This window comes from Yonghaparkia sp. Root332 (genome assembly GCF_001425665.1).
In the GTDB taxonomy this organism is placed as follows: domain Bacteria; phylum Actinomycetota; class Actinomycetes; order Actinomycetales; family Microbacteriaceae; genus Microcella.
Map to the genome: position 1 here is coordinate 705461 of NZ_LMCX01000001.1, position 56365 is coordinate 761825.

53 protein-coding genes and 3 tRNA genes (2 of these 56 cut by a window edge) are annotated in these 56365 nt (G+C 70.5%); 37 read left to right on the forward strand and 19 right to left on the reverse strand.

Annotated elements, in window-relative coordinates; genetic code table 11:
• The 3 genes from ASC54_RS03360 to ASC54_RS03370 all read left to right on the forward strand — a co-directional run.
• Positions 1-781, forward strand: the 3' portion of a protein-coding gene (locus tag ASC54_RS03360; protein WP_055896671.1) for a bifunctional PIG-L family deacetylase/class I SAM-dependent methyltransferase. 605 nt of this gene lie to the left of the window's left edge; only the last 781 of its 1386 coding nucleotides appear in the window; its start codon lies off the left edge, out of view; the stop codon is at positions 779-781.
• Positions 778-1443: a glycosyltransferase family 2 protein gene (locus tag ASC54_RS03365; RefSeq protein WP_055857532.1), complete on the forward strand. Its 666-nt coding sequence runs from the start codon at positions 778-780 to the stop codon at positions 1441-1443. The genes ASC54_RS03360 and ASC54_RS03365 overlap by 4 nt, the downstream gene beginning before the upstream one ends.
• A gap of 156 nt (positions 1444-1599) precedes the next feature.
• Positions 1600-2445 (forward strand): aldo/keto reductase, encoded by an 846-nt coding sequence (locus ASC54_RS03370; RefSeq protein WP_055896674.1) that lies wholly within the window; start codon positions 1600-1602, stop codon positions 2443-2445.
• Here the strand turns inward: ASC54_RS03370 and ASC54_RS03375 are convergent.
• From ASC54_RS03375 to ASC54_RS03385, 3 genes are all read right to left on the reverse strand, one after another.
• Positions 2442-3674: an alpha-hydroxy acid oxidase gene (locus ASC54_RS03375; protein WP_055896676.1), complete on the reverse strand. Its 1233-nt coding sequence runs from the start codon at positions 3672-3674 to the stop codon at positions 2442-2444. The genes ASC54_RS03370 and ASC54_RS03375 overlap by 4 nt on opposite strands.
• Before the next feature lie 2 nt (positions 3675-3676).
• The gene (locus ASC54_RS03380; protein WP_055896679.1) at positions 3677-4405 is read right to left on the reverse strand and encodes a GntR family transcriptional regulator; all 729 of its coding nucleotides are present in this window, start codon (positions 4403-4405) and stop codon (positions 3677-3679) included.
• Positions 4406-4495: 90 nt separating this feature from the next.
• On the reverse strand, positions 4496-5506 hold the full coding sequence (locus tag ASC54_RS03385) for a LacI family DNA-binding transcriptional regulator (protein WP_255357374.1): 1011 nt from the start codon (positions 5504-5506) through the stop codon (positions 4496-4498).
• 374 nt (positions 5507-5880) lie between these two features.
• Between ASC54_RS03385 and ASC54_RS03390 the strand changes: the two genes are divergently transcribed.
• From ASC54_RS03390 to ASC54_RS03415, 6 genes are all read left to right on the forward strand, one after another.
• Positions 5881-7290, forward strand: a complete 1410-nt coding sequence (locus ASC54_RS03390) for an ABC transporter substrate-binding protein (RefSeq protein WP_055896684.1) — start codon at positions 5881-5883, stop codon at positions 7288-7290.
• 71 nt (positions 7291-7361) lie between these two features.
• A complete protein-coding gene (locus ASC54_RS03395) occupies positions 7362-8312 on the forward strand; it encodes an ABC transporter permease (protein WP_055857521.1) in 951 nt (316 codons plus the stop codon).
• Positions 8309-9166, forward strand: coding sequence for an ABC transporter permease (locus tag ASC54_RS03400; protein WP_055857518.1), 858 nt, complete (start codon positions 8309-8311; stop codon positions 9164-9166). Before ASC54_RS03395 ends, ASC54_RS03400 begins: the two co-directional genes overlap by 4 nt.
• 25 nt (positions 9167-9191) lie before the next feature.
• On the forward strand, positions 9192-11309 hold the full coding sequence (locus ASC54_RS03405) for an ABC transporter ATP-binding protein (RefSeq protein WP_055896687.1): 2118 nt from the start codon (positions 9192-9194) through the stop codon (positions 11307-11309).
• Positions 11306-12757, forward strand: coding sequence for a sulfatase (locus ASC54_RS03410; RefSeq protein WP_055857516.1), 1452 nt, complete (start codon positions 11306-11308; stop codon positions 12755-12757). The genes ASC54_RS03405 and ASC54_RS03410 overlap by 4 nt, the downstream gene beginning before the upstream one ends.
• Complete coding sequence (locus ASC54_RS03415; protein ID WP_055857513.1) at positions 12757-14064, forward strand: family 43 glycosylhydrolase; 1308 nt, start codon at positions 12757-12759, stop codon at positions 14062-14064. Before ASC54_RS03410 ends, ASC54_RS03415 begins: the two co-directional genes overlap by 1 nt.
• Here ASC54_RS03415 and ASC54_RS03420 read toward each other — a convergent pair.
• Both ASC54_RS03420 and ASC54_RS03425 read right to left on the reverse strand, forming a co-directional pair.
• Positions 14032-15045: a formylglycine-generating enzyme family protein gene (locus ASC54_RS03420; protein WP_082514944.1), complete on the reverse strand. Its 1014-nt coding sequence runs from the start codon at positions 15043-15045 to the stop codon at positions 14032-14034. The two genes, ASC54_RS03415 and ASC54_RS03420, sit on opposite strands and share 33 nt — an antisense overlap.
• Before the next feature lie 50 nt (positions 15046-15095).
• Positions 15096-16148 carry a LacI family DNA-binding transcriptional regulator gene (locus ASC54_RS03425; protein ID WP_055896690.1) on the reverse strand — a complete coding sequence of 351 codons (1053 nt, stop codon included), beginning with the start codon at positions 16146-16148 and terminating at the stop codon, positions 15096-15098.
• Between the two features lie 102 nt (positions 16149-16250).
• Between ASC54_RS03425 and rhaI the strand changes: the two genes are divergently transcribed.
• From rhaI to ASC54_RS03470, 9 genes are all read left to right on the forward strand, one after another.
• Entirely contained in the window at positions 16251-17417 is a 1167-nt protein-coding gene (rhaI, locus tag ASC54_RS03430) for an L-rhamnose isomerase (RefSeq protein WP_055857510.1), read from the forward strand.
• Complete coding sequence (locus ASC54_RS03435) at positions 17414-17755, forward strand: L-rhamnose mutarotase (RefSeq protein ID WP_055859249.1); 342 nt, start codon at positions 17414-17416, stop codon at positions 17753-17755. Before rhaI ends, ASC54_RS03435 begins: the two co-directional genes overlap by 4 nt.
• On the forward strand, positions 17752-19785 hold the full coding sequence (locus ASC54_RS03440; RefSeq protein ID WP_055896693.1) for a bifunctional rhamnulose-1-phosphate aldolase/short-chain dehydrogenase: 2034 nt from the start codon (positions 17752-17754) through the stop codon (positions 19783-19785). Before ASC54_RS03435 ends, ASC54_RS03440 begins: the two co-directional genes overlap by 4 nt.
• Before the next feature lie 5 nt (positions 19786-19790).
• The gene (locus tag ASC54_RS03445) at positions 19791-21218 is read left to right on the forward strand and encodes a rhamnulokinase family protein (protein ID WP_055896694.1); all 1428 of its coding nucleotides are present in this window, start codon (positions 19791-19793) and stop codon (positions 21216-21218) included.
• Positions 21219-21264: 46 nt separating this feature from the next.
• The gene (locus ASC54_RS03450) at positions 21265-22311 is read left to right on the forward strand and encodes an NAD(P)-dependent alcohol dehydrogenase (RefSeq protein ID WP_055857504.1); all 1047 of its coding nucleotides are present in this window, start codon (positions 21265-21267) and stop codon (positions 22309-22311) included.
• A gap of 117 nt (positions 22312-22428) precedes the next feature.
• Positions 22429-22944, forward strand: coding sequence for a DedA family protein (locus ASC54_RS03455; RefSeq protein WP_055896696.1), 516 nt, complete (start codon positions 22429-22431; stop codon positions 22942-22944).
• 10 nt (positions 22945-22954) lie between these two features.
• A complete protein-coding gene (locus tag ASC54_RS03460; protein WP_055896698.1) occupies positions 22955-23947 on the forward strand; it encodes a 1-phosphofructokinase family hexose kinase in 993 nt (330 codons plus the stop codon).
• Positions 23948-24029: 82 nt separating this feature from the next.
• Complete coding sequence (locus ASC54_RS03465; protein WP_055896701.1) at positions 24030-25034, forward strand: magnesium and cobalt transport protein CorA; 1005 nt, start codon at positions 24030-24032, stop codon at positions 25032-25034.
• Positions 25035-25088: 54 nt separating this feature from the next.
• On the forward strand, positions 25089-26051 hold the full coding sequence (locus ASC54_RS03470; protein WP_055857498.1) for an alpha-E domain-containing protein: 963 nt from the start codon (positions 25089-25091) through the stop codon (positions 26049-26051).
• A gap of 6 nt (positions 26052-26057) precedes the next feature.
• On the opposite strand, the gene ASC54_RS03475 is transcribed toward ASC54_RS03470, so the two are convergent.
• The 3 genes from ASC54_RS03475 to ASC54_RS03485 form a co-directional block, all read right to left on the reverse strand.
• Complete coding sequence (locus ASC54_RS03475; protein ID WP_055857496.1) at positions 26058-26300, reverse strand: hypothetical protein; 243 nt, start codon at positions 26298-26300, stop codon at positions 26058-26060.
• Positions 26301-26376: 76 nt separating this feature from the next.
• Positions 26377-27702, reverse strand: coding sequence for an MFS transporter (locus ASC54_RS03480; RefSeq protein ID WP_156376713.1), 1326 nt, complete (start codon positions 27700-27702; stop codon positions 26377-26379).
• Positions 27699-28121, reverse strand: coding sequence for a MarR family winged helix-turn-helix transcriptional regulator (locus ASC54_RS03485; RefSeq protein WP_055857492.1), 423 nt, complete (start codon positions 28119-28121; stop codon positions 27699-27701). The genes ASC54_RS03480 and ASC54_RS03485 overlap by 4 nt, the downstream gene beginning before the upstream one ends.
• A gap of 125 nt (positions 28122-28246) precedes the next feature.
• Here ASC54_RS03485 and ASC54_RS03490 point away from each other — a divergent pair, with 125 nt between their 5' ends.
• Positions 28247-29119 carry an alpha/beta fold hydrolase gene (locus ASC54_RS03490; RefSeq protein ID WP_055857490.1) on the forward strand — a complete coding sequence of 291 codons (873 nt, stop codon included), beginning with the start codon at positions 28247-28249 and terminating at the stop codon, positions 29117-29119.
• On the opposite strand, the gene ASC54_RS03495 is transcribed toward ASC54_RS03490, so the two are convergent.
• Positions 29116-29478 carry a cupin domain-containing protein gene (locus tag ASC54_RS03495; RefSeq protein ID WP_055896708.1) on the reverse strand — a complete coding sequence of 121 codons (363 nt, stop codon included), beginning with the start codon at positions 29476-29478 and terminating at the stop codon, positions 29116-29118. The genes ASC54_RS03490 and ASC54_RS03495 overlap by 4 nt on opposite strands.
• A gap of 59 nt (positions 29479-29537) precedes the next feature.
• Between ASC54_RS03495 and ASC54_RS03500 the strand changes: the two genes are divergently transcribed.
• The 3 genes from ASC54_RS03500 to ASC54_RS03510 all read left to right on the forward strand — a co-directional run bounded on the left by ASC54_RS03500 (position 29538) and on the right by ASC54_RS03510 (position 31914).
• Positions 29538-30428, forward strand: coding sequence for a sulfurtransferase (locus ASC54_RS03500; protein WP_082514817.1), 891 nt, complete (start codon positions 29538-29540; stop codon positions 30426-30428).
• A 9-nt stretch (positions 30429-30437) separates the two neighbouring features.
• Positions 30438-31487 carry a lipoate--protein ligase family protein gene (locus ASC54_RS03505; protein WP_055896711.1) on the forward strand — a complete coding sequence of 350 codons (1050 nt, stop codon included), beginning with the start codon at positions 30438-30440 and terminating at the stop codon, positions 31485-31487.
• A gap of 118 nt (positions 31488-31605) precedes the next feature.
• Positions 31606-31914: a hypothetical protein gene (locus ASC54_RS03510; protein WP_156376714.1), complete on the forward strand. Its 309-nt coding sequence runs from the start codon at positions 31606-31608 to the stop codon at positions 31912-31914.
• Between the two features lie 35 nt (positions 31915-31949).
• Here ASC54_RS03510 and ASC54_RS03515 read toward each other — a convergent pair whose 3' ends face one another.
• On the reverse strand, positions 31950-32237 hold the full coding sequence (locus ASC54_RS03515) for a GNAT family N-acetyltransferase (protein ID WP_055857483.1): 288 nt from the start codon (positions 32235-32237) through the stop codon (positions 31950-31952).
• A 275-nt stretch (positions 32238-32512) separates the two neighbouring features.
• Here ASC54_RS03515 and ASC54_RS03520 point away from each other — a divergent pair, with 275 nt between their 5' ends.
• A complete protein-coding gene (locus ASC54_RS03520) occupies positions 32513-33055 on the forward strand; it encodes a hypothetical protein (RefSeq protein ID WP_055896714.1) in 543 nt (180 codons plus the stop codon).
• 112 nt (positions 33056-33167) lie between these two features.
• On the opposite strand, the gene ASC54_RS03525 is transcribed toward ASC54_RS03520, so the two are convergent.
• The 5 genes from ASC54_RS03525 to ASC54_RS03545 all read right to left on the reverse strand — a co-directional run bounded on the left by ASC54_RS03525 (position 33168) and on the right by ASC54_RS03545 (position 39039).
• Positions 33168-34190, reverse strand: coding sequence for a LacI family DNA-binding transcriptional regulator (locus tag ASC54_RS03525; RefSeq protein WP_055857479.1), 1023 nt, complete (start codon positions 34188-34190; stop codon positions 33168-33170).
• A 10-nt stretch (positions 34191-34200) separates the two neighbouring features.
• Positions 34201-35670, reverse strand: a complete 1470-nt coding sequence (locus tag ASC54_RS03530) for a GH1 family beta-glucosidase (RefSeq protein ID WP_055896717.1) — start codon at positions 35668-35670, stop codon at positions 34201-34203.
• Positions 35667-36617, reverse strand: coding sequence for a carbohydrate ABC transporter permease (locus ASC54_RS03535; protein ID WP_055857475.1), 951 nt, complete (start codon positions 36615-36617; stop codon positions 35667-35669). Before ASC54_RS03535 ends, ASC54_RS03530 begins: the two co-directional genes overlap by 4 nt.
• The gene (locus tag ASC54_RS03540; protein WP_055896719.1) at positions 36614-37657 is read right to left on the reverse strand and encodes a carbohydrate ABC transporter permease; all 1044 of its coding nucleotides are present in this window, start codon (positions 37655-37657) and stop codon (positions 36614-36616) included. The genes ASC54_RS03535 and ASC54_RS03540 overlap by 4 nt, the downstream gene beginning before the upstream one ends.
• 89 nt (positions 37658-37746) lie before the next feature.
• On the reverse strand, positions 37747-39039 hold the full coding sequence (locus ASC54_RS03545) for an ABC transporter substrate-binding protein (RefSeq protein WP_235451374.1): 1293 nt from the start codon (positions 39037-39039) through the stop codon (positions 37747-37749).
• A 211-nt stretch (positions 39040-39250) separates the two neighbouring features.
• Here ASC54_RS03545 and ASC54_RS03550 point away from each other — a divergent pair, with 211 nt between their 5' ends.
• The gene (locus tag ASC54_RS03550; protein WP_055896722.1) at positions 39251-40054 is read left to right on the forward strand and encodes a D-alanyl-D-alanine carboxypeptidase family protein; all 804 of its coding nucleotides are present in this window, start codon (positions 39251-39253) and stop codon (positions 40052-40054) included.
• 63 nt (positions 40055-40117) lie between these two features.
• On the forward strand, positions 40118-40585 hold the full coding sequence (locus ASC54_RS03555; RefSeq protein ID WP_156376715.1) for a hypothetical protein: 468 nt from the start codon (positions 40118-40120) through the stop codon (positions 40583-40585).
• A 33-nt stretch (positions 40586-40618) separates the two neighbouring features.
• On the opposite strand, the gene ASC54_RS03560 is transcribed toward ASC54_RS03555, so the two are convergent.
• A complete protein-coding gene (locus ASC54_RS03560; protein ID WP_082514819.1) occupies positions 40619-41869 on the reverse strand; it encodes a MalY/PatB family protein in 1251 nt (416 codons plus the stop codon).
• Entirely contained in the window at positions 41853-43463 is a 1611-nt protein-coding gene (pgm, locus tag ASC54_RS03565; protein ID WP_055896727.1) for a phosphoglucomutase (alpha-D-glucose-1,6-bisphosphate-dependent), read from the reverse strand. The genes ASC54_RS03560 and pgm overlap by 17 nt, the downstream gene beginning before the upstream one ends.
• A 222-nt stretch (positions 43464-43685) precedes the next feature.
• On the opposite strand from pgm, the gene pheA reads away from it, so the two are divergent.
• Positions 43686-44636, forward strand: coding sequence for a prephenate dehydratase (gene pheA / locus ASC54_RS03570; RefSeq protein ID WP_055896730.1), 951 nt, complete (start codon positions 43686-43688; stop codon positions 44634-44636).
• Here the strand turns inward: pheA and ASC54_RS03575 are convergent.
• Positions 44633-45769 (reverse strand): diacylglycerol kinase family protein, encoded by a 1137-nt coding sequence (locus ASC54_RS03575; RefSeq protein ID WP_082514820.1) that lies wholly within the window; start codon positions 45767-45769, stop codon positions 44633-44635. The genes pheA and ASC54_RS03575 overlap by 4 nt on opposite strands.
• 72 nt (positions 45770-45841) lie before the next feature.
• Here ASC54_RS03575 and serS point away from each other — a divergent pair, with 72 nt between their 5' ends.
• The 6 genes from serS to ASC54_RS03605 all read left to right on the forward strand — a co-directional run bounded on the left by serS (position 45842) and on the right by ASC54_RS03605 (position 50868).
• On the forward strand, positions 45842-47107 hold the full coding sequence (gene serS / locus ASC54_RS03580) for a serine--tRNA ligase (RefSeq protein WP_055896733.1): 1266 nt from the start codon (positions 45842-45844) through the stop codon (positions 47105-47107).
• Entirely contained in the window at positions 47104-47994 is an 891-nt protein-coding gene (locus tag ASC54_RS03585; RefSeq protein ID WP_235451375.1) for an HAD family hydrolase, read from the forward strand. Before serS ends, ASC54_RS03585 begins: the two co-directional genes overlap by 4 nt.
• Before the next feature lie 35 nt (positions 47995-48029).
• A tRNA-Ser gene (locus ASC54_RS03590) sits at positions 48030-48114 on the forward strand.
• Positions 48115-48151: 37 nt separating this feature from the next.
• Entirely contained in the window at positions 48152-49438 is a 1287-nt protein-coding gene (locus ASC54_RS03595) for an LCP family protein (RefSeq protein ID WP_055859236.1), read from the forward strand.
• A gap of 14 nt (positions 49439-49452) precedes the next feature.
• Positions 49453-50730, forward strand: coding sequence for an LCP family protein (locus ASC54_RS03600; protein ID WP_055896736.1), 1278 nt, complete (start codon positions 49453-49455; stop codon positions 50728-50730).
• Between the two features lie 48 nt (positions 50731-50778).
• Positions 50779-50868 (forward strand) — tRNA-Ser (locus tag ASC54_RS03605).
• 106 nt (positions 50869-50974) lie between these two features.
• Here ASC54_RS03605 and ASC54_RS03610 read toward each other — a convergent pair.
• Positions 50975-52648, reverse strand: coding sequence for a cell wall metabolism sensor histidine kinase WalK (locus tag ASC54_RS03610; protein WP_055896739.1), 1674 nt, complete (start codon positions 52646-52648; stop codon positions 50975-50977).
• Between the two features lie 135 nt (positions 52649-52783).
• Between ASC54_RS03610 and ASC54_RS03615 the strand changes: the two genes are divergently transcribed.
• From ASC54_RS03615 to ASC54_RS03635, 5 genes are all read left to right on the forward strand, one after another.
• A tRNA-Arg gene (locus tag ASC54_RS03615) sits at positions 52784-52856 on the forward strand.
• A gap of 168 nt (positions 52857-53024) precedes the next feature.
• Positions 53025-53819: an electron transfer flavoprotein subunit beta/FixA family protein gene (locus tag ASC54_RS03620; RefSeq protein ID WP_055857456.1), complete on the forward strand. Its 795-nt coding sequence runs from the start codon at positions 53025-53027 to the stop codon at positions 53817-53819.
• Between the two features lie 9 nt (positions 53820-53828).
• On the forward strand, positions 53829-54797 hold the full coding sequence (locus tag ASC54_RS03625; protein WP_055857454.1) for an electron transfer flavoprotein subunit alpha/FixB family protein: 969 nt from the start codon (positions 53829-53831) through the stop codon (positions 54795-54797).
• 6 nt (positions 54798-54803) lie between these two features.
• The gene (locus ASC54_RS03630) at positions 54804-55757 is read left to right on the forward strand and encodes a cytochrome b/b6 domain-containing protein (RefSeq protein ID WP_055857453.1); all 954 of its coding nucleotides are present in this window, start codon (positions 54804-54806) and stop codon (positions 55755-55757) included.
• Positions 55754-56365: the 5' portion of an acyl-CoA dehydrogenase family protein gene (locus tag ASC54_RS03635; protein ID WP_082514821.1), read on the forward strand. The gene runs 567 nt beyond the window's last position; 612 of the gene's 1179 nt are visible here — the first part of the coding sequence; the start codon lies at positions 55754-55756; its stop codon lies beyond the right edge, outside the window. The genes ASC54_RS03630 and ASC54_RS03635 overlap by 4 nt, the downstream gene beginning before the upstream one ends.

The window sequence follows — 56365 nt, forward strand, 5'->3', positions numbered from 1 at the left end:
GTCGATGCGCGCGCTGGCGATCGACGCGCGCCGCAAGTCGGCCGCGATCGACGCGCACTCCTCGCAGCACGCGGGGGAGGAGCCGATGCTGCACGCGCGGTTCCTCGAGAACTTCCGAGGGGGCATCGAGCTGTTCGTGGTGGAGGAGGCCGCGCCCGCCGCCGCCCCGCCCGCGGCCCCGCTCGGCGCCGACTACTTCGACGCCCTCTACGCCCGCCGCGACGACCCGTGGCGGCTCGCCTCGCGCTGGTACGAGCGGCGCAAGCGCGACGCGACGATGGCTGTTCTGCCCGCCGAGCGGTACTCCTCGGCGCTCGAGATCGGCTGCTCGATCGGGCTGCTGACCGAGCGCCTCGCCGAGCGGTGCGACGCGCTGCTCGCCGTCGACATCGCCGAGGAGGCCGTCGCCCTCGCCCGACGGCGGCTCGCCCACCACGCGTCGTCCGCCGCCGTCCGCATCGAGCATCGCGACGCCCTCCGCGCCCTCCCCGACGGCGTGTTCGACCTCATCGTGCTCTCCGAGGTCGGCTACTACGCCGACCTCGACGCCCTCGACCGGCTCGTGGTCGCGATCGAGGCCGCGCTGCACCCGGCTGGAGCGCTCGTCGCCTGCCACTGGCGGCATCCCGTCGCCGACTACCCGCTGCGGGGCGACGACGTGCACGCGCGCCTCGCACGGTCGTCGCTCGAGCGAACGGTCAGTCACGTCGAACGCGACTTCGTGCTCGAGGTGTACGCGCGCGACGGCCGCTCGGTCGCCGAGCGCGAGGGGCTCGCATGAGCATCGGCGTCGTCATCCCGGCCCGCGACGAGGAGGATCTCATCGGCGACTGCCTCGCCTCGATCGCGCGGGCTTCCGCGCTCGTGACGGTTCCCGTCGTGGTCGTCGTCGTGGCAGACGGATGCTCGGACTCGACCACCGACGTCGCGCGCGGGTTCGCCGGGGTCGAGGTCGTCGAGCTCGCGCCCGTCGGCGTCGGCCTCGCGCGAGCGCGGGGTGTCTCGGCCGTGCTCGACCGTGGCGCCCAGTGGATCTCCTGCACCGACGCCGACTCGACCGTGCCCGAGAACTGGCTCGCCGAGCAGTGGCGGCTGCACCGCGAGGGTCGCGCGCTCATGATCGGCACCGTGCGACCGCGCTTCGCGGAGCTCTCGCCCGCGCACGTCGCCCACTGGACGGCGACGCACCGCCGGGGCTTCCCGAACGGGCACGTGCACGGTGCGAACCTCGGGGTCTCGGCGGCCGCGTACCGCGCGGCGGGCGGCTTCGCCGGGCTCGACGAGCACGAGGACGTCGACCTCGTCGCCCGGCTGCGCGCTCTCGGCGTCGACGAGGTCGCGAGCGACGCGTGCGAGGTCGAGACCTCCGCGCGGTTCGACGGCCGCACCGCCGGCGGCTACGCGGGGCACCTGCGGCGCGTCGAGGCCGAGCTCGCCGGCTGACCGGGGGTATCCGGGCCGTGCGGCACGCGGCGCCGCGCGTGCTCCGCGCGCACGAGCGCCGGGCGCGGGGGCGACGGGAGACCCGTCAGAGCCCTACGGTGGAGGCATGACCCCGACGACGCGACGATGCGGCCGCGCGAGCACCGTGAGCGCGCGATGACGCGATTCTCGCTCCCGCCCGGCGGCGTCGTGCTCGGCGTCGCCTCCCTGGTGCTCAAGGAGGGCGCGACGATCGACGGGGCGCTCGAGGTCGTCCGCGCGGCCGTGGACGCGGGCGTGCGGGCGATCGACACCGCACGCGCCTATGCCACGGTCGACGACGATGCCGCGGGAGAGCGCATCGCGCAGGCGGCGCGCGCGCAGGCCCCGGGCATCCCCATCATCACGAAGGCCGGCCACTTCCGCGTCGCGCGGGCGGCGTGGGATGTCGACGGGTCGCCCGAGCGCGTCCGGGCCGACGCGCTGCGCAGCCGCGAGGTGCTCGGCGCCCCGCCGTCCCTGCTGCTGCTGCACCGCGCCGACCGCGTCGACGACATCGACGCGTCGGTGCGCGAGCTGGCCGCCCTGCGCGAGGAGGGGGTGGTCGAGGCGATCGGCCTCTCGAACGCCTCGGTCGAGCTGCTCGACCGCGCCCGGGCGATCGCCGAGATCGACGCGGTGGAGAACCGCTTCGGCTTCGGCGTCGACCCGGCGACCGAGTACCGCTACTGCGTCGAGGCGGGCATCCCCTTCCTCGCCTACGCGCCGTTCGGCGGGCCCAAGGCCGAGCCGCTCGCGACCCGCGTGCCCCGCGTCGCCGCCGCCGCGACGGCGCACGGCACCTCGGTGCATCGTGCGGCGCTCGCCGCGATGCTCGACGCCATGCCCGGAGCGTGGCCCGTCATCGGCTCGACCCGCGTGGAGTCGGTGCTCGACTCGATCGCCGCGTCGGCGCTCGCGGTCGACGACGACCTGCGCCGCGCGTTCGCGGAGGACCTGCGCTCGCGCGGGGTCGGGCTCTAGCCGCGCGGGACGAGCCGCTGAAGCTGGGTCACGTGGCCCGGCTCGAGCTCGTCGAGGGAACTGACCCCGAGCAGCCGCATCGTGCGGGCCACCTGGTCGCCGAGGATCTGGATGGCGCGGTCGACGCCCTCGCGCCCGCCGGCCATGAGGCCGTACAGGTAGGCGCGGCCGATGAGGGTGAACCGCGCCCCGAGCGCGATCGACGCGACGATGTCGGCACCGGACATGATGCCCGTGTCGAGGTGCACCTCGGTGTCGCGGCCGACCTCGCGCACGACCTCGGGCAGCAGGTGGAACGGGATCGGCGCGCGGTCGAGCTGGCGGCCGCCGTGGTTCGAGAGGGTGATGCCGTCGACGCCGAGGTCGGCGAGGCGCTTGGCGTCGGCGACCGTCTGCACGCCCTTGACGACGAGCTTGCCGGGCCACTGCTCCTTGATCCACGCCAGGTCCTCGTAGGTGACGGTGGGGTCGAACATGAAGTCGAGCAGCTCGGCGACCGTGCCGTCCCAGCTCGACAGGCTCGCGAACGCGAGCGGCTCGGTGGTCAGGAAGTCCCACCACCACCACGGGCGGGGGATCGCGTTGGCGATCGTGCCGACCGTGAGCGCGGGCGGGATCGAAAACCCGTTGCGCTTGTCGCGCAGGCGCGCTCCGGCGACGGGCACGTCGACCGTCACGAGCAGCGTGTCGAAGCCCGCGGCGGCGGCGCGCTCGACGAGCTGCATCGACTTCTCGCGGTCCTTCCACATGTAGAGCTGGAACCAGTTCCGACCGGTCGGCGCCGCATCCCGCACGCCCTCGATGCTCGTGGTGCCCATCGTCGACAGCGCGAACGGGATGCCCGCGGCGGCCGCCGCTGTCGCCCCCGCGATCTCGCCCTCGGTGTGCATCATCCGGGTGAAGCCGGTCGGCGCGATACCGAACGGCAGCTCGACGCTCTCGCCGAGCACCTCCCACCCGGTATCGACGCGGCTGACATCGCGCAGGATCGCGGGGTGGAACTCGATGTCCTCGAACGCCTGGCGGGCGCGTCCGAGCGAGATCTCGCCTTCGGCCGCGCCTTCGGTGTAGTCGAACGGCGCCTTGGGGGTGCGGCGCTGCGCGATGGCGCGCAAGTCGTGGATCGTGAGTGCGCTCTGCAGGCGGCGCTTCTTGCCGTCGAGCTCGGGGGTCTTGAACTTCATGAGCGGGGCGAGCTCGCTCGGCCGGGGGAATCGGCGCTGCACCATAGTCAGTCTCTCTCGTCGGTCGGTTCGTCGTTCGGAGCGCTGCGCGTCGCGTCGTAGCGGGCGAGCAGGCGGTCGCGGGCACCCTCAATGTGGGCGCGGGTGAGCCTGCCCGCGGCCTCGGGGTCGCCGCCGGCGACGGCATCGAGGATGCGCTGGTGCTGCTCGACGACGTCGGCGAGCGCGAGGAGGCGGTGCGCTTGCACCTGGCCCGTGCACAACTCGATCTCGCCCATCAGCAGAGCATGCATGCGTGCGAGTCGGGGAGACGGCTGCGCCTCGACGAGCGCGCGATGGAAGGCGATGTCGGCTCGGGCCAGCGGGGCCGTGGCGTCGCGATCGGAGGCCGACCCGGCGGGCGCGTGCGCCGCCCTGGCGGCATCGGCGAGCATCCGCTGCGCTGCGAGCGCCTCCGACGGCACGATGCCGCGAGTGGCGAGGGCGCGCAACGCCGCCTCCTCGACGATCGCGCGGTTCGCGTACAGGTCGACGATGTCGTCGCGCGACAGTTGCGGCACTCGCGCGGTCTTGTGCGCCGTGCGCCGCAGCAGCCCTTCGGCGACGAGTCGCTCCAGCGCGACCTTCGCCGTCGGGCGGGCGACCCCGAAGCGGTCAGCGACGGCCTGTTCGGTGACGGCGGCTCCCGGGGCCTCACGCTGAGTGAGAATCCGCTCCCGAAGGGCCTCGTATACGGCCTCGGGGACCGACGTGACGGCCAGGGCGTCGATGCTCACGGGGGAGAAGCTATCAGATTGTCATACAAGTACACGCACCTTCGCGAGAGCGTGCTCGTCTCTGCGGGGACCAGGCACCAGGGATGCGGACTATCCGACGGCCACGGGTGCCGACCCGCAACCGCACGACTCTCGTCGTGCCAACGAGGGCGCCTCCAGCGCTCCGTCGAATACCTCACCGGAGAGAGCGGCGAGGAGCCGATGTCCTGCGGTTCGGCCGAGGTCACGGGGGTGAATCGAGACGGAGGAGAGACTCGGTGTGGTGATCGACGCGAGCTCCACGTCGTCGATGCTGACGACCCGGAGCTCGCTCGGCGAGATCGAGAACTCGTTCAAGGCTCTGAGGACACCGATGGCGATGATGTCGTTGTGCACGATGAGGGCATCCGGCAGCGGCTCGGCCGAGCCGAGCAGCCGGTGAGCGAGTTCTCGCGCCGCGATGGCGCTCGATGGCGATGGGGCGGACCAGGCCTCCATCACGCGCACATCCTCCGCCGCGCACAGCCGGCTGAATGACTCCATGCGCTGTATGCGCGGACCAGCATCACCGATTCCGCCGAAGTACCCCAGGGATTGAGCCCCGTGCTCCACGACGAGATGCTCGAACGCGATTCCGACGATTTCGGCATCGAGGACGTGGACGATGGGAAGATCCGACTCGGGTACGGCTCGGTTGAGGAGGACGACGGGTATGCGCGCTGCCCGCAGGCGCTCGAGCTCGACGGCCGTGGTTCCCAACGCTGGCAGCAGCAGAACGCCCGCGACCTGCTCCTCGACCAGCTGGCGGAGCACATGCCGCTGCATCGTGAGGTCATCGAAGGTGTTCGACAGGAGGACGATCATGCTTCGGTCTTCGAGCCCCATCTGCATTCCGATCGCCGCTTCAGCGACGACGGGGTTCGTGATGTCGGGGACGACCAGCCCGATGACGTTCCGCTGCTGGGTTCGGAGACGAACGGCATTGCGGTTAGGGATGTACCCGAGTCGTGCGGCCTCGGCCTGGACGCGGAGCCGCGTCTCCTCGGCGATCTTGCTCGCGTCGCGGAGCGCGAGGGAGACCGTGGCGCGCGACAGGCCCAGCGCGTCCGCGACCGTCTGCATCGTCACGGGGCCTTCTTGATCCACTCCACGATTCTCCCCGTGCAACGTAATTGAAACGTTACATCTGAGAGGCGGCGTGTCGACGATCCGTCTTGCGCGACCGATAAGCGCGAGGTAAGTTGGCGTTTCAATCGATTGAAACGTATCAATCGATTTACACTGGCCCTGTTATCCGGTCAGGGTCCCTGCCAAGACAAGGAAGTCACATGCATCAGACCCATTCGCGCCGCAGCATGACGCGCCCACGTCACCTGCCTGCCGCCCTTGCAGCGACGGCAGCACTCTCGCTCCTCGCAGGATGCACTGCGGCGGCGCCCGCCAGCGGGCCGGACGAACCGTCCAGCGAGCCGACGCAAGGTGGGTCAATCAACATCGTGCAGAGCTCGGACATCCAGCTCAACGGCTGGTTCGGGCAGACTCAGCCGAATCTGGGCATCCAGCGCCTGCTCTTCAATTCGCTCATCCAGATGGACGTGGCGACTGGCGAGCCGCAGCCCTCCCTGGCGGAGTCGTGGGAGCTCACCGACGCCGACACCGTCATCAGCTTCGTGCTGAGGGATGACGTCTCCTTCCATGACGGAACGCCGATGACGAGCGCCGACGTGATCGCGAGCATCGAAACCCTGCGCACCGAGGGCATCCCGTCGCAGGTGAAGTCCGTCGCCAACCTCGTGACGGAGATGGACCCCGTCTCCGACACCGAGCTCACCATCACGCTCGAGTACGCGGTGACGAACCTCTTCGACCTCTTCGAGATGATGCCGATCATCGATGACGCGACCGTGGACCAGCTGCTGCTCGGTGAGAACTTCAACGGCACCGGGCCCTTCCTGGTCGACGACTACACCCCCGGTCAGCGAGTGGACATGGTTCGCTTCGACGACTACTGGGGCGACGTGGCCTATCTCGACAGCGTGACCGTCACGGCCGTCCGCGACTCGCAGGCGATGCTCACGGCGCTGCGGTCTGGTCAGGCGCAGGTTGCCGTCGACCTCGCGCCGCTCGACGCGACGGCCATCCGCGATGATCCTGCTTTCGAGGTCTTCAACGCTCCGGCCGCCGACGCGGGGTACTACGTCGCGTCGAATGTGAACGTCCCGCTCCTGAGCTCCAAGGAGGTCCGCCAGGCGATCGCGACCGCGATCGACCGAGAGCGAATCCTCGACCAGGTGCTTGGCGGCAACGGCATCGTGAGCTCGATCCCGTGGACGCCATCCTCCGCGGCCTTCGACGAGTCCCTGCAGAACTTCTACAGCTACGACGTGGACGCGGCGACCGCGGCACTCGAGGAGGCCGGCGCTGCAGGTGAGCCCGTCAAGGTCTTCTACGACGCCAACAGCGGCATCATGACGGGCATCGCCCAGGTGGTCATCTTCGATCTCGAACAGGCCGGACTGCAGCCGCAGGCGGAACCGCTCCAGACTGCGGACTTCCTGACGCGCCTGCGCAATGGCGAACTGGACGGGCTCTTCATCAATGTCCACGGCTTCGGTCAGCTCTCGCCAGCGACACTCGTCACGGGCGCCTTCCCCTTCAACGCCAACGGCAACGCCTCGCAGTTCGACAACCAGACCTATAAGGATCTGGCGAACGCGGTGCGGGTCGAGACCGATGAAGCGGCCGCCGCGGAGAACATCGCGGCGCTGAATGAGTTCTTCCTCGACGAGCAGTTCGTCTCCGACCTGATCAGCAGCTACCACACGTACGCGATCTCATCGTCGATCAACGGGTTCGAAACGACGATTCTCGACTACCCGATCCTGGATCGCGTGTATCTCGACTAGGACCGGTTGGCAGGAGAACGGTGGGGTCGGCTCGATCGAGCCGACCCCACCGGATCGAAAGGAATGAATCAGTGTTGATCTTCACCGCGAAGAGGGTGCTGTCGGGCCTGATCGTGCTGCTCGTCGCGTCCGTGGTGATCTTCTTCATCCTGAGGCTCGCGCCGGGCGACCCGGCAGCCGCGCTTGCGGGCGCCGATGCCGACCAGGCGACGATCGATGCGATCCGCACGCGACTGGGTCTCGACCTGCCCCTCTGGCAGCAGTACGCCTCGTGGCTCGGCGGGATTCTGACGGGCAATCTCGGAGACAGCTTCATTCTGAGCGCACCGATCGCCGAACTCATCGGCGACAGCCTGCCGAACACCGTCTTCCTCGCCGGCGGCGCTCTGCTCCTCGCTCTGGTCGGTGGCGCTGTCGTGGGGATCGTCCTCGGCGTCAGTCGTCGGCGCGCGGTCAACAGCGTCTTCACGGCAGCGAATTCAGTGGCGTTCGCTGTTCCTCCGTACGTCACGGGCGTCTTCCTCACCCTTGTCTTCTCGATCTATCTGGGCGTGCTTCCCTCGGGCGGTGTCGGTCCCGGGCTCGGCGACCCAGTCGGCGCCATTCCGTATCTCCTGCTCCCCGCCGTCACGCTGGCGCTTCCAACCGGAGCCACCATCGCCCGGTTCCTGGCCGCATCGATGCGACGCCAGAGGGAGGAGGACTTCGTGCAGGCTGGGATCGCGAAGGGGCTCACCACGACGACGCTCTTCGCCCGTCACGTCATTCCCAACTCCCTGCCGCCGGTCCTCACCGTCCTCGGCATCCAGATCGGGCAGCTTCTGGCCGGCGCGATCATCGTGGAGGTCGTCTTCGCCTGGCCCGGGGTCGGCCAACTGATTTTGCAGTCCGTCATCACCCGTGACTACCTCCTGACCCAAGTGCTGCTGCTTCTCGCCGTGGCCGTATTCGTCGTCATGCAAACGCTGACCGACCTGGCCGACGCGGCTCTCGATCCGCGCGTTCGAATGGGAATCCGATGACCGCCATTCCCGAGCTCTCCCCAGCACGATCCCGACGACTCCCGTCCGCGCTGCGAGGGACCTTGGCTGACCCTGGGGTGTTCATCGCGACGGTGATCGTCATCATCTTCGTGTCGGTCGGACTTCTCGCGCCCTTCCTGCCCTTGCAGTCGCCCTATCTCCAGGGCGGTCAGGCATTCGCGCCTCCCAGCGCCGAGCACTGGCTCGGCACCGATGAGTTCGGACGCGATCTGTTCAGTCGTGTGCTGTTCGGCATACGCCAGGACGCGCTCGTGGGTGTGATCGCGGTGCCGATAGGCGCACTCATGGGCATCCTGCTCGGTCTCGCCAGCGGTCTGAACCGAATCCTCGATGCCGTGCTGCAGCGGATCCTGGATGTCTCGCTCGCCTTCTCGAGCCTTGTGATGGGAATCGTGGTGGCCGCGATCGTCGGCGCCGGTATCGAGGCGGTCCTAATCACGGTGGCCTTGGTCAACGTCCCTCTGTTCGGGCGCCTGACGCGGAGCGCGGTTCGCTCGCAGCAGGTTCGCGACTACGTCACTGCAGCTCGGGTCACCGGGGCGGGGCCGATCCGAGTGCTCGTCCGGCACGTGCTACCGAACGCCGTCGACGCGCTCATCGTGCAGGCTGCCCTGAGCCTGTCGATCGCTGTGTTCATCGAGGGCGCGATGAGCTTCGTCGGCATCGGCGTCAGGCCGCCCGAGCCGTCGCTCGGATCACTCCTCCGCAGCAGCAGCAGCTTCCTGGCGATCGCACCGCTCTACGCAATCGCGCCCATGGTCATCCTGACTGCTCTGGTTCTCTGCTTCAACGTCATCGGCGATGGTCTCAACCGCCGCCTCCTTCGCCGGTAGCACCGGCCCGAACCTAGGCGCCTTCATGATCCCGCTGCTCTCCGTTCGAGACCTCGTCACCACGTTCCACACTTCCGATGGCCCTGTTCAGGCGGTGAGAGGAGTCTCATTCGATCTGTCTGCGGGCGAGACACTCGCCATCGTGGGCGAGTCCGGGTCGGGCAAGTCGGTCACAGCGACCTCACTCATGAATATGGTGCGTGCGCCCGGCCGCATCGAGAGCGGGTCGATCACGTTCAAGGGGGTCGATGTTCTCGCGAAGTCGCGAGACGAGCTCCGCCAGATGCGGGGGGCCGCGATGAGCATGATCTTCCAGGACCCTGTGGCAGCCCTCGACCCCCTGATGCGTATTCGGGATCAGCTGGGCGAGGCGATCAGAGCCCATAGCGCGATCTCCGCGTCGGCGGCCAACGCGCGGGCGATCGAGCTCATGCATCAGGTCGGAATCCCCGATCCGGAGGCACGGCTGCGTGACTATCCGCTCGCCTTCAGCGGGGGGATGTCGCAGCGGGTCATGATCGCCATGGCACTGGCCAATGATCCCGAGGTCATCATCGCCGACGAGCCCACCACCGCACTCGACGTGACGGTCCAGGCCCAGATCTTGGACGTTCTCGACACACTCAACCGCGACCGCGGCACCGCTGTCATCCTGATCACCCACAACCTCGGTGTCGTCGCCCAGCTCTGCCAGCGCGTCGCGGTGATGTACGGCGGAAAGATCGTCGAGACCGGGCCGACCGCCGAGGTGTTCGCGAACCCTCAGCACCCGTACACGCGCGACCTGCTGGCCGCGACGCCCAAGCTCTCGCAGCCGCGCGACGTGCCCCTCGTCGCGATCTCGGGTCGCCCGCCGACGATGCGCGAGCCCATCATCGGATGCTCGTACGCTCCGCGCGATCCCCTCGCTGTTGCTCGATGCTTCGTCGAGGCACCCGCTCTGGAACCCGGCGAAGGAGCGCGGCGCCACGCATGCTGGGTGAGCGACGGCACGACGTCGCTGCCACCGCGCCCCGAGCTGGGACTCGAGATCGACCAGGCGCCGAGGGCAGCCGCGCCCCGTGGCGCTGCGCTTCTGCAGGTTGCGGATCTCACCAAGCAGTTCGACGGCCCGCGCGCGCGCGCGTTCGGGCGCAGGCAGCAGGTTCGAGCCGTCGACGGCGTAACGTTCGATGTCCATCAGGGCGAGACGCTCGGCCTCGTGGGCGAGTCAGGGTGCGGGAAGTCCACGATCGCGAAGCTCGTGCTCGGGGTCGAGTCGCCCACCGGCGGCTCGATCCGATATGCCGGCCAGGATTCCACCGTGCTCAGTGCCGCCGCACGGCGCCGGTACAACCGCAATGTGCAGATCGTCTTCCAGAATCCGATGTCGGCTCTGAACCCGCGACGAACCGTGGGGAGCATGCTGTCCGAGCCGCTGGCGCTTCAAGGGATGCGCGGCCAGGAGTTGCGCGACCGCAGAGACGCTCTGCTCGAACTCGTCGGCATGGATGCGTCGATCGCCAATCGGTTCCCGCACGAGTTCTCGGGCGGGCAGCGCCAGCGTCTCGTCATCGCGCGCGCCTTGGCGGTCGACCCGCAGCTCATCGTCTGCGATGAGGCAGTCGCAGCTCTTGACGTGTCGCTACAGGCGCAGATCATCAACCTGCTGAAGGAGCTGCAGACCAGGCTCGGGCTGTCCTACTTGTTCATCGGACACGATCTCGCCACCGTCCGTCACATCGCCGACCGGATCATGGTCATGTATCTCGGTCAGATCGTCGAGCAGGGCACTGCCGAGCAGGTGACCGGCAATCCTCAGCACCCCTACACGGTGAGCCTGCTCTCCGCTGTGCCGGATCCGGACCCGTCTGCGCTGTCGCGACAACGCGTGATCCTGCAAGGAGAAGTGCCCACACCGTTGAACCCGCCGAGCGGATGCCGATTCCACACGAGGTGCCCGATCGGCCCCACCATGCGCACCGACCGAGAGATCTGCCGCACGGAGAAGCCGACTGCCGATCCGGAGGCCGAGCATGGGGTCGCCTGCCACTTCGCCGGCGAGTTCACCCTCGTCGGCTCCGGCTCGTCTGCACCGATCTCGGCCGATGTGCCGCACGGACTCGGGCCCGTTCGCCAGACCACGAGGAAGACGCTCCAGTGACTCCATCCAATGTTCTGCTCATCATGTGCGATCAGTTGCGCGCAGACGCTATCGGCGCCTACGGCGGCACCATCGTTCCCACTCCGAACATGGATCGGCTCGCTCGGGAAGGGGCCCGATACACGTCGGCCTACACGGCGTCTCCCGTCTGCGTGCCGTCACGCGCATCCCTGATCACCGGCAACGAGCCGCAGACCAATGCGTGCTACGAGAACGAGATGCCGATGCCCGACACCTCGACGGTCATGGATCTGCTCACCGACGCCGGGTACGTCACTCACGGGGTGGGGAAGATGCACTTCACGCCCGACGGCCAGGAACTTCGAGGCTTCGTCTCACGCGATACGGGCGAGGAATTCGGAACCGTCGACGATGACGACTATCTCGCGTATCTAGAGGAGGTCGGGTTCGGTTACGTCGAGCATCCTCACGGACTCCGAGACGAGATGTACTACATCCCGCAGTTGTCTCCGGTTCCGGAGGAGCATCACTTTTCGCACTGGGTCGCGGACCGCTCCATTGCCTTCATCGAGGAACGCGACGACGACGCGCCGTTCTTCCTCTGGTCGAGCTTCATCGCGCCGCACCCGCCATTCGCTCCGCCGGCGCCATGGCACCGCCGTCTCGCCCCCTCTTTGCTCCCCGAGCCGTTCGAGCCGCAGGGCGGGGAAGCCCTCATGACGGTGTACAACCGCCTCCAGGAGCGCTACAAGTATCGCGATGGCGGACGCGATCGCCGGCTCCTGCAACTGATCCGTGCGTACTACTACGCGTCGGTGGCGCACGTCGATGCGCAGATCGGCCGTATCCTCACGGAGCTCGACGACCGCGGCCTCGCCGAGAGCACACTCGTGATCCTGACCGCGGACCACGGCGAGTTCCTGGGCGACTATGGAACCTTCGGCAAGCGGAGCTTCCTCGATGCGGCCGCGCGAGTGCCGTTGCTCGTTCGCGGCCCTGGCTTCGTCGCCGGCTCGGTCGTCCAATCTCCTGTGAGCCTCATCGACGTGTACCCGACGATCGCCGCGGCCGCGGGAAAGTCGGCCGAACGCGAAGGACTGTCGCTCGCCGACCCCCTCAACGACCGCCACGTCTACGGCCAGTACCAGGCTGGGGTGATGGGCATGTACGCAGTCATCACGCCACTGTGGAAGTACATCTGGTCCGCGCCGGATCAGCGGGAAATCCTGATCGACAGGCGAAGCGGTAAGGAATCCATGAACTTGGCGTACAACGTCCGCACGCGAGCGACGCTCGAGCAGCTGCGGGCCGAGGCGTGCGAGCATTTCGCCGATCTCGCCGACGTCGATTTCGACGCCCTGTCGAGCAACGTGACCTTGCGGCTGGGCGCGCCGGCCGATGCCCGAGGGCTCGCCGCCCTGGCCTCGCTCGAGCTCGATCCCGACGCGGCGACGCTCGTGGTCCGGGAATCCTGGGACGGTGAGTGATGTCGGGTAACCCCGTCATCCCGAACCAGGGAGTGAACGACCCGCACATCCGCATCTTCGGCGACACCGCGTACCTGTACGCATCGCACGATCTGTCCCCGTCAAACGACTCGTTCGTGATGGCGGATTGGCAGGTGTGGAGCTCGCTCGACTTGGTGCACTGGCAGCATGCTTCGACACTCTCGCCCGACGATACGTACTTGCGCGGAGCGGTGGAGTTCACGTCAGCCTGGGCTACCGACGCCGCCGAGAAAGATGGTCGGTACTTCTGGTATTTCTCCGAGGGGGATGCCCGGGTCGGCGTCGTCGCCGGTCCGACGCCGGTGGGCCCCTGGTCTGACCCCCTGGGCGCTCCCCTTCTCGCGGAGGGGCTCACATCGACTCAGCACTACGACCCCGGCATCTTCAGCGAGGGCGGTCGGCGGTACATCGTGTTCGGTGCCTGGGACTACTTCATCGCCGAGCTCGGCGAGGACATGGTCTCCCTGGCCGAGCCGCCGCGTCAGCTGCGCATCCAGGATGCGCAGGGACCGTACACGTACGCGGAGGGCAGTCCTTTCGAGGGCAGGGGCACGGACGACAAGCCGTTCCTGCACCGCGAAGGCGACCTGTACTACCTGTCGTGGGGTGCCTTCTATGCGACGTCACTCGCGCTGTTCGGGCCGTACACGTATCGCGGTTGCGTGATCGACGACTCGAGCTTCCCGACCGGCCTCGACCAGCCGACGTGGCCTCTCGGGCCCGCGCAGGGTCGCCATGGCTCGTTCTTCTCCTGGCACGGGCAGACCTACTTCGCCTACTGCGACATCTCGCAAACCGGCAACCGCTACTTCCGAGACACGTTCATCAGCTACGTCCACTACCGGTCTGACGGCACGATCGCGCCGATCCGCGTCGATCTGACCGGGGTCGGCCGGTACGAGGCCCGCCGGGGTCGCATCCGCGCCGCGGAGTACTTCCGAGTGCTCGGCGCCGAAAAGCTCCAGCTCGATCGGCACACTGACGACTTCGTGGTGATGGGGTGTCACGGGACGGACGCGCGTGTGGAGTTCCCCAACATCGAGGGCCTCCTCGGGTCGACTTCCGTGGCGATCGGCGCGGCTGGCACTCCCCGGGCTTCGGCCGACGTCATCCTCTCGCGCCGTAGCGATGACGGAACGATCGCTCGGGGCGCCGTGATGCTCGATGAGGAGGGACTGGCCGAGCTCACTCTGGCGGTCGAGCCACTCGACGACCTCGAGAGCATCGTGGTCCGGTGGACTCCGGCTGGCGGGTCAGTCGGGATCGATTGGCTGCATTTCCACTGAAGCTCGGGAGCCCATGGCGCCGGACACCGCGACGGTTCTGAATCCCGTATTGGCCGTGGACGAGTCCGGAGTGTTGTGAGTGCGCGCCGAGTTGCGGTAGCGATTGCAGTACGAGTCATGGCACAGGTAGCTTCCGCCTCGCAGCACGCGGGTGTCGCCGGAAGTCGGGCCCTGCGGATCACGATCGGGGCTGTATCGGTAGTACGAAGCATCGAACCGGTCGGCGCACCACTCCCAGACGTTGCCGACCGTCTGCCATAGACCGTAGCCGTTCGGGGCGTAGGCCTTCACGGGCGCCGTCGTGATGAATCCATCGTCGGAGGTGTTCGTCACCGGGAAGTCACCTTGCCAGATGTTGGCTCGCCACCGCCCGCCCTCGTCGGGAGGCTGGTCGCCCCACGGGTATCTGGACGCGTCGAGGCCTCCGCGAGACGCGTACTCCCACTCCGCTTCCGTCGGAAGGCGTCGACCCGCCCAGACGCAGTAGGCCGTCGCATCGTTCCACGAGACATGAACTGCGGGGTGATCCTCAAGGCCCTCGATCGACGAGCCGGAACCGCCGGGGCGGCGCCACTGCGCACCTCGGACTCCGCGCCACCACGGAGACCCCGCGGCGACGCCCATGATGTCGACCTCGGGTGCTGAGAGAGCGAGGTGGAAGACCGCGGAGTATCCGAACACTTCGGCCTCGGTGCGGTAGCCCGTGGATTCGACGAAGGCGGCGAACGCGAGGTTCGTCACCGCTGTCGCGTCGATCGAGAAGGCGCTGAGCGCGACGGTGTGCACGGGCGATTCACCATCCTGAAGGTTGGCGTCACCGGAGGAGTCCCCCATCGCGAACGTGCCGGCAGGGACGATCGCTTGCTCGAGATCGTGCACGCCTCCCGAGTTCTGCTCGGGCCGGGCTCGAGGGTGCCGAGTCTCGGCCCCTCCTCCTCCCACCTCAGTGCGAGCCACTCCGCACGAGCATGTCTGCTCCATGGCGATGGGGTCGTCGCCGGGCGTGGCAGATCTCGGTGGCCGCCGGGAGGTCATGACCTTGCGCCTTCGTGAGGGTCGGGCGAGTGCGACATCGTCGGTGACACTGTGCTCGATCGCACGATGAGCTCGGGAGTGAAGACGACGTTTCTCGGGGCCAACGTGGGGTCACCGAGCTCCTCGAGCATAATCTGCAGCGCAGTCTCGCCGAGCAGTCGACTCGGTTGCCGCACCGACGTCAAGGGCACCACCGTGGCCGACGCGAAGTCGATGTCGTCGTACCCCACAAGGGCGATGTCGTCGGGCACGCGAACCCTGCCCGTCATGACGAAGGCCTGCAGCACGCCGACCGCGAGCACGTCGTTGGCCGTGAACATGGCATCCGGGCGCTGACGCGGAGGCCGCTGGACCAGCTGCTCACCGGCGTCCCGACCGTCGACCACCGAGAGACCGCTGGCAGTCACCACTTCGAGCGACGCCCCCGGCACCTCGGCGACGGCACGACGCGCGCCGTCGAGTCGGTCTGTGACCTGCCGGATCTCGAACTGGGCACCGAGATAGGCGATTCGACGGCGTCCGAGTTCGAGTAGGTGCTTCACCGCCAGATAGCCGCCGGCGACGTCGTCGACGGAGACGGACGACACGCCCGTGCCTTCGCCGCTGCGGTCGACCAGCACGGCTCGCGTGCCGTGTCGCCGAAGTCGGCTGAGCCGATCGGTGACATCCCCGATCGGCGAGATCAGCACCCCGCGAACGCGCTGCTCCTCGAAGAGATCGAGATACGCGCCTTCGCGATTCGCGTTCTCGTCGCTATTGCCCAGGATCACCGAGTGGCCCGCCAAGTCGGCGGCGTCTTCGGCGCCGCGCGCGATCTCGGCGAAGAAGGGGTTGCCGATATCGAGGACCACGAGCCCGATCGTGGTGCTGTGACCCACGCGGAGCTGACGTGCCGCGTCGTTGCGCACGAAGCCGAGCTCGTCGATCGCCCGACGAACGCGCACGCCCGTCTCAGCACTGACCAGCGCGGGACGGTTTAGCACGTTCGACACGGTGCCGACGGAGACCCCGGCGTGCCGCGCGACGTCCTTGATGCCGATCGGAGCCATGCGGCCAGGCTAGTCGAATCGATTCACTTGACGTCCGCTCGGCTCAGACATACTCTTGTGAAACGATTCAAAAACGGTCGAACAAGAGAGCGACTCCCCTTCATGACGACATTCGATTCGATCGCGCCGCACCTCGAGCGTCAGGCGATCGAACTTCCCTCGTGGGCGTTCGGAAACTCGGGCACGCGATTCAGGGTCTTCACCACGCCCGGCACTCCTCGCGACCCCTTCGAGAAGATCGCCGATGCCGCCGAGGTTCACCGTCACACGGGTCTCGCCCCGAGTGTCGCGCTGCACGTCCCCTGGGATCGCGTCGCCGACTACGAGGCGCTCGGCGCGCACGCGCAGGAGCACGGGGTTGCCCTCGGCACGATCAACTCCAACACCTTCCAGGACGAGGAGTACAAGTTCGGCTCGCTCGCCGCCTCCGACCCCGCGGCCCGCCAGCGCGCGATCGACCACCACTTCGCCTGCATCGAGGTCATGCACGCTACGGGTTCGCGCGACCTCAAGATCTGGCTGGCCGACGGAACCAACTACCCCGGCCAGGACGACATGCGTCGCCGGCAGGACCACCTCGCCGAGAGCCTCGCCGCGATCTACGCGCGGCTCGGCGACGACCAGCGGCTCGTCCTCGAGTACAAGTTCTTCGAACCGGCGTTCTACCACACCGACGTTCCTGACTGGGGGACGGCATACGCCCAGGTGGCGGCCCTCGGCGACCGCGCGATGGTGTGCCTCGACACCGGCCACCACGCACCCGGCACGAACATCGAGTTCATCGTCATGCAGCTGCAGCGCCTGGGCAGGCTCGGCTCGTTCGACTTCAACTCGCGCTTCTACGCCGACGACGACCTCATCGTCGGCGCGGCCGATCCGTTCCAGCTCTTCCGGATCATGGTCGAGGTCGTTCGGGGCGGCGCGTACGACGAGGGCAGCGATGTCGGCTTCATGCTCGACCAGTGCCACAACGTCGAGGAGAAGATCCCGGGGCAGATCCGCAGCGTGCTCAACGTCCAGGAGATGACGGCGCGCGCGCTGCTCGTCGATCGTGAGGCTCTCGACGCCGCCCAGCGCGCGAACGACGTCCTCGCTGCGAACGGCATCCTCATGGACGCCTTCTACACGGATGTCCGTGCCGACCTCGCCGCCTGGCGCGAGTCGCGCGGCCTTCCCGCCGACCCCATGGCGGCGTACGCCGGGAGCGGCTACCGCGAGCGCATCGTCGCCGAGCGCGTCGGCGGCCAGCAGGCGGGGTGGGGCGCGTGAGGGTCGCCTTCCGCCTGCAGGTCCGTCCCGAGCTGCTGGACGAGTACCGCCGCGTGCACTCTCCGGTTCGGCGCGAGATGCTCGAGACGATCGCCGCGAGCGGTCGCCGCAACTACTCGCTCTTCCTCGACGAGACCGACGGCTCGCTGTTCGGCTACTACGAGGTCGATGACGACGCGGCTGCTCAGGCGTCCCTCGCGGCGAGCCCGGTCGCCGCCGCGTGGGAGTCGGAGATGAGCCGGTTCTTCGTGAGCCTCTCCGCCCGTGCCGATCAGGCCGCGCGCCGACTGCCCGAAGTCTTCAATCTGTCCGACCAGCTGGAGGGCGCAGCCGAATGACCACGAAGCACGAGCTCCTCGCCCGCAGCAACCGCCTCGGCGCCGAGCCGCACATCACCAACTACGCCGGTGGGAACACCTCCGCGAAGGGCACCGAGACCGACCCCGTGACGGGGGAGCCCGTCGAGCTGCTGTGGGTCAAGGGCTCGGGCGGCGACCTCGGCACGCTTACCGAGCAGGGCCTCGCGGTTCTGCGCCTCGACCGCATGCGCGCGCTCGTGAACGTCTACCCGGGCGTCGACCGCGAGGACGAGATGGTCGCCGCCTTCGACTACTGCCTGCACGGCTCCGGCGGTGCGGCCCCGAGCATCGACACGGCGATGCACGGTCTGGTGGATGCGCCCCACGTCGACCACCTCCACCCCGACGCGGGCATTGCCATCGCGACCGCGGTCGACGGGCCCGCGCTCACCGCCGAGATCTTCGGCGAGAAGGTCGTCTGGGTGCCCTGGCGCCGACCCGGCTTCCAGCTCGGGCTCGACATCGCCGAGATGAAAGCCGCCAACCCGCAGGCGATCGGGTGCATCCTCGGCGGGCACGGCATCACCGCGTGGGGCGACACCTCCGATGAGTGCGAGGCGAACTCGCGCTGGATCATCGACACCGCCCAGGCCCACATCGACGAGCACGGCGCGGCCGAGCCCTTCGGTGGCGTGCGCACCGGCTTCGAGGCGATCGCTGACGAGCGCGAGCGCCGCGCGAAGGCCGCCGCCCTCGCCCCGACGATCCGCGGCCTCGCGAGCCACGACCGACCCATGGTCGGCCACTTCAGCGACGACGAGCGCGTCCTCGCCTTCCTCGCGAGCGAGAAGGCTCCCGCGCTCGCGGAGCTCGGCACGAGCTGCCCCGACCACTTCCTGCGGACCAAGGTCAGGCCGATGCTGCTCGACCTGCCGGCCGACGCGGACGTCGAGGCGAGCATCCAGCGCTTGAGAGAACTGCACGAGCAGTACCGCGCCGACTACACCGCCTACTACCAGGCGCACGCGACCCCCGATTCGCCCGCTATACGCGGGGCGGACCCGCTCATCGTGCTCGTGCCGGGCGTCGGCATGTTCAGCTTCGGCGCGAACAAGCAGACGGCGCGCGTCGCCGGGGAGTTCTACCTCAACGCCATCAACGTCATGCGCGGGGCTGAGGCGCTCAGCACCTACGCGCCGATCAGTGATGCCGAGAAGTTCCGCATCGAGTACTGGGCGCTCGAGGAGGCCAAGCTGCAGCGCATGCCGAAGCCGAAGAGCCATGCGACGCGCGTCGCTTTCGTGACGGGCGCGGCGAGCGGCATCGGCAAGGCCATCGCGACGCGCCTCGCCACCGAGGGCGCGTGCGTCGTCATCGCCGACCTCGATCTCGAGAAGGCGCGGGCCGCCGCCGCCGAGCTCGGCGGCACGGATGTCGCGATCGGCGTGCAGGCGAACGTCACGGATGCGGCGCAGATCGACGCGGCGCTCGCCGAGGCCGTGCTCGCGTTCGGCGGGGTCGACATCGTCGTCAACAACGCGGGCCTGTCGCTCAGCAAGCCGCTACTCGAGACGACCGAGGCCGACTGGGATCTCCAGCATGACGTCATGGCGAAGGGCTCGTTCCTCGTCGCGAAGGCGGCCGCGCGCATCCTCATCGAGCAGGGGATGGGCGGCGACGTCATATACATCTCGAGCAAGAACTCGGTGTTCGCCGGGCCCAACAACATCGCCTACTCGGCGACGAAGGCCGATCAGGCGCACCAGGTGCGGCTGCTCGCCGTCGAGCTCGGCGAGCACGGCGTGAAGGTCAACGGCATCAACCCCGACGGCGTCGTGCGTGGCTCGGGCATCTTCGCGAGCGGCTGGGGAGCCAACCGTGCGGCGACCTACGGCGTCGAGGAAGAGGATCTCGGCACGTTCTATGCGCAGCGCACGATCCTCAAGCGCGAGGTGCTGCCCGAGCACGTGGCGAACGCGGTCGCGGTGCTCACCGGGCCCGACCTCTCGCACACGACCGGTCTGCACATCCCCGTCGACGCGGGCGTCGCCGCGGCGTTCCTGCGATAGCCGGCATGACCATCCACGTCGCCGCCGTCGACCTCGGGGCCACGAGCGGTCGCGTCATGCGCGCCGTCGTCGACGCCGGCTCGATCGACATGGTGGAGGTGGCGCGCTTCCCGAACGGCCCCGTCCAGCGCGCCGACGGCCTGCACTGGGACATCGAGGCACTGCGCGGACACATCATGGAGGGCCTGCGTCAGGCGTTCGCCGACGACCCGCTCATCACCTCGATCGGCATCGACTCGTGGGCCGTCGACTACGCCCTCATGGCGGGGGGTCGGATGCTCGCTGAGCCGTTCCACTACCGCGACGAGCGCACAGCCCGCGGTGTCGCGAGGGTGCACGCCGTCGTGCCGCCCGACGAGCTCTACAGCGCCTCCGGTATCCAGCACCTGCCCTTCAACACGGTGTTCCAGCTCGCCGCCGAGTCTCCCGTGCGCCTGGCGGAGGCAGAGACGCTTCTGCTCATCCCGGATCTGGTCGCGTTCTGGCTCACCGGACACACGATCTGCGAGTCGACCAACGCCTCCACGACCGGGCTGCTCGACCCGCGCACGGGCGAGTGGAACGAGGCGCTCATCGAGCGGCTCGGGCTGCCGCGCCGGCTGCTCCCACCCCTCGTCCGACCCGGCGAGACGATCGGCGCACTCATCCCCGAGGTCGCTGCCGCGCTCGAGGCGCCCGTGGGGCTCGTGGTCACGGCCGTCGGATCCCACGACACCGCCTCGGCCGTGGTCGGCGTTCCGATGACTCGACCTGATGCCGCGTACATCAGCTGCGGCACGTGGGGGCTCGTCGGTCTCGAGCTGGAGAATCCCGTCATCACCGATGCCGGCCGCGCGGCCAACTTCACCAATGAGGGCGGCGTCGACGGCCGAGTGCGGTTCCTCCACAACGTGATGGGGCTGTGGCTGCTGAGCGAGACGATCCGATCGTGGGAGGCCGAGTCGGGTCGCGTCGACCTCGGTCCCCTGCTCGCCGACGCGGCGACCGTCACCCGACCGGTGCCGACCTTCGATGTCAACGACCCGCGACTCCTCGCGCCGGGCGAGATGCCGTCGCGGATCGCCGCGCTCATCACCGAGCAGGGGGATGCGGCCCCCGCCTCTCGCGCCGAGCTCGCCCGCGCGATCCTCGAAAGCCTCGCCCTCGCCTTCGCGTCGGCGGTGCGCACCGCCTCGGCGCTCGCCGACCGACCGGTGTCGGTCATCCACCTCGTCGGCGGGGGAGCGCTCAACGCCCTCCTCTGCCAGCTGACCGCTGATCGGGCCGGGATGCCCGTGCTCGCCGGCCCCGTCGAGGCGACGGCCCTCGGCAACGTGCTCGTCCAAGCTCGCGCCCAGGGCCCGCGTGGAACCCTGGAGGACGTGCGGAGGCTCGTCGCCGAGCAGTGCACGATCACGTCGTTCTCGCCGCGCCCCGTTCGCGTGACTGCGTGACTCTGCGCCTCCGCGCCTCACCCACGACACGACACGAGGAGCAGCCATGCCCGTCATCCCCGCCATCGTCGCCCGATCCGCTGAGGCTCCCCTCGAGGTGGCCACGATCGAGCGCCGCGAGGTCGGCCCGCGCGACGTGCGCATCAGCATCGAGTGGGCCGGCATCTGCCACTCCGACATCCACACCGTCCGCGGCGACTGGGGCCCGCAGCACTATCCGCTCGCGGTGGGTCACGAGATCGTCGGAACGGTCGTCGAGGTCGGCGCCGAGGTCACACGCTTCGCGGTCGGCGACCGCGCCGGCGTCGGCTGCCTCGTGAACTCCTGCGGCGAGTGCGCGAACTGCCTCGCGGGGGAGGAGCAGCACTGCGAGAACGGCTCGATCGGCACCTACGGCCAGATCGATCGCGACGGCACGGTCACGCAGGGCGGCTACTCGACCGAGATCGTCGTCACGGAGGGCTTCGTGCTGCACATCCCCGACGCCATCCCCGTCGATCGCGTCGCGCCGCTGCTGTGCGCGGGCATCACGACGTACTCGCCGCTCAAGCACTGGAAGGTCGGCCCGGGCTCGAAGGTCGCGGTCGTCGGCCTCGGCGGGCTCGGCCACATGGCGGTCAAGCTCGCCGTCGCTCTCGGCGCCGAGGTCACGGTGCTCTCGCAGTCGCTCGGCAAGCGCGAGGACGGTCTCGCGATGGGCGCGACCGACTACTACGCGACGAGCGACCCGGAGACGTTCGTCGCGCTCAAGAACCGCTTCGACGTCATCCTCAACACCGTGAGCGCGTCGATCGACCTGGACGCCTACTTCGGCCTGCTGGCTCTCAACGGCACGTTCATCAGCGTGGGTGCTCCGGGGGAGCCGATGCCGGTGACGGTCTTCAGCCTGTTCACGAACCGCCGTTCGTTCGCCGGCTCGACGATCGGCGGCATCCGCGAGACGCAGGAGATGCTGGACTTCTGCGCCGAGCACGGCGTCGCCCCGGACGTGGAGGTCATCACCGCCGACCGGGTCAACGAGGCCTGGGATCGCGTGCTCCGCTCGGATGTCCGCTACCGCTTCGTGATCGACATCGCCTCGCTCGCGGGCTGATCGAGAGCCTCGGCCCGGGCAGCGGCTCGTGCGACCGGGCGGCGACCGCCCCCGATCGCGACCGAACCGGGACCTTCGCCCCGGGCATCCTCGAACACCGCTCATTAGGCTGAGGGCATGGAGCCGTTCGACACCGCGTTCGGCCTGCCGCTCCCTCTCGCCGTCGGCCTCTTCTACGTCGTGGTGCTGCTGCGCGGCGGGGCGAACTACGCGCTCGGGCGGGGCGCGCGCGGCGGCGCCGGCCGCACGCGGCTCAGGGCGCGGCTCGAGACGCCGCGCTTCCGCCGCGCCGAGCGCATCGTCGAGCGCTGGGGCGCCCCCGTCGTCGCCGCCTCCTTCCTGACGGTCGGCTTCCAGACGCTCGCCAACCTCGCCGCGGGCGTACTGCGGATGCCCCTCCTCGCGTACATCCCCGCCCTCGCGGTCGGCGGTCTCGCGTGGGCGCTCATCTGGGGAGTGGTCGGCGTCGCCACCTACGAGGCGATCGCCGAGCTCGCGACGCGGAGTCCGCTCGAGGCCGCGCTCTTCACCGTGCTGCTCGTCGGCGTGCTCGTGCTCATCGAGGTGCTCAACTACCGCCGGCAGAAGCGCCGCGACGAGGCATCCCTCCTGCAGGTCGCCGCCGAGGCCTAGGCTCTGCGGCATGACAGCGCCCGCCGACCGCACGCCCGCCGTGAACGTCGTCCATCCCGCGCAGGGCGCGCCCGTCGTGACTCTCACCGTGAACCCGGCGCTCGATGTCTCGACCTCGACCGAGCGCGTCGAGCCCGAGCACAAGCTGCGCTGCGGGCCGAGCCGCACCGACGCCGGCGGCGGCGGCGTCAACGTGAGCCGCGTCATCCACCGCCTGGGCGGGCAGTCGATCGCCATCTACGCCGTCGGCGGGCCCACCGGTCAGGCCTACCGGCAGCTGCTCGAGGCGGACGGCATCATCGGCCGCGCCATCCCCATCGACGGGTCGACGCGCGAGAACGTCACGATCGATGAGCTCTCGACTGGCCGCCAGTTCCGCTTCGTGCTGCAGGGCCCGCACCTCACCACGGACGAGTGGAGCGCCTGCCTCGCCGCGGCGCAACGGGCCATGACCCCGGGCGGCTACGTCGTCGCGAGCGGATCCCTCTCGCCCGGCATGCCCGACGACTTCTACGCGCGTGTCGCGCGGTCGGCGAGAGCGATCGGGGCGCGCTGCATCGTGGATGCCTCGGGGCCGGCGCTCGCCTCCGCCCTCCGCGAGGGCGTGCACCTCGTGAAGCCGTCGGCGCGCGAGCTCGGCGAGCTCGTCGGCCGCGCGCTGCCCGACCTCGAGTCGCGCGTGGATGCCGCGCGCGAGCTCGTCGCCCGGGGCGCCTCCGAGGTCGTCGCGCTCACTCTCGGCGGCGATGGCGCCGTGCTCGTCACCGCCGACGGCGTCACGCGCCTGGAGGTCCCGCCCGTCGAGGTGCACTCGACCGTTGGCGCGGGCGACTCGTTCCTCGCCGCGCTCGTCCTGCGCCTCGCGCAGGGCCGCGACCTCGACGCCGCCTTCCGGGCGGGCGTCGCGGCGGGCACCGCGACCGCGATGACGGAGGCGACCGAGCTCTGCCACCGCGACGACGTCGAGCGCCTCGAGGCGCAGCTGCTCGCCGCGCGCGGCTGAGCCCGCCGCCGAGCGCGCGCCGGGCATCCGCCGCCGACGTCACGCCCGCCGCTAGAGTCGGCGGCGACGCGAAGGAGGGCCCATGCCCGTGATCGACACGGCCGTCTACGTCGACGGCGCCCGCACGGAGGACCCTCCCGCGCTCGACGTCGTCGCCGACCTCGCGCGCGAGCGCGGCGGCATGGCGTGGATCGGCATGTACCGACCCGCCCCGGAGGAGCTCGCCGGTGTCGCCGACGAGTTCGAGCTCAACGCGACCTCCGTCGAGGACGCGCATCACGGGCACCAGCGCTCGAAGCTCGACCGGCACTCCGCCGGCGACTTCATCGTGCTCAAGCCCGCCCGCTACGTCGACGACGTCGAGCGCGTCGAGCTCGGCGAACTGCACGTCTTCGTCGCCGCCGACGCGGTCATCACGGTGCGCCATGCCGAGTCGCCGAACCTCGCGAGCGTGCGCCGCCGCCTCGAGGCGGATCCCGACCTGCTGGCCCTCGGCCCGCGCGCCGTGCTCTACGCGATCCTCGACGAGGTCGTCGACGAGTACGCGCCCGTCATCGCCGGTCTCGAGAACGACATCGACGAGATCGAGGACGAGCTCTTCGCCGGGGACGACGCCGTCAGCCGCCGCATCTACGAGCTCTCGCGCGAGGTCATCGAGCTGCAGCGCGCGGTGCAGCCGCTCCCGGGCATCATCCGCAGCCTCTCGGTCGACGCGCCCGAGGGTCGCCTGCGCGACTCCTTCGCCGACGTGCTCGACCACGCCCTGCGCGTCGGCGACCGCGTCGACACCTTCCGGGCCGTGCTGCAGAACGCGCTGCAGGTGAACTCCACACTCGTCACGCAACGGCAGAACGCCGAGATGCGGGCGCTCGGGGAGGCCTCGCTCGTGCAGAGCAACGAGGTGCGCAAGATCTCGTCGTGGGCGGCCATCCTCTTCGCCCCGACGCTCGTCGGCACGATCTACGGCATGAACTTCCGCGTCATGCCCGAGCTCGACGAGCCGTGGGGATACCCGGCGGCGCTCGTCGCGATGCTCGCCACGAGCGTCGGGCTCTTCGCGATCTTCCGCGCCCGCCGCTGGCTCTAGAGCCGTCACCCGGCCGAAACACTCGCGCAACACGGCCCGCCTAGGCTCCCCGGCATGGCGGGCATCGGCGAGCCCCTCGTCCGGGGCGCTGCGGGCGTCTCCGCGAGCGCGCCCGCGCACCTCCTCGCCCTCGGTCGCGGAGTCCAGCGGGCCGACGCGACCGCCCGCATCCTCGAAGCGCACCTCCTCCTCGCGCGCGATCACCCCCTCCCGGACGCCGCCGACGCGCGCCTCGTCCTCCGCGCGTGCGGTGCCGACGATGCGGCGGATGCCCGGCTCGGCCGGAGCGCCGCCATCGACCTGCTCACCGCCGACCGCTCCCACCCCGCGTCGATCGCGCACGCGCTCGTGGAGGCGCGCGATGCGGCCCGCCTCGCCCGGGAGTCGCTGCCCGCCGAGCTCTACGACATGCTCGTCGCCACCCGTGCGCGCCTGCCGCGGAAGGTCGTCGAGCCCCGCGTCGGCGACTTCCTCGCCTGGGTGCGCGAGCGCTCGGCGCTCGCCGTGGGGCTCATCGAGTCGGCGGTCGCGCGCGACGGCGCGTTCGAGCTCATCGCCCTCGGCCGCCGCCTCGAGCGCGCGGCCGCGACGGCCCGCCTCCTCGTCGCCCACGCCGACGACGCCGACGCCGACCCCGGGTGGATGTTCGTGCTCCGCAGCGCCGGAGCCCACGAGGCGCACGTGCGCGCCCACCGCGGAGCGCCCACCGCCGCGACCGCGATCGAGCTCCTCGCCCTCGACGAGCGCTTCCCGCGCTCGGTCGCGCACGGCCTCGTCCACGCCGAGCGCAGCCTCCGCGCGCTCGACGTCGGCGGAGGCGCGAGCGGCCTCGCCGCGAGCCGCCGGGCCGCGGCCGAGCTCAGCGCCCTCGTCGACGCGGCCGCGAGCGCGGCAGTCGAGCCGAGCCCCGCGCCCGCCGAAGCGGATCGCGCCCGGGCGCGCCGGGCATCCGCTCTCCGCTCCCTGCACGCGGCGGTCGAGCAGGCGACGCGCGAGATCCTCGTCGCCCTCGAGTAGCCCGGCTCAGACCGCGGCGGGCGGGCAGTGCAGGCGCGTCGCGGTGGTGCCGACGCCGCGCTCGATCACGTGGTCGGCCATGAGGGCTCCGCAGAGCGGGCAGGTCGGGTCGACGGGCGCGACGTAGGGCTCCTCCGGGCGGCCGATGCCGACCGCGGCGGGACCGGCGATGGGGTAGAAGAACCGGTTGACGGCGGCCCAGAAGCCGGGCTGACCCGCCCACGGGTTCGGAAGCTTCGAGACGACCATGGGTCGATCCTCCCACTCGCGACCCGCGCCGGGCACCGGCCGAAAGGCCTGCGTCCGCGAGCCGACCGCGCGCGGCTCACCCCTTGCGCGCCGACGCCTCCACGATCGCGATCTCGCGCGTCGCCGTCTCGAGGTCGTAGTCGTCGCCGTCGTACCGCACGCGCACGCGCCACCACGGCCCGCCGTCGCGCCCGAGCCGCAGGTTGCGGGTCGAGCGCATCCACAGCCCGGCGACGGCGGCGGCCGCGAAGCCCGAGAGCGCGGCGACGACGAGGGCCCAGCGCGGCCCCGCCTCGTTCGCGATGAACCCGAGCAGCGGGGCGCCGATCGGGGTTCCTCCCATGAAGATCGTGAGGTAGAGCGCCGTCACCCGCCCACGGATCGCCGGGCGCGTCGTCGTCTGCACGTAGGCGTTCGACGAGGTGATCATGGTCAGCGAGGTGAACCCGACGAGCACGAGCGCGGCGGCGAAGGTCTCGAAGGTCGGCATGAGCGACGCCGCGGCCGTGCTGAACGCGAAGCCCAGCGCCGCGAGGGCGATGACCCGCAGGCGCGGCCTCTCGCGTCGGGCCGACAGAAGGGCGCCCGCCACCGATCCGATGGCGAGGATGCTCGACAGGAGTCCGAACTCGGTGGCGCCCCTCCCGAACTCGACCCGGGCCATCGTCGCGGTGAAGATGCCGAAGTTGAAGCCGAACGTCCCGACGAGGAACACCATCGTGAAGACGACGACGAGGTCGCCGCGACGGCGCACGTACTGGATGCCCGCCTTCAGCTGCCCGCGCCCCTTCTTCTCCTTCTTGAGCGGGTGCAGCTGGTCGCCGCGCAGCATCGCGAGGGCGAGGAGGGTCGCCGCGTAGGTCATCCCGTTGATCGCGATGACCCAGCCGGCGCCGATCGCGGCGACGAGGAGGCCCGCGACGGCGGGGCCGATGAGTCGCGCGACGTTGAACGACGCCGAGTTGAGCGCGACGGCGTTGGGCAGCTGGTCAGGCCCGACGAGCTCGCCGACGAACGTCTGCCGCACCGGCGCGTCGAGAGCCGTGGCGATGCCGAGGCCGAGGGCGAAGAGGTAGACCATCCACAGCTCGGCGATGTCGAGGATGACGATGAGCCCGAGGCCGAGCGCGAGCAGCCCCTGCAGCGCCTGGGTCGCGGCGAGCAGCTTCCGACCCGCGAAGCGATCGGCGATGATGCCCGCGTAGGGTCCGATGACGAGCGCGGGCCCGAACTGCAGCGCCATGGCGACGCCGACCGCGGCCGCGTCCTCGTTCGTGAGCTCGGTGAGGATGAGCCAGTCCTGCGCGGTCCGGTTCATCCACGCACCGATGTTCGACACCATCGCCCCGACGAACCAGATGCGGTAGTTCAGGAGCCCGAGGCTGCGGAACATCGTCCTCACGAGTCGGCGAGCTTCCGCAGCACGGGGCGCACGGCCTCGAGCGCGGCGCGCTCGTCGGGCTCGAGCGCGTCCAGCTGGCGGTGGAACCAGGCGGTGCGCAGTCGTCGGGTCTCGGCGATGAGCTCTTCGCCCGCCGGGGTGAGGCTCACCCAGACCTGGCGCGCATCCGTCTCGCTCGGCTCGCGGCGGACGAGGCCGCTCGCCTCGAGGGCGTTGATGGTGCGATTCATCGAGGGCGGGCTGACGCGCTCGCGCTCGGCGATGACGCCGGGCGTCGTCCGGCCGTGGGTCTCCAGCTGCCACAGCACCCCGAGCTGCGTGTCGGTGACGCCCTCGCCGCCCCGCTCGGCCCGGATGCGCCTGGCCACCTTCTGGATCAGGACCCGCAGGTCCTCGTCGGGGTCGCTCGTGATCGTCATGGCATCCTTAGCATAGGTCATTACCCTTGCTAACGAGTTGCGGCTGCGGGCTATTCCGTCCGCCTTCGCCGCACCTGCCGCCGCGCTCCCCGCGCCCCTACGATGAACGCAGGGAGGCCCGAATCATGGTGAAGTTCATCGCCGAGCGCGACCACCGCACCTTCGTCGACGCTCAGGGCGTCACGATCCACTACTACGTCTGGGCGCCGGGCCGGCCGAAGGCCGTCGTGCAGCTCGCGCACGGGGTCGGCGAGCACGCGCTGCGGTACGAGGCGCTCGCGCAGGAGCTCGTCAACGCCGGCTACGCCGTCTACGCCGACGACCACCGCGGCCACGGCATGACGGGCGTCGAGATGACCGACGGCGACTCCTCGAAGATGGGGCGCCTCGGCCCGGGCGGACTGCGCGCGACCATCCAGGACCTCCGCGACCTGAGCGCGATCATCCGCACCGACCACCCCGAGCTCCCGCTCGTCCTCCTCGGGCACTCGTGGGGCTCGCTCATGGCGCAGATCATCCTCAACGACCACGCCGCCGACTACGACGCCGCGGTGCTCACCGGCACGAGCTACCGGATGCCCGGCTACATGAACTCCGGAGACCTCAACGCCCAGCACGCCCACCTCGGCGACACCGGCGTGGAATGGCTGAGTCGCGACCCCGAGGTTCACCGGCTCTTCCGCGCCGACCCGCTCACCTTCGACGCGAAGATCCTGAAGCTCTTCGGCGTGCGCGACGGGCTGCGACTCTTCGGCCGCCCGAAGCGCCTCGGCCGCGACATCCCGCTGCTCGTCATGGTCGGTGACGACGACCCGCTCGGCGGCGAGCCCGGCGCGGTCCGGCTCGTCGAGGAGTACGTGCGCCGCGGGGGACTCACCGACGTCGAGCTCTCCGTCTACGCCGAGGCTCGCCACGAGATCTTCAACGAGCTCAATCAGGAGGACGTGCGCCGCGACCTCATCGAGTGGATGAACGACCGTCTGTTCCCGACCCCCTAGTGCCCCTGCGCTCCCGGCAGCGACACCGCGGTGAGCAGCATGACGCTCGGCTCGAGCGCCTCGACCCGGTGCTTCGCGCCGGGGATCCGCACGAGCATTCCGGGCCGCGCCTCGATGGCGTGCTCGCCCGTCTCGCTCGACCACGACAGCCGCACCTCGCCGCGCAGCACGCGCAGCGTCGCCTCGCCCGGGTTGCCGTGCTCGGGCAGCCCGCCGCCGGTGTCGAAGGCCATCGCGATGTGCCGCAGCGTCGACTGGCCGAGCTCGAGCGTCAGCGTCGCCCTCCCCTCGGGCGAGGCGAGCGCCTGCTCGAGCAGGTGGTCGGCGAGGCGGTCGAGGTCGTGCGCCAGGGAGTCCATGCCCCGCACCCTACGCCGCCGCCCGCCCGCTGGGCGAGCGTGCTGAGTAGCCTGGCCTGATGCCGACGACACTGCCTCCCTTCGTCTCCTCCGCCGACCTCGAGTCGCTCATCGCCGAGGCGGGCCGCGACGAGCGCCGCCTCGTCATCGCCGACGTGCGCTGGTACCTCGACGGTCGCTCCGGCCGCGACGCCTTCCACGCCGGCCACATCGCCGGAGCCGTCTTCGTCGACCTCGACGAGTGGCTCGCCGGCCCGCCGAGCGCCGCGGAGGGCCGGCACCCCTTGCCCGACCCGGAGCGCTTCGCCCGCGGCATGAGCGAGGCGGGCATCGGCGACGGGACGACGGTGGTCGCCTACGACGACGCGGGCGGCGTGATCGCGGCGCGGCTGGTGTGGATGCTGCGCTCCCTCGGCCACGACGCCGCCGTGCTCGACGGCGGCATCACGGCCTGGCCGGGCGAGCTCGGAGCCGGCGCGACCGTGGCCGGGCGTCGCGCGGCGCCGCGCGCCGACGCGACCTCCACCGCCCAGCCGTGGCCGGTATCCGCCCTCGCCTCGATCGACGAGACGCAGGCGCGCGCCGCCGACGGCAGCGCCCTCGTGCTCGACGCGCGCACCGCCGACCGCTTCGCCGGCGAGACCGAGCCGGTGGATGCCCGTGCGGGCCACATCCCGGGCGCGCGCAACCTGTCGGTGCGCGATCACATCGCGGCCGACGGTCGCCTGAAGGACCTCGACGAGCTGCGCACCCGCTTCGCGGAGCTCGGCCTCATCCCCGGCGGCGCCGAACCGGGCTCCGACGTCATCGCCTACTGCGGCTCGGGCGTGACAGCGTGCCACGAGCTGCTCGTCCTCGAGCACGCGGGCCTCGGTCGCGGCCGGCTCTTCCCGGGCTCGTGGTCGCAGTACGCCGCCGACCCCCAGCGGCCCCTCGCGACGGGTGCCTAGGCTGGCCTCATGCATGGTGAGTACAAGGTTCCCGGAGGCAAGCTCGTCGTCGTCGATCTCGAGGTCGACGGCGGCCTGATCACCGCGTTCCGGCTCGCGGGCGACTTCTTCGTCGAGCCCGACGAGGCGATCCCCGCCATCGAGGCGGCCGTGATCGGGATGCCCGCCGACGCCGATCACGCTGCCCTCGCGCGCGCGATCTCCGCGGCCCTCCCTCCCGGCACGGTCATGCTCGGATTCAGCGCCGACGCGGTCGCGACGACCATCCGCCGCGCGCTCGCCGAGGCGACCGCGTTCACCGACTACGAGTGGAGCCTCGTCGTCGGCCCACCGCTCACCCCGCAGCAGCAGATGGCCGCCGACCAGGTGCTCGCCGAGGAGGTCGGCGACGGCCGCCGCGGTCCGACCCTCCGCATCTGGGAGTGGGAGCGCCCCGCCGTCGTCATCGGCTCCTTCCAGTCGGTGCGGAACGAGGTCGACATGGACAACGCGCACCGCTACGGCTTCGAGGTCGTGCGGCGCATCTCCGGCGGCGGCGCCATGTTCATGGAGGCCGGGAGCGTCATCACCTACTCGCTCTACGCGCCCATCGAGCTCGTGCAGGGCATGAGCTTCGCCGAGTCGTACGCCTTCCTCGACGAGTGGGTCATCGAGGGGCTCAAGGGCCTCGGCATCGAGGCGAGCTACCAGCCCCTCAACGACATCACGAGTCCCGCGGGCAAGATCGGCGGGGCCGCCCAGAAGCGCCTCGGATCGGGCGCCGTGCTGCACCACGTGACGATGAGCTACGACATGGACGGCGACCGCATGGTCGAGGTGCTGCGCATCGGCCGCGAGAAGCTCAGCGACAAGGGCGTCAAGAGCGCCAATAAGCGCGTCGACCCGCTGCGCAGTCAGACCGGGCTGCCGCGCGAGGAGATCATCGACCGCCTCGTCGCGACCTTCCGCGCCCGCAACGGGCTCACCGAGAGCGCCATCACGCCGGAGGAGATGGAGCGCATCGACGCCCTCGTGGCGGAGAAGTTCTCGACCGAGGAGTGGCTCTACCGCGTGCCGTGAGCGGGGCGCTCGATCGGGCCTCAGCCGGGCATCCTCCCCGCCTCCCGCCGGGCGCGCCGCCTCCGCATTCACCGAGCGTTCACGAGCCCTCGCCGACCCCCCGGGTATTCTGGGGCTCGTGCCGGTGTGGGGGTGGGTTCTTCTCGTGGGCGCGGCCGTCGCCGTGTCCATCCTCGCTCACGCCCGAGGATGGATCGATCTGAGCGACAAGTCGCGCCGCGGCGGCTCCGGCCCCGGGGTGCTCGGCATCGGCGACGAGGTCTTCCACCCGACCCGCCACGAGGCGCAGGTCGAGCTCGATCGCCAGACCATCCTGCCCGCGCCGGCTCCGACCCCCGGCGACGGGCCCCAGGGCATCGTGGATGCTCCCGCCGACGCCCCCGGATACTCGGGTCGCCTCCGCATCGACGTCTCCGCCGACCGCTAGCGCACCGAGTCGCGCGCCGCGATCACGGGCGACCGTCAGCGGGTCGCGAGGTCCGCGTACTCGGGGTGGCGGCGCATCCACATCACCACGAAGGGGCACGAGGGCACGATGCGGTCGGTGCTCTCGGCGCGCAGGTGGTCGAGGATCGCCTGCACCATGTCGCCGCCGACGCCCTTGTTGCGCAGGAACGGCGGCACCTCGGCGTGGATCAGTCGCAGCTGCCCTGGCGCAGCGTCGTAGACGATGAAGCCCTGCAGCTCTCCGGCGGCGTCGTGCACCACGTAGCGGTCGGCGTCGGGCTCGTGCGTGACGGTGAGGCTCATGACGGGCACCCTACCCGCGCCGCCGGGGTTCCGTTTGATGGCATGATTCGCCTGTGCCTGAAGAAAACTCCGCCGCTCGCAGGCGTCTGCCTAAGGACCACCCGGTCGGCATCCGGTTCCTGGATGAGACCGGGTCAATCTCTTCCGATCGCTTTTTCGGGGTGGGGCTTGTCGTGATGTCAAACCCATCTCCAGTTCTCCGCGGGATCCAAAAGCTACGCGATTGAGAACACTGGTACAAAGAGTTCCACTTTGGCGAGGTCACTCGGGGTACCTTGCCGATCTACAAGAAGGTGGTCGATCTCTGTCTCGGCTCCAGCGACCTGAGCTTCTATCGCTTCATCGCCGACCGGACTCAGGCAGATCCCGTCGTGCGCTTTCGTGATCGATCGACCGCCTACGAGAAGATGGTAGAGCAACTGGTCCTCGCGAGCATCCAGAGTCCGACTATCGTCTCGGTACTCGCCGACAACTACAGCACTCCAGATGAGATCCTCTTCGAGGAGGAACTGCGGGCCGGCGTGAACCGGCGCTTGAACAGGCTGGCTGTGCTCAACGTCGTCCGACTTGACTCAAAATCCACGGACGGGCTACAAATCGTGGACTTGCTCACGTCTGCAGCAGTCTTCGAGTTTCGCGCTAACGCGGGCCTGGCCTCAGCTACAAGCGACAAGGGCGCTCTTGCAAAATACGTGCGTGACGTTCTCGGCGTCGACAGCCTGCTCAGTGGTTGGCGGCAAGGACCTCATAGTGTCCAGCTGTACGGTCATGGTCGATGGGACGGGTCTTCTGAGTCGGGAGACCTAGTGGTACACTAAACACTCCGGGTGTGGCCCTTTGGCCTATAGCCCGACCTCTTTAGAAGTGGCCCAGTCTTCGACTGGGCCACTTCTTTTTCTTGAGTTTGTACCTTCAACTGCGCGGGTCGGGCTACGCGCTCGCGCGCACCACGACGTCGGTGGGGAGGATGGCCGTGCGGCTGGTCTCCTCGCCGCGCAGGCGCTGGAGGAGCATCCGCGCCATCTGCTCGCCCATCTCCTCGCTCGGCTGCCGCACGGTCGTGAGCGGCACGCCCGCGGCGAGCGCGGCGGGGCTGTCGTCGAAGCCGAGCACCGCGATGTCGTCGGGCACGCGCACGCCGCGCTCGGCGAGCACCGAGAGGGCGCCGAGCGCCATGAGGTCGCTCGCGACGAAGATCGCGTCGAAGCCGCCGACGTCGAGCAGCTCGCGCGCCGCGCGCGATCCGCCGACCATCGTGAAGTCGCCGACCGCGCTCGGGCCCGGCTCGAGCCCCGCGGCGTCGAGCGCGCGGCGCCAGCCCTCGACCCGGTCGATGCCGGCGGGCATGTCGGTGGGTCCGGTGATCGTCGCGATTCGGGTGCGGCCGTGCTCGATCAGGTAGCGCACGCCCGCCTCGGCGGCGGCGGCGTTGTCGACGTCGACGAAGTAGGCGCCCGCGTCGGCGTCCGATCCGAGGGGGTGGCCGCCGAAGACGACGGGGATGCTTCCGCCGAGCTTCTCGAGGAACCGATCGCTCGAGTGGTGAGAGACGACGATCGCGCCGTCGACGCTTCCGCCGAGCAGGTAGTCGACGGTCTTCTGCGAGGGGCCGGGGTTGGCGAGGTGCAGGTTGAGCACGTAGTCCGAGGCGTCGAGCACGCGGCTGATGCCGCGCACGACCGCCGCGAAGTAGGGGTCGCCGAAGAACCGCGCGGTGTCCTCCGGCACGACGAGCGCGATCGCCATCGCGCGCCGGTTCGCGAGCGACCTCGCGGCGCGATTGGGGGTGTAGCCGAGTCGGAGGATGGCGGCCTGCACGGCCTCGACGGCATCCGGGCTGACCTTCGGCGAGGCGTTCACGACGCGCGACACCGTCGCGCGCGAGACGCCGGCCTCCGCGGCCACCATCTCGAGGGTCGGCGCCGTGCGCGCCTGACCCGTCTCGATCGTCATGCTCCGCAGTCTATTGAGGGGCGGCGTCGTGCCCGCGCACCCCGCGTTCGGCGATGACGCGCTGGTAGAGGCGCCCGCTCGACTTCACCGTCCGCTCCTGCGTGGCGTAGTCGACGCGCACGAGCCCGAAGCGCTTGTCGTAGCCCCAGGCCCACTCGTAGTTGTCCATGAGCGACCAGTAGAAGTAGCCGCGCACGTCGACGCCCGCGTCGATCGCGTCGAGCATCGCCGCGAGGTGCTGCTCGAGGAAGTCGGCGCGCTCGAGGTCGTCGACCTCGCCGTCGGGGCCGACGACGTCGTCGTAGGCGGCGCCGTTCTCGGTGACGTAGAGAACGGTGCCGGCCGGCTTCGCGTACTCGGAGTCGACGCGCACGAGCAGGCGCGTGAGACCCTCGGGCTGCACCTCCCACTGCATCGCGGTGACGGGCAGTCCGCGCGGGTGCCCGTGCACGCCCTGATCGACCGGGAAGGGCGAGCGCTTCGGGCGCTCGGAGGGTGCGGCGGGGGCGAGCGGAGTGCCCGTGTAGGGATGCCCGCTCACCGCCTCGCCGCGGTAGTAGTTGACCCCCAGCGCGTCGATGGGCGTGGCGATCGCGGCGAGATCGCCGTCGTGCACGGGCACGGTGACGCCGATGCCGGCCAGGTCGTCGACGATGTCGGCCGGGTACGCGCCGCGGAAGATCGGGTCGAGGAACCACCGGTTGTGCTGCCCGTCGAGCAGGCGCACCGCGTCGAGGTCGGCCGGGTCGTTCGCGTCGACGGGGTCGGCGACCGTCAGGTTGAGCGTGATGCCGAGCTGCAGCTCGGAGTCGCGGCGGCGCAGCTCCTGCACGGCGAGCCCGTGGCCGAGCAGCAGGTGGTGCGCGGCGTCGATCGAGGCCTGCGGGTCCTGCCGGCCGGGGGCGTGCTCGCCGCCGAGGTAGCCGAGGAAGGCGCTGCACCACGGCTCGTTGAGCGTCGTCCAGGCCCGGATGCGGTCGCCGAGCGCGTCGTGCACGAGGCCGGCGTACTCGACGAAGCGGTGCGCGGTGTCTCGCGCGGGCCAGCCGCCGGCCTCCTCGAGCGCCTGCGGGAGATCCCAGTGGTAGAGCGTCAGCCAGGGCTGGATGCCCGCCTCGAGCAGGTCGTCGACGAGGCGCGAGTAGAAGTCGAGGCCCGCCTTGTTGACGCCGCGACCGTCGGGCTGGACGCGCGCCCACGAGGTCGAGAAGCGATAGGTCTGGATGCCCAGCTCGCGCATCATCGCGACGTCCGAGCTCGAGCGGCGGTAGTGGTCGCACGCCGGCTCGCCGTCGTCGCCGTTCACGACGGCTCCCGGCACGCGGGCGAACGCGTCCCAGATGGAGTCGGTGCGGCCGTCGACGTGGGTCGATCCCTCGATCTGGAACGCCGCGGTCGCGACGCCGAACCGGAAGTCGGCGGGGAAGGCGCGCACGCCGGCGAGAGGCGCCGTGGTGGGCGCCGGGGTCGAGAGGGTCATCCCTTGACAGCTCCTTGCATGATGCCGCTGACCAGCTGGCGGCCGGCGACGACGAACAGGATCAGCAGCGGGATGGTCGACAGGATCACGCCGGCCATCACCACCGAGTAGTCCACGAAGTAGTTGCTCTGCAGCAGCGAGAGCGCGACGGGCAGCGTGGGGCTCTGCCGGTCGAGGACGATGAAGGGCCAGAAGAAGTTGGTCCACGTCGAGATGAAGACGAACAGGCCGAGCATCGCGGCGGCGGGGCGGGCGGCGGGCAGCGCGACCGACCAGAAGGTGCGGATCATGCTCGCGCCGTCGACGCGCGCGGCCTCGATGAGCTCGTAGGGCAGCGCCTGGCTGAGGTACTGCGTCATCCAGAACACGCCGAACGCGCTCACGATCGCCGGCAGGATGACCGCGCTGAGCGTGCCCGCGAGCTGCAGCTGGCTCATCGCGATGAACAGCGGCACGACGCCGAGCTGCGTCGGCACGGCCATCGTCGCGATGACGAAGATCAGCAGGCCATTGCGGCCGCGGAACCGCAGCTTCGCGAACGCGAACCCCGCGAGCGTCGAGAACCACACGACCGAGGCGGCGACGACCGTCGAGACGATGATCGAGTTGGTGATCGCCTTCCAGAAGTTGACGCTGTCGTTCTCGATGACGGCGGCGGCGTTGGCGAGGAAGTTGCCGCCCGGCCACCACACGATGTCTTGCCGCGTGATGGTCGAGGCGTCGCCTGATCCGATGAGGAAGGACCAGTAGAGCGGAAAGACCGAGCCCAGCAGCACGGCGATGAGGAAGCCGTAGGCCATCCACCCGGGGCGCTGACCGTTGACGAGCCGACGACGGCGAGGCGTGCGGCCGGCACGGCGGGCGGCCGAGCGCTCGGCGGGGGAGGACCCGCGCGGAGCATCCGCATCATCGGGCACAGGGGCGAGGGGGATGCTGGGTGCGCTCATCGGGCGAGCTCCTTCCGGGCGGCGCGGCGCTGCGATCGCGCGAGAACCTTCTCGGGGCTGTCGTTGCTCGCGATGGAGCGCGTGATGGCGAGGTTGATGAGCCCGACGATGACGATGATGAGGAACAGCAGCCAGGCCACGGCGGCGGCGCGGCCGAAGTTCAGCTGGCCCCAGCCGAGGTTGTACAGGTAGATCGTGATGGTCATCCACTGACCGGATGCTCCGCCCTGGCCGAACTGGTCGTACATGCGCGGCTCATCGAAGATCTGCAGGCCGCCGATCGTCGAGGTCACGATGACGAAGATGAGGGTCGGGCGCAGCTGGGGGATCGTGATGGAGAAGAACTGCCGCACGATGCCGGCGCCGTCGATCATGGCGGCCTCGTAGTAGTCGCGCGGGATGGCCTGCATCGCCGCGAGCAGGATGAGGGCGGTGTAGCCCGTCCAGCGGAAGTTGACCATCGTCGCGATCGCGAGGTGGCTCGGCAGGATCTCGGAGTGCCAGCCGATCGGGTCGAGCCCGAGGCGGCCGAGCATGTTGTTGATGAGGCCGTACTGGTCGCCGAACATGTTGCTGAAGATCAGCGCGACAGCGACCGGGGCGACGACGTAGGGCAGCAGCACGCCCATGCGCCAGAAGGTCTTGCCGCGCAGATTGCGGTCGAGCACGGCGGCGATGAGCAGGGCGGCGATGACCTGCGGCACGGCCGAGATGAGGAAGATCGAGAAGGTGTTGCGCAGCGCGATCCAGAACTGGGGCTGGGCGAGCACGAAGGCGAAGTTCTCGAAGCCGACGAAGTCGCCCTGGCCGCCGATGAGGTTCCACTCGTGCACCGACACCCACGCCGTGTAGACGAGCGGGAAGAGCCCGACGATCGCGAAGAGCATGAAGAACGGCGAGATGTAGAGGTACGGCGAGAGCTTGAAGTCCCACCGCGAGAGCGTGTGCGAGAAGGCGATGCGCCGGGGCGAGCGGGCCGGGCGGGCTGCCGGCGGCGGGCTCAGGACCGTGCGCGTCGGGCGCGGGGCGGTCGTCGTCATGGGGGATGCTCCCGAGGGGTGAGTCGAGGGGTGGGGCCGCGCGTCGCGACGGTGCGCCGCGCGGCCCCCGGGGGTGGATGCGGCTCGGCTTAGCCGAGCGCGCTCACGTCGGCCACGAACTGCTCCCACGACGATTCGATCGTGTGGGTCTTGTCGGAGTCGACGCGGGTGAGCGCCTTCTGCATCGCGTCGTTGATCGGGAAGTACTTCACGCTCTTGAACGGAGCGACGTCGATCGCCTGCGAGCGCTCGATGAGGATCTCGCCCACGGGGGCGTCGTTGAAGTACGGGTTGGTCGCCGCGAGCAGGGTGTCGCTCTCGTAGGCGTCGACCTGGCTCGGGAAGGTGCCGGCGGCCTCGAAGGCCGCGAGCTGCTGCTCGGGCGCGGTGAGCCAGGCGGCGAACTTCGCCGCGGCCTCGGTGTTCTCGCCCTGGGCGGGGACGGTCAGGTACGAGCCGCCCCAGTTTCCGCCGCCGCCGGGGAAGACGTTCGCGACGTCCCAGCCCGTGACGTCGGGGGCGTTGCCGGAGATGACGCCGAGCATCCAGCCCGGGCAGAGCATCGTCGCGAAGGCGCCGTTGGCGAGCCCGGCGAACCAGTCGTCGCTCCACTGGCCGAGGTGGGCCGACTGCGTGGCGCTGGCCTCGAGGACCTGCTCGTAGATGCCCTTGACCTCGTCGTTCTCGGTCGCGATGACCGTGCCGTCCTCCTGCTCGTAGGCGAACTCGACCTGGTTGATCATGCCCTGGTAGGTCGCGCCGGCCGAGTCGAACCAGGCCGCGCCGGTCGCGTCGACGTACTGCTGGCCGACCTCGAAGTAGCGGTCCCAGTCGCCGTCGAGGAGCTCGGCGACCTCGGCGCGGTCGGTCGGGAGGCCGGCGGCCTCGAAGAGGTCGCTCCGGTAGCAGACGGCCTCCGGGCCGATGTCGGTGCCGTAGGCGACGAGGCGGCCGTCGGCGTCGGTGGCGGCGTCCGTCTTCCAGTCGACCCAGCGGTCGGCGACGTCGTCGCTCGAGAGGTCGGTGAGCAGGTCGGAGTACTGCATCATCTCGGCGAACCAGTCGATCTCGACCGCCTCGACGTCGGCGAGACCGGAGCCCGCTCCGAGCTTGGTGAAGAAGTTGTCGCGGGCGTCGTTCGACGTCGCGGCCTTGTTGTGCACGATCGTGACGCCGGGGTTCTCGTCCTCGTACTGCTTCAGCAGCTCGTCGGTGTACCCGAAGTCGTTGAACGTCGCGAGGGTGAGGGTGATCTCACCGTCGCTCCCGCTGCCGGCGGGGTCGGCGTCGCCGGTGCTCGCGCAGCCGGTGGCGATGAGGGTCAGGGCCGTCGCGCCGGCGAGGGCGGCGGCCGCGGTGCTGCGGCGTCGTGAGATCTTCACGGTCACTCCTTTGTGCGTGCGGGTGGGGCGGGGTGGTGAGAGCGCTCTCATCAGCAGGGCGTGAGAGCGCTCTCACAATTGCGGCCACCGTAGGCCCGCCGTTGCAGAGATGTCAACAACGATTCTGGGATGCGTGTGAAATCCCTGGTCAGAGGGCTTCCTCCCGCGACGCCGCGGTCGGCGTGTCGCGGCCGCGGCTACACTCGGGCGCATGCCGCGCCACCCCTCCGTCCGCGCCCGTCAGGGGGTCATCGTGCTCGCCGTCGCGGTCGCCCTGAGCGGGTGCGCGCAGGGCGCGGGCCCGGGGGCGGAGGGGCCGTCGGCGACGGCCACGGGCATCCCCGCACCGGTGCAGTCGCCGACGGCGACCGCTGCTCCGACGCCGACGCCGGAGCCGTCGGCCGCCTTCGATCGCGCCGCGCGCTCGATCGACGACCCCGCGTCGCTGTGGGTCGTCGCCAACAAGCGGCGCCCGCTGCAGCCGCTCGACTTCGCGCCCGGCGATCTGCGCACGGCGGAGATCCCGTACGTGTACGAGCCGGTGCTGCGCGACGAGGCCGCGACCGCGGCCGAGCAGCTCGTCGCCGCGGCGGCCGCCGACGGCATCGCCCTCGCCGCGCAGAGCAGCTACCGCAGCTACGCGAGCCAGCAGCGCGTCTACGCCGGTTGGGTCGCGCAGCTCGGGCAGGAGGCCGCCGACCGGACGAGCGCCCGGCCCGGCCACAGCGAGCACCAGACGGGGCTTTCGATCGACTTCAGCGCGGTGCCGGCCGGCTGCACGCTCGACCAGTGCTTCGCCGACACCGCTCAAGGGCGGTGGCTCGCCGAGAACGCCCGGCGCTTCGGCTTCCACCTGCGCTACCCGGAGGGAGCGACGCCCGTCACGGGGTACGAGTTCGAGCCGTGGCACTACCGGTACGTGGGGCCCGAGCTCGCGGCCGAGCTGCACGAGACGGGCATCCGCACCCTCGAGGAGTTCTTCGGCCTGCCGGCCGCGCCCGACTACGCGGGGTGACCGGCCGATCACAGTCCCGCAACGACCTCGTTCGCGTCAGCCGAAGCTGACTACGCTCGCCCGATGGCTACGACAAGAACCCATCACCGAATGCTCATCGCGGGCACTATGACGGCATCGCTGCTCGGGCTCGCCGGCTGCGCTCCGGACGTCTCGGAGCGCCTCGAGGATCTTGAGGCGGTCAACCTCGGCACCAATGCCGAGGTCGGGCCCGTGTCGTTCGACAACATGCTCGTCGTCACGCGCGGCGAGGGCGAGCCTGCGCGACTGATGGGGGTGCTGACCAACTTCTCCAACGAGACCATCGACGTCACGATTGCGGATGCCGACGACTCCACCGGCTTCATGCTCTTGCCGGGCCAGCAGTTCGCCTTCCAAGAGAACGTCGTCGTTCTCGACACCGCGGATGACCGACCCGGCGCTCGTATCGAGCTCACGTTCACCGTCGAGGGCGAGACCGACTCGGCGCCCGTGCCGGTCAGGAACGGCACGCTCGAGTGGCTCGAGCCGTACATTCCCGCGGTGGCGTGAGGTTCGCCACCTGCCGAGGCGCCCTGCCGACCTTCAGCGGACCTCGGCCGCGATCCGCTCGACGATGAGCTCGACGATCGGTGTGGGCGTCGCGAGGATCATGCGCACATGGCCGGCACCGACCTCGCCGCACGCGCGCCCGTCGGTGAGCGCGATGCCGGCGCGCTCGCGCAGCCGCGTCGCGGGCTCATCGCCGAGACCGAGAGCGCGCACGTCGAGCCACGCGATGTAGGTGCCCTCCGGAGCGCGGTAGCCGACCTCGGGCATCAGCTCGGCCAGGCGCTCTCCGAGCACGCGGCGATTGCGGTCGTAGTAGGCGACGGTGTGGTCGAGCCAGTCGCGCCCGTCGCGGTAGGCGACCGTGTTGGCGATCACTCCGAGGGTGCTCGCGCCGTGGCTCGCGAGGGGCCCGAGGGCCTCCCACGTCTTCTCGGCGGCGTCGCTCGACGTGATGAGCTGCGCGGTCTTCAGGCCCGGCAGGTTCCAGGCCTTCGACGCCGAGACCGCCGTGACGGCGTGCCCGGCGGCGACCTCCGAGATGCTCGCGTAGGGCACGTGATGCGCGCCGTCGAAGACGATCGGCGCGTGGATCTCGTCGGCGAACACCGTCGCTCCGTGCCGCTCGACGACCTCGCTGAGCGCCTCGAGCTCGGCGCGCTCGAACACGCGCCCTCCCGGGTTGAGCGGGTTGCACAGCACGACCACGCCTGCCCCGTCGGCGAGAGCCTCCTCGATCGCGACGAGGTCGAGCGTCTGCCGGCCTGCGTGCGCGGCGAGCGGAACCTCGATGACCTCCCGGCCCAGCGCGATCGGCACGGTGAGGAACGGCATGTACGCCGGGGTGGGCACCACGACCGCCGAGCCCGCCCGCGAGTAGTGCTCGATCGTCAGCTCGAGGCCGCTGATGACGTCGGCGATCGGGTGCACGCGGCTCGACGGCACGCTCCAGTCGAAGCGCTCGCGCATCAGCCTGGCCGTCTCGCGCGACATCTCGCGGCCGATCGCGGGCGGCAGGTAGCCGAGCTGGCCCGCGTCGATCGCGGCGTGCAGGGCGGATGCCACGGCCGGAGCCGTGCCGAGGTCCGACTCGGCGACCCACGCGCCGACCGTGCCGGGGTGCATCGACCACTTCATGCCGCCGCGCGCGGAGAGCTCGTCGGGGGTCAGCGCATCCCACCGCGCGAAGAGCGCCGCGCGCTCGGCGGCGAGCGCGGGGTCGAGGGCCGGGGCGGGGGGCTCGGCGCGGTGCAGGCCCGCACCGGCCGACTCAGCGGAGGGCGGCATCGACGATCGCCTTCGCCTCGCTCTGGACCTGCCGCAGGTGATCCTCGCCGCGGAAGGACTCAGCGTAGATCTTGTACACGTCCTCCGTGCCGCTCGGCCGCGCCGCGAACCACGCGTTCTCGGTGACGACCTTCACGCCGCCGATCGCGGCGCCGTTGCCCGGCGCCTCCGACAGGCGGGCCGTGATGGGCTCACCGGCCAGCTCGTCGGCCGCGATCGCATCGCCCGACAGCTTCGAGAGCTTCGCCTTCTGCTCCTTGGTGGCCGCGGCATCCACCCGCTGGTAGGCGGGCGCGCCGTACCTCTCGGTGAGCCCGACGTAGAGCTGCGACGGCGTCGACCCGGTGACGGCGGTGATCTCGCTCGCGAGCAGGGCGAGCAGGATGCCGTCCTTGTCGGTCGTCCAGACGCTGCCGTCGCGGCGCACGAAGCTCGCGCCCGCGCTCTCCTCGCCGCCGAACGCGACCGAGCCGTCGATGAGGCCCGGCACGAACCACTTGAAGCCGACCGGCACCTCGTGCAGTCGGCGGCCGAGACCGGCGGCCACGCGGTCGATCATCGAGCTCGAGACGAGCGTCTTGCCGATCGCCGCGTCGGCGCGCCACTCGGGCCGGTGCGTGTAGAGGTACTCGATCGCGACGGCGAGGTAGTGGTTGGGGTTCATGAGTCCGCCGTCGGGCGTGACGATGCCGTGCCGGTCGGCGTCGGCGTCGTTGCCGGTGAGCACCGCGTAGTCGTCCCGGTGGGCGAGCACGCTCGACATGGCGCTCGGGCTCGACGGGTCCATCCGGATCTTCTCGTCCCAGTCGAGCGTCATGAACGCCCATGCCGGGTCGACGAACGGGTTCACGACCGTCAGGTCGAGGCCGTAGTGCTCGGCGATGAACTGCCAGTACTCGACGCTCGCGCCGCCGAGCGGATCGGCGCCGATGCGCAGGCCTGCCTCGCGGATGCGATCGATGTCGAGGATGTACGCGAGGTCGGAGACGTAGTGCAGCCGGTAGTCGTAGGCGTGCGTCTCGATCGCGGCACCGCGCTTCACGTCGCGCGAGCCGTCGGCGATGATCGCGTTGGCCCGGTCGGCGATCCAGTTCGTCGCGTCGGAGTCGGCCGGGCCGCCGTGCGGCGGGTTGTACTTGAAGCCGCCGTCGCGGGGCGGGTTGTGGCTCGGCGTGATGACGATGCCGTCGGCGTCGGCGAGGCCGCTGCGGTTGTGGGTGATGATCGCGTGACTGAGCGCGGGGGTCGGCACGTAGCCGTCGTTCGCGTCGACGAACGCCGCGACGCCGTTGGCGGCGAGCACCTCGAGCGCCGTCCGCTGCGCCGGGATCGACAGCGCGTGCGTGTCGGCGCCGACGAAGATCGGCCCGCTCGTGCCCTGGGTCGCGCGGTACTCCACGATCGCCTGCGTGATCGCGGCGATGTGGGTGTCGGTGAAGGCGCCGTCGAGGCTCGAGCCGCGGTGACCGCTCGTGCCGAAGACCACGCGCTGCGCCGGGTCGTCGAGGTCCGGGACCCGATCGTGGTACGCCGCGAGCAGCGCGTCGACGTCGACGAGGTCGGAGGACTGGGCGGGGGTTCCGGCGCGGGTCATGCGCTCATCCAACCACCGCGGGCGGCGCCGGGCACAGTGTCTCGCGGGCTCCTCGCAGTCGCGCCCCGTCGACCAAATGAAGGGCGCCCGGGCGTGAGCACCCTCGCCGCGGCCCACGGCATCCGCCGGGGCCCTCGGCATCCGCCTCGTCGACCGACCCCGTCCCCGATCGGCACCGCCGCCCGCGCGGCCGCCTGCGAGCCCGCCCGTAGACTGCGGAGCATGAGCGCCGCCCCCGACAGCCCGCCCGCCTACAGCTACCTGGGCCCCGTCGGCACGTTCACGTGGGAGGCCCTCCGCCAGGTCCCCGAGGCCGAGGGCGCCGTGTGGCGCAGCGTCGCGAACGTCGGCGAGGCGTTCGACGACGTCATGACGGGGCGCAGCGTCGCGGCCATGATCGCGATCGAGAACTCCGTCGAGGGCGGGGTGAGCGCCACCCAGGACGCGCTCGCGACCATCCCGGGCCTGCGCATCATCGGCGAGTACCTGGTGCCCGTGAACTTCGTGCTGGTCGCCCGGCCGGGCACCCGCATCGAGGATGTCCGGGTCGTGTCCGCGCACCCGGTCGCCTACGCGCAGTGCCGTCGCTTCCTCGAATCGGCCATCCCCAGTCACGGGCACATCCCGGCCGCCTCGAACGTCGCCGCGGCCGCGGGACTGCTGGAGTCGGCGCTCGCCGAGGCCGCCGTCGCGCCGCCCGGCATCACCGAGCATCACGATCTGGAGGTGCTCGCCGAGTCGATCGGCGACAACCCTAACGCCGTGACGCGCTTCGTGCTCGTGAGCCGCACGCTCGGCCTGCCCGAGCGCACCGGGGCCGATAAGACGAGCGTCATCGTCGAGCTGCCCGACAACGCGCCTGGCCGGCTGCTCGAGATGCTCGAGCAGTTCGCCACGCGCGGCGTGAACATGAGCCTCATCGAGTCGCGGCCGATCGGCGACGCCCTCGGCCGCTACCGCTTCGTCATCGATCTCGACGGGCACGTGCGCGACGAGCGCGTCGCCGACGCCCTGCTCGGTCTCAAGCGGTTCAGCCCGAACGTGATGTTCCTCGGCTCCTACCCGCGCGCGGACCAGCAGCAGATCGAGGTCGTCTCGCAGTACGGCGACGACGTCTTCACGGATGCCCGCGGCTGGCTCCGCGGCATCCTCAGCGGCGAGGCCCCGGCCTAGACGTCCTCGCCGAGCGTCGCGGGAACGCCCGAGTCGGAGCGCTGCGGCTCGCCGACGTCGGCGGCGGCGGCGCGGCCCTGGTGCTCGACCTCGATCTGCTTCGCCTCCGCCTCCGCCTCGGCGTCGGGCTTGGCCGAGTGCACGTCGGCGTCGCGCGGAACGCGCACGATGAGCGAGGCGGGGTCGACGCTCACGGCGAGCTGGACGATGCTGCCCATCTCCTCGCCGTCGATCTCGAACTCCTCCGGCCCGCGGAAGCGGAGGTCGCCGCGGCGGCCCTGGAAGTAGCGCAGCGGGCGGACGCTCCTGTCGGCGGCGATGAGCCGGCGACCGAACCGCGTCTTGCGCAGGACGCCGTTCTCCCAGATGACGGTCGTGCCGATGCGGATCCAGCCGAGGACGTTCTTGGGGCGCATCGCGACGATGTCGATGAGGCCGTCGTCGATCTTGGCGTCGGGGAGGATCGGCACGTTGCCCGGCAGGATGCCGCAGTTGCCGATGAGGAGGGTGCTCACGGTCGTCGACCGGCTCGTCGCGCCGTCGAGCGAGTAGGTGACGCGCAGCGCGTTGACGTCCTTGAAGATGCGCGCGACCGCCTCGACGTATGCGAGCCAGCCCACCTTCTTCTTCAGCTCGGGGTTGGTCGCGGCGATCATCTTGGCGTCGAGGCCGACGCCGACCATGACGACGAACACGTGCGTCGAGGCCTCGCCGTCGCCGTCGACGATGTCGGCGACCCCGACGTCGATCGCGCGGTCGGCGCCCGCGAAGGCCGTCTGCACCGAGCCGGTGAGGTCGTTGAGCGTCAGGTCGAGGTTGCGGGCGAGAAGGTTTCCGGTGCCGGCGGGCAGCAGGGCGACCGGGGTGCCCGTGCCGCGCAGCCCCTCGGCCACGGCGCGGACGGTGCCGTCGCCTCCGGCGGCGAGCACGACGTCGACGCCCTCGTCGACGGCGGTGCGCGCCTGCCCCGCACCCGGGTCGTCGACGCTGGTCTCGATCCAGAGCGATGCGGCCCAGCCGTGCTCGGACTCGGCGGCGGCGACCGCCGTGCGCAGGGCATCCTCATCGATCTTGATCGGGTTGTAGACGATGGCCGCGCGGGCGCGCGCGGAATCGGCGCGAGGGGTGCTCATGGTCGTCAGGCTAGAGCATCGGGGCCCGGTGGGCGCAGGGGTCGCGCGCCGAGCGCGTGCCAGACTAGGGGAGTGATCGACCCCCAGCTGCTGCGTGAGAACCCCGACGTCGTCTCGGCCTCCCAGCGGGCGAGGCGATCGTCGGTCGAGCTCGTCGACGAGGCCGTCGCCGCCGACCGCGCCCGGCGTGAGGCGATCACCGCCTTCGAGGCGCTGCGGGCCGAGCAGAACGCGCACGGCAAGCGCGTCGCGCAGGCGCCCAAGGAGGAGAAGGCCGCGCTCGTCGCCGCCGCTCAGGAGCTCTCGGCGCGCGTCAAGGCCGCCCAGCTCGCCGCCACCGAGGCCGACGAGGCGTTCACGCGCATCGCCGGATCCATCCCGAACGTCGTGCTGCCCGGCGTGCCCGAGGGCGGGGAGGACGACTTCGTCACCCTCCGCGAGGTCGGGCAGAAACCCGTCTTCGACTTCGAGCCGCGCGACCACCTCGCCCTCGGCGAGCTGCTCGACGCGATCGACGTGCCGCGCGGCGTCAAGGTCTCCGGCTCGCGCTTCTACTTCCTCAAGGGCGTCGGCGCGCGCCTCGAGCTCGCGCTCATGAACCTCGCCCTCGACCGGGCGCTCGAGGCCGGCTTCACGCCCCTCATCACCCCGACGCTCGTGAAGCCCGAGATCATGAGCGGCACCGGGTTCCTCGGCGCGCACGCCGACGAGATCTACCACCTGCCCGCCGACGACCTCTACCTCACGGGAACGAGCGAGGTCGCGCTCGCCGGCTACCACGCGGGCGAGATCATCGACGTGTCGGCCGGGCCGCTGCGCTACGCCGGCTGGTCGACCTGCTACCGCCGCGAGGCCGGCAGCTACGGGCGCGACACCCGCGGCATCATCCGCGTGCACCAGTTCCAGAAGCTCGAGATGTTCACCTACATCGACCCCGCGCAGGCGGAGGCCGAGCACGAGCGCCTTCTGGCGCTCCAGGAGGGGATGCTCCAGGCGCTGGGCCTCGCCTACCGCGTCATCGACACGGCGGCCGGCGATCTCGGCACGAGCGCCGCGCGCAAGTTCGACGTCGAGGCGTGGGTGCCGACGCAGGGCGCGTACCGCGAGCTCACGAGCACGAGCAACTGCACGACCTTTCAGGCCCGACGCCTCGATACCCGCTTCCGTCAGGAGGACGGGAGGACCGCCCCCGTCGCGACGCTCAACGGCACGCTCGCCACGACGCGCTGGATCGTCGCCATCCTGGAGGCCCACCAGCGCGCCGACGGGTCGGTCGCCGTGCCCGGGGCGCTGCAGCCCTACCTCGGCGGCCTCGCCGTTCTGGAGCCGACCGCGTGAGCGCGGCGACGAGCGACCCCGCGGCGAGCATCCCCGCCGGTGACCGCTGGCTCGTCGCGCTCGACATCGACGGCACCGTCCTGCACGAGGACGGCACGCTGTCGGAGGCGGTCCGGCGCGAGGTGCACCGCGTGCGCGACGCCGGCCACGAGGTCATGCTCGCTACGGGCCGCTCGGTCGCGATGACCCTGCCCGTGCTCGAGCGCCTCGACATCGCGCCCGACTACGTCGTGTGCTCCAACGGAGCGATCACGCTCCGGCGGGACCCGGAGGCCCCCACGGGGTACCGGCGCCACCGCGTCGAGACGTTCGATGCGACGGACGTCCTCACGCGCATCCGCCCGCATCTGAGTCAGGCGAACTACGCCGTCGAGGACGAGACGGGCGTCTACCGCTACACGGGCTGGTTCCCGGACGGCGCGCTCGGTGCGATCAGCCATGAGGTGCCGTTCGAGGAGCTCTGCGCCGAGCCCGCGACGCGCGTCGTCGTGATCTCGCCCGGCCACGCGATGTCGGAGTTCCTCGCCGCCGTCGAGCTCATGGGCCTGCATCAGGTCAGCTACAACGTCGGCTGGACGGCCTGGCTCGACATCGCGCCCGACGGCGTCAACAAGTCCACGGCCCTCGAGCGCGTGCGGGATGCCCTCGGCATTCCCGGGGAGCGAGTCATGACCGTGGGCGACGGCCGCAATGACATCGAGATGCTCGCGTGGGCCGCGGGTCTCGGCGGCCGCGGCGTCGCCATGGGTCAGGCCCCGCCCGAGGTCGTCGAGGCGGCCTCCGAGGTCACCGAGCGCGACACCGCCGACGGGCTCGCTCGCGCCCTCGCGAGCCTGCGCTCCGCGGGTGCCCCTCGTTCGGGAGCAGACCGACCAGGCGATTCTTAGCCGGTCTCGGGCTAGAATCGCACTTTGGTGTCCAAGGAGGGCTGTCCGAGCGGCCGATGGAGCTGGTCTTGAAAACCAGTGGGCAGAGATGTCTCGTGGGTTCGAATCCCACGCCCTCCGCCGCGACGGCGTCAGCGCCGTGCCAGGGGGAGTGCGAATGACGGAGCGAGTGCGGGATCGGTCGATCCGCTCGTTGCCGACGGCGCACGTCCGTCACGGGCGCCTGCGCCGGTCGTCCGCGTGGCGGACCGCGCTCGCCGTCATCTCCTCCGCGCTCGCGATCGTGCTCGTCAGCGGCGTCTCCGTCGCCGCCATCACGCTCACCCAGCTCGACGCCAACATCGACGAGGTGGTCCTGACGGGCGCGAACGGCGAGGAGCGCGTGATCCCCACGGTCGGTGAGTGGGAGGGCGGATTCAACGTCCTCATCGTCGGCGTCGACAACGCCGAGGGCCAGCGCGACGAGGCCGAGCGCGACGGCGCCACGCTCAACGACGTCAACATCCTCGTCCACGTCGCGGAGGACCAGCAGTCCGCCGTCGCGGTGTCGATCCCGCGCGACCTCGTCGTGCCGATCCCCGAGTGCCCGCTGCCCGACGGGCGCACCTCCTACGCGATGAGCGCGCAGCCGTTCAACGCGGCGTACGGCGTCGGCGGCCTCAACTGCGTCGTGCTCGCGGCGGAAGCGCTGACGGGCCTCGAGATCCCCTACGCCGGCACGATCTCCTTCGACGGCGTCGCGATGATGTCGACCGCCGTCGGCGGCGTCGACGTGTGCATCGACGCGCCCATCGACGACCCGTACACCGGTCTCGACCTCCCGACCGCGGGAACCCACACGGTCGAGGGCTACACGGCGCTCGCGTTCCTCCGCACGCGGCACGGCGTCGGTGACGGCTCCGACCTCAGCCGCATCTCCAGCCAGCAGGTCTACATGTCCTCGCTCATGCGCACGCTGCAGAGCGGCGGCACGCTCACCGACCCGAGCAAGCTCTACGGCCTCGCCCAGGTCGCGACGAAGGCGATGTCGCTGTCGTCGAGCCTCGCGAGCCTCGACACGATGGTCTCGATGGCCCTCGTGCTCAAGGACATCCCGACCGAGCGCATCACCTTCGTGCAGTACCCGGCGACGACCGGCCTCGACGGGGTGTACGCCAACAAGGCGGCGCCCGTGGAGTACCTCGCCGAGCAGCTGTTCGAGAAGATCCGCGCCGACGAGCCGTTCCTGCTCGCGGAGGACGCCACCGGAAACGGCGCCGCGCTCGACCCCAACGCGCCCGCCGCGCCCGAGCCCGCACCGAGCGAGACCGCGACCGCCGAGCCCGCGCCGAGCGCCTCCCCGACCGTCCCGCCGCTGCCCGGCGAGGAGCCCGCCGAGGCCGAGGTGCTCGAGGGCGTGCTCGGCCAGACCGCCGCGCAGCAGACCTGCTCGGTCGCGAACTGAGGCGGGTCGCGACGATGACCGAGTCGAGACGTCGCGACCGCTCCGGCCTCCGGGCCGAGGCGGCCGAGGTCCGCCACGGCCGCCTGAAGCGCTCATCGGGGTGGCGCACGGCCCTGTCGGCGGTGGCGGGGGTGCTCGCCGTCGTGCTCGTGAGCGGAGCATCCGTCGCCGCGATCGCGGCCTACCAGCTGGACAGCGGGATCGAATCGGTCGACCTCGGCGGCGAGGTGCCGACGGTGGGCGAGTGGGAGGGCGGCTTCAACGTCCTCATCGTCGGCGTCGACAACGCCGCGGGTCAGGCCGACGCCGCCGAGCGCGAGACGACCCTCAACGACGTCAACATGCTCGTGCACGTCGCGGAGGATCAGCAGTCGGCCGTCGCCGTGTCGATCCCGCGCGACCTCATGGTGCCCATCCCCGCGTGCGAGGCGGAGGACGGCACGACCAGCGGCCCCCTCGAGCTCGCGCAGATCAACTCCGCCTACGGGCTCGGCGGGCTCCCGTGCGTCGTCGACACCGTCGAGCAGCTGACGGGGCTCGAGGTCCCGTACGCCGGCACGATCTCCTTCGACGGGGTGGCGCGGATGTCCTCCGCCGTCGGCGGCGTCGACGTCTGCATCGACGCCCCCATCTCCGACCCGTACACCGGTCTCGACCTGCCCACGGCCGGCACCCACACCGTCGAGGGATACCAGGCCCTCGCGTTCCTCCGCACGCGCTACGGAGTCGGCGACGGCGGCGACCTCAGCCGCATCTCCAGCCAGCAGGTCTACCTGTCGTCGATGATCCGCAAGGTGCAGAGCGACGGCGTCCTCACCGACCTCGGTGCGCTCTACGGCCTCGCGAAGGTCACGACCGAGTCGATGCAGCTCTCGACGAGCCTGCGGCCGCTCGACACAATGGTCGCGATGGCGCGCGTGCTCGCCGACATGCCGACGGAGAACATCGTCTTCGTGCAGTACCCCGGCGAGATCGTGCTCTCGGGCGAGCTCGAGGGCCGCGTGCTGCCGCTCGAGGACGAGGCGGCCGAGCTCATGCGCCTCATCGAGAGCGACGAGCGCTTCATCCCCGATGAGCCGCAGAGCGGGACGGTCGCCGACCCGAACGCGCCCGCTCCCGCCCCGAGCCCCTCGGGCGAGGCGACGGCCGAGCCGGCCCCGTCGGAGTCCGCATCGGCCGACCCGTCGGCGGCACCGTCAGGCTCGCCGAGCGCGGCGCCGACGCCCGAGGTGCTCGAGAACGTGCCGGGTCAGACGGCGGCCGATCGGCGCTGCTCGGCCGCGAACGACTGAGGACGAGCATCCGCCCCGCACGGGCTATAGTGGTGGAGGCTCACGCCAGGAGACGTCGCATAGTCCGGCCGAGTGCACCACCCTGCTAAGGTGGAGTCCCCGTTTAGGGGACCGAGGGTTCAAATCCCTCCGTCTCCGCGCCGTATCATCTTGTCTCGCCGCCGCTTCTGCGGCGAGACGCCTCATGACGGGGTCGGGCAGTCTTCCGTCCGCGTCTACTGCGCCGCCGGCCCGCTCCGCCCGGTTAGGCGGGGTGGGGGATTCGGACCGTCACGGTCGTGCCGCGGCCCGGCTCGCTCTCGAGGGCCACGTCGCCGCCGTGCGCGTCGACGATCGTCTTGACGATCGCGAGCCCCAGCCCGATGCCCCGAATGGCGGATGCCCGCGCCTCGGCCGCGCGGAAGAACTGCTCGAACAGCCGCTCCTGATCCTCCGGGGCGATGCCGAGACCGGTGTCGCTCACGACGAGGTGCAGGTGCTCGGCGTCCTCCGCGACGGAGACGTGAACGCTGCCGCCCTCCGGCGTGTAGCGGACGGCGTTCGTGAGGAGGTTCTCGACCACCTGCGCCATGCGGAGGGCGTCGATGCTCCCCGTCGCCTCGCCCGAGACCTCGATCGAGATGCTCTTCTGCTCGGCCTCGCTGCGAAGAGCGAGAGCGGCCTCGTGCGCGATGGCCGCGAGGTTGCTCGGCTGCCGGTCGATGACGATCGGTGCGGTGCGGGACGCTGCGGCGGCGAGGAGGTCGCGCACGAGCATGTGCTGGCGCCGCACCGTGCGATCGATGACCTGCAGCCACGAGCGGACGTCGTCGCCGAACTCGTGCTCGCGCTCGATCAGGAGCTCGACGAAGCCCGAGAGGGTCGTGAGCGGGGTGCGCAGCTCGTGCGACACCGTGCCGATGAAGGCGTCCTTCGCCTCGAGGGCATGCATGAAGTCGGTGACGTCGCTGACGACGAGCACGTTGGCCAGCTGCTCGCCGGTGTCGGCGTGCACGGGGCCCGCGGACACCGACAGGGCGTGCTGCTGCTGCCCGGGGAGCCCCACCCAGATGAGTCGGTCGGTGACGGTCTCGCCGCGCGCAGCGTGCTGGAACGCCGACTCTGACTCCTCGATCCGCGTGACGCGGTCCACCATGAGGGCGCGGACGTCCTGGATCGACTCCCACGGGTCGGCGCCATCGGCCGTCAGCTCCGGGCTCTCGCGCAGGCGGCGGTTCATGAGCACGCGTCCGCCATCCGGGGTCATCACGACGACCCCCACCGGGATGGTGTCGAGCACCGCGTCGAGCAGGTTCCGCGCCCGCTCGGCATCGGCGGCGGCCTCCGCGCGACGCCTCTGCTCGGCGGCGAGATCGACTTGGCGGTCGGCGAGGATCGACGACATGGCGTACGAGGCGCCCGCGGCGAACATCATCACGATGGGGAACATCGCCACGAGCATCACGGCGCGATCGGAAAGCTCCTCATCGAGTGATCCGCGGGCGAGGAGGACGAGGTCGGGGACGATCACGACCACGACTGCCGGCCCGAGGGCGGCGAGCGCGGCCTTCGACTTGACGAGCCCGACCCAGACCGCGGGGAGCGCCAGCATCATCACCATCGGGTTCGCCACGCCGCCCGTGCCCTCCAGCCGCACGAAGAGGAACCCGGCGAAGTCGAGGAGCGGCATGGCGAGCATCCACGGCCGGTAGTAGGAGGCGCGGAACGCGGGCAGGAAGGGGAGTGCGGTGGCGGCGGCGATGAGGCTCGCGCCGATCGCGTAGAGCGGCTGCAGCACGATCTGGGGCTCCAGGGCGAGCACCATGATCGAGGCGAGCGCGAACAGCAGCGCGAACGTGCCCTGCAGCAGCCGTGCCGTGTAGCGCGGGCTGACGAGCGGCCGGTCGTCGAGCGTGGGGCCATCGGTGGTCGCGGTCACCCGTTCTCCTTCGTCGGTGCGTCGCCCAGCGTAGGGGTCGGGCGGGTTCGAGGAGTGCTCGACGCTCGGGCGGACCCCACGATTCGCGACCCTTCCGCGTCGCTGATATGCTCGCTCAGTCGCGAAAGTGACAGTGCGCCCGTAGCTCAATGGATAGAGCATCTGACTACGGATCAGAAGGTTAGGGGTTCGAGTCCCTTCGGGCGCGCAGATCGGCTGACATCAGCACGAGAGCCCTCGCTTCGGCGGGGGCTTTTCTCGTTCCTGCCCCCGGCGCAGATACAAGGAACCCCTAGCATTTCCTCTGCCGCCCGAGTATCGTGGCGGTCGCCCACAAGGCGCCGCGCTCGCGAGAGCGCAGAACGAGGGAGTTCCCATGAGGATCATCGTCCTGATCAAGCACGTGCCCGACACCTGGGAGGAGCGCGTGCTCGACCCCGTCACCGGGCGGCTCGACCGCTCCGCGAGCGAACGGGTCGTGGACGAGATCACCGAGCGGGCCCTCGAGGCGGCCCTCGCGCTCAAGGACCGCGACAAGTCGATCGAGGTCGTCGCGCTGACGATGGGTCCGAGCGAATCGACGGGCGCGATCAAGAAGGCGCTGTCCATGGGCGCCGATTCGGGCATCCACCTCGTCGACGACGCGCTGGCCGGGGCCGACGCGATGACGACCGCCGCGACCCTCGCCGCCGCCCTGCGCGATGCGGGCGCCGACCTCATCATCGCCGGCAACGAGTCGACCGACGGCCGCGGAGGCGTGATCCCCGCGATGCTCGCCGAGCACCTGGGCCTCCCCGCTCTCACCTTCGTCAGCGAGCTCAGCATCGACGGCGGCCGCGTGCGCGGCGAGCGCGCCACCGAGACCGCGACGAGCGTCGTGAGCGCACCGCTTCCGGCGATCGTGTCGATCACCGAGGGGATGCCCGAGCCGAGGTTCCCGTCGTTCAAGGGCATCATGGGCGCCAAGAAGAAGCCCGTCGCCTCCCACCCGCTCGCCGACCTCGAGCCCGCGCTCGCCGGGTCGCGCTCGAGCGCCTCCTCCGTCGTGCTGACCTGCGAGCAGCGCCCCGGCCGCACCGGAGCCGACCCCATCGTCGACGAGGGGGACGCGGGCACGAAGCTCGCGGGCTGGTTGATCGAACGCCGTCTCGCTGAGCAGCGACTCGTCTAGGAGGCCGCCATGACCACCGCACTCGTCCACATCGAGCTCACCGCCGACGGCGCCCCCGCCGACTCGGCCGCCGGACTTCTCGGCGCCGCCTCCGCCCTCGGCGAGGCCGTCGCGCTCGTCGTCGTCGGCCCGGGCGCCGACACCGCCCCGCTCGCCGGAGCCCTCGGCTCTCTCGGCGCCACGCGCGTGCTGATCGCCGAGGCCGCCGAGGTCGACTCCGTCATCGCGACCCCGCAGGTCTCGGCGCTCGCCGCCGCGGTCGAGCGCGAGCAGCCCGGCGTCGTCCTCCTCGCCCACTCGATCGAGAGCCGCGACGTCGCCGGCCGGCTCGCCGTCCGCGTCAGCGGCGCTCTCGCGTGGGACGCCGTGGCCGTCGCGCTCGACGGCGACCGCGTCGTCGCGACCCACTCTGTCTTCGGCGGCGCCTACTCCACGACCTCCGCGGTCGAGGGCGGCCTGCCGATCGTCACCGTGCGCCAGGGTGCGATCGATGCGCGCGCCGCCGCCGTCGACGCCCCCGCGGTCGAGACGCTCGCCGTCGAGGTCACGGGTGCGGTCGCAACGATCGAGTCATCGACGCCCGTGCGCCCCTCCGGCCGCCCCGAGCTGCGCACCGCGAAGGTCGTCGTCGCCGGCGGTCGCGGCCTCGGCTCGCCCGAGAGGTTCGCCCTCGTCGAGCAGCTCGCCGACGCCCTCGGCGGCGCCGTCGGAGCCTCGCGCGCCGCCGTCGACGCCGGCTACATCGACCACACGGCGCAGGTCGGCCAGACCGGCACGACCGTCGCCCCCGACCTCTACATCGCCCTCGGCATCTCCGGCGCCATCCAGCACAAGGCCGGCATGCAGACGGCGAAGACGATCGTCGCGATCAACACGGATGCCTCGGCGCCGATCTTCGAGGTCGCCGACTTCGGCATCGTGGGCGACGTCTTCCAGGTCGTGCCGCAGCTGCTGTCGGCCCTCGAGTCGCGGAGGTAGACGAGCATGAGCACCACCACCGGACGCCCGAGCACGGCGCGCGGCACGCAGGGCCGCGGGCCGCGCCGTCCGAAGAAGCTCGTCGTGAGCATCCTCATCGCGATCGTCGGCCTCGCCCTGCTCGTCGTCGCCGCCCGCGCGCTGCGCGAGCTCCCCGCCGTGCAGGAGTTCATCGCCCGCTACCCCGGCGAGACCGAGCTGCCCGAGGGCGCACCCGTCGGGCTGCCGGTGTGGCTCAACGCGACGCACTTCCTGTCGAGCCTGTTCCTGCTGCTCATCATCCGCACCGGGTGGCAGGTGCGCACCGCGAAGCGCCCCGCCGGGCACTGGACGCGCAACAACTCCGGCCCCCTGCGCACCAAGAATCCGCCGAAGAAGATCACGCTCGAGCTCTGGCTGCACCTCACCCTCGACGCGCTGCTCGTCGTCAACGGCATCGTCTTCCTCGTGCTCGCCTTCGCGACCGGGCACTGGGTGCGCATCGTGCCGACGACGTGGGAGGTCGTGCCGAACGCCGCCTCCGCGCTGCTGCAGTACCTCTCGCTCACCTGGCCGGTCGAGAACGGCTGGGTCAACTACAACAGCCTCCAGCAGCTGAGCTACTTCGCGATCGTCTTCGTCGTCACGCCGCTCGCCATCATCACGGGGCTCCGGATGTCCGGGGCGTGGCCCGCGAACGCGCCTCGCCGCAATCGCGCCTTCCCCCTCGAGTGGGCGCGCGCGGTGCACTTCCCGGTCATGCTCGTCTTCCTGGCGTTCATCGTCGTCCACGTCGCCCTCGTCCTCTCGACGGGGGCGCTGCGCAACCTCAACCACATGTACGCCGCGCGCGACGACGACTCGTGGATCGGGTTCGGCGTCTTCGCCGCCTCGATCGTCGTCATGGTCGCCGCGTGGTTCCTCGCCCGGCCCGTCCTCCTGCGACCCGTCGCCTCCCTCACCGGAAAGGTCACCCGATGACCCTGCTCAACGACGCCCCGATGGCGGCGCCCGCCCACGGCCTGAGCGACGAGCAGCAGGCGCTCGTCGAGATGGTGCGCGACTTCGCCCAGCAGGAGCTCGAGCCCCACGCGATCGAGTGGGATCGCGAGAAGCACTTCCCGCTCGACGTGCTGCACGCCGCGGGCGAGCTCGGCTTCGGCGGCATCTACGTCCGTGAAGACGTCGGCGGCACCGAGCTCACGCGCGCCGACACCGCCCTCATCTTCGAGGAGCTCGCGAAGGGCGACGTCACGATCGCGGCCTACATCTCCATCCACAACATGGTCGCCTGGATGATCGACACCTTCGGCGACGACGACCAGCGCGAGCGCTGGGTGCCGAGGCTCGCGAGCATGGAGCACCTCGGCAGCTACTGCCTCACCGAGCCCGACTCCGGCTCCGACGCGGGCGCGCTCGCGACCCGCGCGGTGCGCGACGGCGACGACTACATCCTGACGGGCGTGAAGCAGTTCATCTCCGGGGCCGGCAGCACCGACGTCTACATCGTCATGGCCCGCACGGGCGAGGCGGGGCCCGGCGGCATCACCGCGTTCATCGTGCCCGCCGACGCACCGGGGCTGTCGTTC

Bases quoted from the DNA above. Each gene is read 5' to 3' on its own strand.
- ASC54_RS03365 (WP_055857532.1), top strand. From the start codon at position 778: ATGAGCATCGGCGTCGTCATCCCGGCCCGCGACGAGGAGGATCTCATC.
- ASC54_RS03370 (WP_055896674.1), top strand. From the start codon at position 1,600: ATGACGCGATTCTCGCTCCCGCCCGGCGGCGTCGTGCTCGGCGTCGCC.
- ASC54_RS03375 (WP_055896676.1), bottom strand. From the start codon at position 3,674: ATGGTGCAGCGCCGATTCCCCCGGCCGAGCGAGCTCGCCCCGCTCATG.
- ASC54_RS03385 (WP_255357374.1), bottom strand. From the start codon at position 5,506: ATGCAGACGGTCGCGGACGCGCTGGGCCTGTCGCGCGCCACGGTCTCC.
- ASC54_RS03400 (WP_055857518.1), top strand. From the start codon at position 8,309: ATGACCGCCATTCCCGAGCTCTCCCCAGCACGATCCCGACGACTCCCG.
- ASC54_RS03405 (WP_055896687.1), top strand. From the start codon at position 9,192: ATGATCCCGCTGCTCTCCGTTCGAGACCTCGTCACCACGTTCCACACT.
- ASC54_RS03415 (WP_055857513.1), top strand. From the start codon at position 12,757: ATGTCGGGTAACCCCGTCATCCCGAACCAGGGAGTGAACGACCCGCAC.
- ASC54_RS03420 (WP_082514944.1), bottom strand. From the start codon at position 15,045: ATGGAGCAGACATGCTCGTGCGGAGTGGCTCGCACTGAGGTGGGAGGA.
- ASC54_RS03425 (WP_055896690.1), bottom strand. From the start codon at position 16,148: ATGGCTCCGATCGGCATCAAGGACGTCGCGCGGCACGCCGGGGTCTCC.
- rhaI (WP_055857510.1), top strand. From the start codon at position 16,251: ATGACGACATTCGATTCGATCGCGCCGCACCTCGAGCGTCAGGCGATC.
- ASC54_RS03440 (WP_055896693.1), top strand. From the start codon at position 17,752: ATGACCACGAAGCACGAGCTCCTCGCCCGCAGCAACCGCCTCGGCGCC.
- ASC54_RS03445 (WP_055896694.1), top strand. From the start codon at position 19,791: ATGACCATCCACGTCGCCGCCGTCGACCTCGGGGCCACGAGCGGTCGC.
- ASC54_RS03450 (WP_055857504.1), top strand. From the start codon at position 21,265: ATGCCCGTCATCCCCGCCATCGTCGCCCGATCCGCTGAGGCTCCCCTC.
- ASC54_RS03455 (WP_055896696.1), top strand. From the start codon at position 22,429: ATGGAGCCGTTCGACACCGCGTTCGGCCTGCCGCTCCCTCTCGCCGTC.
- ASC54_RS03460 (WP_055896698.1), top strand. From the start codon at position 22,955: ATGACAGCGCCCGCCGACCGCACGCCCGCCGTGAACGTCGTCCATCCC.
- ASC54_RS03465 (WP_055896701.1), top strand. From the start codon at position 24,030: ATGCCCGTGATCGACACGGCCGTCTACGTCGACGGCGCCCGCACGGAG.
- ASC54_RS03470 (WP_055857498.1), top strand. From the start codon at position 25,089: ATGGCGGGCATCGGCGAGCCCCTCGTCCGGGGCGCTGCGGGCGTCTCC.
- ASC54_RS03475 (WP_055857496.1), bottom strand. From the start codon at position 26,300: ATGGTCGTCTCGAAGCTTCCGAACCCGTGGGCGGGTCAGCCCGGCTTC.
- ASC54_RS03485 (WP_055857492.1), bottom strand. From the start codon at position 28,121: ATGACGATCACGAGCGACCCCGACGAGGACCTGCGGGTCCTGATCCAG.
- ASC54_RS03490 (WP_055857490.1), top strand. From the start codon at position 28,247: ATGGTGAAGTTCATCGCCGAGCGCGACCACCGCACCTTCGTCGACGCT.
- ASC54_RS03495 (WP_055896708.1), bottom strand. From the start codon at position 29,478: ATGGACTCCCTGGCGCACGACCTCGACCGCCTCGCCGACCACCTGCTC.
- ASC54_RS03500 (WP_082514817.1), top strand. From the start codon at position 29,538: ATGCCGACGACACTGCCTCCCTTCGTCTCCTCCGCCGACCTCGAGTCG.
- ASC54_RS03505 (WP_055896711.1), top strand. From the start codon at position 30,438: ATGCATGGTGAGTACAAGGTTCCCGGAGGCAAGCTCGTCGTCGTCGAT.
- ASC54_RS03515 (WP_055857483.1), bottom strand. From the start codon at position 32,237: ATGAGCCTCACCGTCACGCACGAGCCCGACGCCGACCGCTACGTGGTG.
- ASC54_RS03525 (WP_055857479.1), bottom strand. From the start codon at position 34,190: ATGACGATCGAGACGGGTCAGGCGCGCACGGCGCCGACCCTCGAGATG.
- ASC54_RS03530 (WP_055896717.1), bottom strand. From the start codon at position 35,670: ATGACCCTCTCGACCCCGGCGCCCACCACGGCGCCTCTCGCCGGCGTG.
- ASC54_RS03535 (WP_055857475.1), bottom strand. From the start codon at position 36,617: ATGAGCGCACCCAGCATCCCCCTCGCCCCTGTGCCCGATGATGCGGAT.
- ASC54_RS03540 (WP_055896719.1), bottom strand. From the start codon at position 37,657: ATGACGACGACCGCCCCGCGCCCGACGCGCACGGTCCTGAGCCCGCCG.
- ASC54_RS03550 (WP_055896722.1), top strand. From the start codon at position 39,251: ATGCCGCGCCACCCCTCCGTCCGCGCCCGTCAGGGGGTCATCGTGCTC.
- ASC54_RS03555 (WP_156376715.1), top strand. From the start codon at position 40,118: ATGGCTACGACAAGAACCCATCACCGAATGCTCATCGCGGGCACTATG.
- ASC54_RS03560 (WP_082514819.1), bottom strand. From the start codon at position 41,869: ATGCCGCCCTCCGCTGAGTCGGCCGGTGCGGGCCTGCACCGCGCCGAG.
- pgm (WP_055896727.1), bottom strand. From the start codon at position 43,463: ATGACCCGCGCCGGAACCCCCGCCCAGTCCTCCGACCTCGTCGACGTC.
- pheA (WP_055896730.1), top strand. From the start codon at position 43,686: ATGAGCGCCGCCCCCGACAGCCCGCCCGCCTACAGCTACCTGGGCCCC.
- ASC54_RS03575 (WP_082514820.1), bottom strand. From the start codon at position 45,769: ATGAGCACCCCTCGCGCCGATTCCGCGCGCGCCCGCGCGGCCATCGTC.
- ASC54_RS03595 (WP_055859236.1), top strand. From the start codon at position 48,152: ATGACGGAGCGAGTGCGGGATCGGTCGATCCGCTCGTTGCCGACGGCG.
- ASC54_RS03600 (WP_055896736.1), top strand. From the start codon at position 49,453: ATGACCGAGTCGAGACGTCGCGACCGCTCCGGCCTCCGGGCCGAGGCG.
- ASC54_RS03620 (WP_055857456.1), top strand. From the start codon at position 53,025: ATGAGGATCATCGTCCTGATCAAGCACGTGCCCGACACCTGGGAGGAG.
- ASC54_RS03625 (WP_055857454.1), top strand. From the start codon at position 53,829: ATGACCACCGCACTCGTCCACATCGAGCTCACCGCCGACGGCGCCCCC.
- ASC54_RS03630 (WP_055857453.1), top strand. From the start codon at position 54,804: ATGAGCACCACCACCGGACGCCCGAGCACGGCGCGCGGCACGCAGGGC.